At 41.0% G+C, this 47420-nt stretch carries 38 protein-coding genes; 31 read left to right on the top strand and 7 right to left on the bottom strand.

Annotated elements, in window-relative coordinates:
- The first annotated feature begins 1 nt into the window (after position 1).
- The 5 genes from ftsH to NCY30_RS08045 all read left to right on the top strand — a co-directional run bounded on the left by ftsH (position 2) and on the right by NCY30_RS08045 (position 6662).
- Positions 2 to 2017 (top strand): ATP-dependent zinc metalloprotease FtsH, encoded by a 2016-nt coding sequence (gene ftsH / locus NCY30_RS08065; RefSeq protein ID WP_006426242.1) that lies wholly within the window; start codon positions 2 to 4, stop codon positions 2015 to 2017.
- A 125-nt stretch (positions 2018 to 2142) separates the two neighbouring features.
- Positions 2143 to 2829, top strand: a complete 687-nt coding sequence (gene cobI, locus NCY30_RS08060; RefSeq protein WP_055194759.1) for a precorrin-2 C(20)-methyltransferase — start codon at positions 2143 to 2145, stop codon at positions 2827 to 2829.
- Between the two features lie 54 nt (positions 2830 to 2883).
- A complete protein-coding gene (gene uvrC / locus NCY30_RS08055) occupies positions 2884 to 4737 on the top strand; it encodes an excinuclease ABC subunit UvrC (protein WP_055194757.1) in 1854 nt (617 codons plus the stop codon).
- 51 nt (positions 4738 to 4788) lie between these two features.
- On the top strand, positions 4789 to 5718 hold the full coding sequence (gene hprK, locus NCY30_RS08050) for an HPr(Ser) kinase/phosphatase (protein WP_006426238.1): 930 nt from the start codon (positions 4789 to 4791) through the stop codon (positions 5716 to 5718).
- Positions 5719 to 5732: 14 nt separating this feature from the next.
- Positions 5733 to 6662: an ROK family glucokinase gene (locus tag NCY30_RS08045; RefSeq protein WP_006426237.1), complete on the top strand. Its 930-nt coding sequence runs from the start codon at positions 5733 to 5735 to the stop codon at positions 6660 to 6662.
- Between the two features lie 161 nt (positions 6663 to 6823).
- On the opposite strand, the gene NCY30_RS08040 is transcribed toward NCY30_RS08045, so the two are convergent.
- The gene (locus tag NCY30_RS08040; protein ID WP_055213696.1) at positions 6824 to 9514 is read right to left on the bottom strand and encodes a transglycosylase domain-containing protein; all 2691 of its coding nucleotides are present in this window, start codon (positions 9512 to 9514) and stop codon (positions 6824 to 6826) included.
- A gap of 152 nt (positions 9515 to 9666) precedes the next feature.
- Between NCY30_RS08040 and NCY30_RS08035 the strand changes: the two genes are divergently transcribed.
- Positions 9667 to 10332 (top strand): YigZ family protein, encoded by a 666-nt coding sequence (locus NCY30_RS08035; RefSeq protein WP_055194751.1) that lies wholly within the window; start codon positions 9667 to 9669, stop codon positions 10330 to 10332.
- Between the two features lie 111 nt (positions 10333 to 10443).
- Here the strand turns inward: NCY30_RS08035 and hpf are convergent, their stop codons facing one another.
- Positions 10444 to 10980 (bottom strand): ribosome hibernation-promoting factor, HPF/YfiA family, encoded by a 537-nt coding sequence (hpf, locus tag NCY30_RS08030; RefSeq protein WP_006426234.1) that lies wholly within the window; start codon positions 10978 to 10980, stop codon positions 10444 to 10446.
- 134 nt (positions 10981 to 11114) lie between these two features.
- Entirely contained in the window at positions 11115 to 11726 is a 612-nt protein-coding gene (locus tag NCY30_RS08025) for a hypothetical protein (protein WP_006426233.1), read from the bottom strand.
- A gap of 98 nt (positions 11727 to 11824) precedes the next feature.
- Here NCY30_RS08025 and NCY30_RS08020 point away from each other — a divergent pair, with 98 nt between their 5' ends.
- The gene (locus NCY30_RS08020; RefSeq protein ID WP_006426232.1) at positions 11825 to 11980 is read left to right on the top strand and encodes a hypothetical protein; all 156 of its coding nucleotides are present in this window, start codon (positions 11825 to 11827) and stop codon (positions 11978 to 11980) included.
- A 17-nt stretch (positions 11981 to 11997) separates the two neighbouring features.
- Here the strand turns inward: NCY30_RS08020 and typA are convergent, their stop codons facing one another.
- Entirely contained in the window at positions 11998 to 13821 is a 1824-nt protein-coding gene (gene typA, locus NCY30_RS08015) for a translational GTPase TypA (RefSeq protein ID WP_006426231.1), read from the bottom strand.
- Positions 13822 to 13978: 157 nt separating this feature from the next.
- Between typA and NCY30_RS08010 the strand changes: the two genes are divergently transcribed.
- From NCY30_RS08010 to NCY30_RS07965, 10 genes are all read left to right on the top strand, one after another.
- Positions 13979 to 14608, top strand: a complete 630-nt coding sequence (locus NCY30_RS08010) for a single-stranded DNA-binding protein (RefSeq protein ID WP_022415037.1) — start codon at positions 13979 to 13981, stop codon at positions 14606 to 14608.
- 94 nt (positions 14609 to 14702) lie between these two features.
- Positions 14703 to 15593, top strand: a complete 891-nt coding sequence (gene dapA / locus NCY30_RS08005) for a 4-hydroxy-tetrahydrodipicolinate synthase (protein WP_044919380.1) — start codon at positions 14703 to 14705, stop codon at positions 15591 to 15593.
- A 132-nt stretch (positions 15594 to 15725) separates the two neighbouring features.
- A complete protein-coding gene (dapB, locus tag NCY30_RS08000; RefSeq protein ID WP_055194749.1) occupies positions 15726 to 16484 on the top strand; it encodes a 4-hydroxy-tetrahydrodipicolinate reductase in 759 nt (252 codons plus the stop codon).
- Positions 16485 to 16528: 44 nt separating this feature from the next.
- The gene (locus NCY30_RS07995; protein ID WP_055194748.1) at positions 16529 to 18481 is read left to right on the top strand and encodes a fructose-bisphosphatase class III; all 1953 of its coding nucleotides are present in this window, start codon (positions 16529 to 16531) and stop codon (positions 18479 to 18481) included.
- 117 nt (positions 18482 to 18598) lie between these two features.
- Positions 18599 to 18943, top strand: a complete 345-nt coding sequence (locus NCY30_RS07990; RefSeq protein ID WP_055194746.1) for a hypothetical protein — start codon at positions 18599 to 18601, stop codon at positions 18941 to 18943.
- A 152-nt stretch (positions 18944 to 19095) separates the two neighbouring features.
- The gene (gene hisA / locus NCY30_RS07985; protein ID WP_055194744.1) at positions 19096 to 19863 is read left to right on the top strand and encodes a phosphoribosylformimino-5-aminoimidazole carboxamide ribotide isomerase; all 768 of its coding nucleotides are present in this window, start codon (positions 19096 to 19098) and stop codon (positions 19861 to 19863) included.
- Positions 19864 to 19995: 132 nt separating this feature from the next.
- On the top strand, positions 19996 to 22563 hold the full coding sequence (gene secA / locus NCY30_RS07980) for a preprotein translocase subunit SecA (RefSeq protein WP_173787787.1): 2568 nt from the start codon (positions 19996 to 19998) through the stop codon (positions 22561 to 22563).
- Between the two features lie 96 nt (positions 22564 to 22659).
- Positions 22660 to 23767 (top strand): peptide chain release factor 2 gene (prfB, locus tag NCY30_RS07975; RefSeq protein ID WP_130096660.1). Its coding sequence is split into 2 segments (ribosomal slippage): positions 22660 to 22734 and positions 22736 to 23767, totalling 1107 coding nucleotides; the frame shifts between segments, so codons are not numbered across the junction.
- 13 nt (positions 23768 to 23780) lie between these two features.
- Positions 23781 to 25004 (top strand): homoserine dehydrogenase, encoded by a 1224-nt coding sequence (locus NCY30_RS07970; RefSeq protein WP_022415773.1) that lies wholly within the window; start codon positions 23781 to 23783, stop codon positions 25002 to 25004.
- A 27-nt stretch (positions 25005 to 25031) separates the two neighbouring features.
- Positions 25032 to 26240: an aspartate kinase gene (locus NCY30_RS07965; protein WP_022415772.1), complete on the top strand. Its 1209-nt coding sequence runs from the start codon at positions 25032 to 25034 to the stop codon at positions 26238 to 26240.
- 23 nt (positions 26241 to 26263) lie between these two features.
- Here NCY30_RS07965 and NCY30_RS07960 read toward each other — a convergent pair whose 3' ends face one another.
- The gene (locus NCY30_RS07960) at positions 26264 to 26671 is read right to left on the bottom strand and encodes a helix-turn-helix domain-containing protein (RefSeq protein ID WP_006426218.1); all 408 of its coding nucleotides are present in this window, start codon (positions 26669 to 26671) and stop codon (positions 26264 to 26266) included.
- Positions 26672 to 26785: 114 nt separating this feature from the next.
- A complete protein-coding gene (locus NCY30_RS07955; protein WP_006426217.1) occupies positions 26786 to 27229 on the bottom strand; it encodes a CYTH domain-containing protein in 444 nt (147 codons plus the stop codon).
- A gap of 141 nt (positions 27230 to 27370) precedes the next feature.
- Between NCY30_RS07955 and NCY30_RS07950 the strand changes: the two genes are divergently transcribed.
- From NCY30_RS07950 to NCY30_RS07905, 11 genes are all read left to right on the top strand, one after another.
- Complete coding sequence (locus tag NCY30_RS07950; RefSeq protein ID WP_006426216.1) at positions 27371 to 27916, top strand: DJ-1 family glyoxalase III; 546 nt, start codon at positions 27371 to 27373, stop codon at positions 27914 to 27916.
- A 172-nt stretch (positions 27917 to 28088) separates the two neighbouring features.
- The gene (gene tig, locus NCY30_RS07945) at positions 28089 to 29375 is read left to right on the top strand and encodes a trigger factor (protein WP_006426215.1); all 1287 of its coding nucleotides are present in this window, start codon (positions 28089 to 28091) and stop codon (positions 29373 to 29375) included.
- Between the two features lie 41 nt (positions 29376 to 29416).
- Positions 29417 to 29998, top strand: a complete 582-nt coding sequence (clpP, locus tag NCY30_RS07940) for an ATP-dependent Clp endopeptidase proteolytic subunit ClpP (RefSeq protein ID WP_006426214.1) — start codon at positions 29417 to 29419, stop codon at positions 29996 to 29998.
- Between the two features lie 26 nt (positions 29999 to 30024).
- Positions 30025 to 31284: an ATP-dependent Clp protease ATP-binding subunit ClpX gene (gene clpX, locus NCY30_RS07935; RefSeq protein ID WP_006426213.1), complete on the top strand. Its 1260-nt coding sequence runs from the start codon at positions 30025 to 30027 to the stop codon at positions 31282 to 31284.
- Between the two features lie 93 nt (positions 31285 to 31377).
- On the top strand, positions 31378 to 33708 hold the full coding sequence (gene lon, locus NCY30_RS07930; RefSeq protein ID WP_250818615.1) for an endopeptidase La: 2331 nt from the start codon (positions 31378 to 31380) through the stop codon (positions 33706 to 33708).
- Between the two features lie 46 nt (positions 33709 to 33754).
- Positions 33755 to 34345, top strand: coding sequence for a ribosome biogenesis GTP-binding protein YihA/YsxC (yihA, locus tag NCY30_RS07925; RefSeq protein ID WP_022415768.1), 591 nt, complete (start codon positions 33755 to 33757; stop codon positions 34343 to 34345).
- Between the two features lie 596 nt (positions 34346 to 34941).
- Complete coding sequence (locus tag NCY30_RS07920) at positions 34942 to 35850, top strand: trans-4-hydroxy-L-proline dehydratase activase (protein WP_022415767.1); 909 nt, start codon at positions 34942 to 34944, stop codon at positions 35848 to 35850.
- Between the two features lie 4 nt (positions 35851 to 35854).
- Positions 35855 to 38233 carry a trans-4-hydroxy-L-proline dehydratase gene (hypD, locus tag NCY30_RS07915; protein WP_006426208.1) on the top strand — a complete coding sequence of 793 codons (2379 nt, stop codon included), beginning with the start codon at positions 35855 to 35857 and terminating at the stop codon, positions 38231 to 38233.
- 146 nt (positions 38234 to 38379) lie between these two features.
- Complete coding sequence (locus NCY30_RS07910) at positions 38380 to 39216, top strand: MBL fold metallo-hydrolase (protein ID WP_243121249.1); 837 nt, start codon at positions 38380 to 38382, stop codon at positions 39214 to 39216.
- A gap of 1 nt (position 39217) precedes the next feature.
- Positions 39218 to 39352: a hypothetical protein gene (locus NCY30_RS15080; RefSeq protein ID WP_284709560.1), complete on the top strand. Its 135-nt coding sequence runs from the start codon at positions 39218 to 39220 to the stop codon at positions 39350 to 39352.
- A gap of 212 nt (positions 39353 to 39564) precedes the next feature.
- Positions 39565 to 40461: a helix-turn-helix domain-containing protein gene (locus NCY30_RS07905; RefSeq protein WP_250818614.1), complete on the top strand. Its 897-nt coding sequence runs from the start codon at positions 39565 to 39567 to the stop codon at positions 40459 to 40461.
- A gap of 88 nt (positions 40462 to 40549) precedes the next feature.
- Here NCY30_RS07905 and NCY30_RS07900 read toward each other — a convergent pair whose 3' ends face one another.
- The gene (locus tag NCY30_RS07900) at positions 40550 to 41413 is read right to left on the bottom strand and encodes an AraC family transcriptional regulator (RefSeq protein ID WP_055181166.1); all 864 of its coding nucleotides are present in this window, start codon (positions 41411 to 41413) and stop codon (positions 40550 to 40552) included.
- Between the two features lie 199 nt (positions 41414 to 41612).
- On the opposite strand from NCY30_RS07900, the gene NCY30_RS07895 reads away from it, so the two are divergent.
- From NCY30_RS07895 to NCY30_RS07885, 3 genes are all read left to right on the top strand, one after another.
- Positions 41613 to 44651: a glycoside hydrolase family 2 TIM barrel-domain containing protein gene (locus tag NCY30_RS07895; protein ID WP_250818613.1), complete on the top strand. Its 3039-nt coding sequence runs from the start codon at positions 41613 to 41615 to the stop codon at positions 44649 to 44651.
- A gap of 167 nt (positions 44652 to 44818) precedes the next feature.
- On the top strand, positions 44819 to 46216 hold the full coding sequence (locus NCY30_RS07890) for an MFS transporter (protein WP_130096658.1): 1398 nt from the start codon (positions 44819 to 44821) through the stop codon (positions 46214 to 46216).
- Positions 46217 to 46567: 351 nt separating this feature from the next.
- A complete protein-coding gene (locus NCY30_RS07885) occupies positions 46568 to 47368 on the top strand; it encodes a helix-turn-helix transcriptional regulator (protein ID WP_130096657.1) in 801 nt (266 codons plus the stop codon).
- The last annotated feature ends 52 nt before the right edge of the window (positions 47369 to 47420 follow it).

Raw genomic sequence — 47420 nt, 5'->3', positions numbered from 1 at the left:
AATGGATAACCAGAATAATAAGAATAACAAGAATAATAAACAGGGTATATCGTTTATTTTACTGGTCACAGTTATTACATCGATCCTGGTGATCGCACTGTTCCAGTTTCAGGGAATGACCTCTGCAAAAGAGATTACCTATAATAAATTTCTGAAAATGGTAGATGACGGAGAGGTCAGAAAAGTACAGATCCAGAGTGACAAAATCATGATTGTTACAAAAAAGGACAAGGACAGCGGGGTTGCACAGGAATATTACACAGGAGTGGTGAATGACGATGACCTGACAAAGCGTCTGGAGAAGGCAGGCGTGGAGTTTAAGCAGGAGATTCCGGATACTACATCGGCAGTAGCGATGAACGTGATCTTAACATTCCTGCCAATTGCATTCTTTGTCGGAATGATCATCTGGATGACAAAGCGTATGTCAAAGGGCGGCGGCATGATGGGAATCGGTAAGAGCAATGCCAAGATGTATGTGGAAAAGCAGACCGGAGTTACATTTAAAGATGTAGCCGGACAGGATGAAGCGAAAGAATCTTTACAGGAAGTGGTAGATTTTCTCCATAATCCGGGAAAATATACGAGTGTCGGTGCAAAGCTTCCGAAGGGAGCACTGTTGGTCGGCCCTCCGGGAACAGGTAAGACGCTTTTGGCGAAAGCAGTAGCAGGAGAAGCAAAGGTGCCGTTCTTTTCATTGAGTGGTTCGGCATTTGTGGAAATGTATGTCGGTGTCGGAGCATCCAGAGTGCGTGATCTGTTCAAGCAGGCACAGCAGATGGCACCATGTATCATTTTCATCGACGAGATTGATGCGATCGGTAAAAGCCGAGACAATCAGATGGGTGGCAATGATGAGCGTGAGCAGACACTGAATCAGCTGCTTGCAGAGATGGATGGATTTGAAAGCAATAAAGGACTGGTACTTTTGGCTGCAACTAACAGACCGGAGATTTTGGATCCTGCATTATTAAGACCGGGACGTTTTGACAGACGTATCATTGTTGAAAAACCAGATCTGAAAGGACGTGTAGAAGTCCTGAAGGTTCATTCTAAAGATGTGAAGATGGATGAGACAGTCAATCTGGAGGAAATCGCACTTGCGACATCCGGAGCAGTAGGTTCTGATCTTGCAAATATGATCAATGAAGCGGCAATTAATGCTGTAAAGCATGGAAGAAATGCAGTATGTCAGTCTGATTTATTTGAAGCGGTAGAAGTGGTACTTGTAGGTAAGGAAAAGAAAGACCGTATCATGAGCCAGGAAGAACGAAGGATTGTTTCTTACCATGAAGTCGGACATGCACTTGTAAGTGCATTGCAGAAAGATGCGGAGCCGGTACAGAAGATTACAATCGTTCCACGTACAATGGGAGCACTTGGTTATGTAATGCAGACTCCGGAAGAAGAAAAATTCCTGAATACCAAAAAAGAACTTCAGGCAATGTTAGTCGGACTGCTTGCAGGACGTGCGGCAGAAGAAGTAGTGTTTGATACGGTTACAACAGGAGCCTCTAATGATATTGAGAAAGCAACAAGCGTAGCAAGAGCGATGATCACACAGTATGGTATGAGCGAGAAATTCGGATTGATCGGTCTGGAATCTATTCAGAACCGTTATCTGGACGGACGCCCGGTCAGCAACTGTGGACAGCAGACAGCATCAGAGATTGACGAAGAAGTTATGAAGATGTTGAAAGATGCTTACGAAGAGGCAAAACAGCTTCTGAGAAATCACAGACAGGCGCTGGATAAAATTGCTGCATTCCTGATTGAAAAAGAGACAATTACCGGAAAAGAATTTATGGAGATTTTCCATGAAGTAGAAGGAATTGATCCAGATGCACCGAAGAAGGAAGAAGCAAGAATCGGTATGAATCCGGTAGAGGGTGAAGGATTTGTGATGAAGCCGGCAGATGATATAGATGATGCGCATAACGCAGATGTACAGGAAAAATCAGAAAAGACAGAAGAAAAAACTGTCGGAACAGCAACTGAATCTGTTCATGAAGAATAGAATTCTATAAAAAAGAACAAAAGATATGAAGTATGGCAAGAGCCGGCTTCATATCTTTTTTCTTTTCAATTATATTTGTCTGGTATATAATAGGCAGGATAAGATTATTCTGGAGGAGATATAACATGAAAGGAAGATTGTTCGGAGTCGGAGTTGGTCCAGGTGATCCGGAACTTATGACGTATAAGGCTGTTCGTACGATAGAAAAATGTCCGGTAATAGCAGTGCCTGCGAAGGGCAGGGAACATGCGGTCAGTTACAGAATTGCGGCAGGAATGGTAGATAATATGGAAGAAAAAGAATATCTGGATCTGGATACGCCGATGACAAAGGACAGACAGATTCTGAATCAGAATTATGAGAAAGCTGCCAAAAGGATCATAGAGGAACTGGAAAAGGAAAAAGATGTAGCATATCTGACATTGGGAGATCCAACGATTTATTCGACTTATATGTATATTCAACGTATTATAAAGGAAAAAGGATATGAAACATCAATTATAAACGGGATTCCATCATTTTGCGCAGCTGCATCAAAACTGAATGAAAGTCTGGCAGACAGAGCAGATGAGCTTCATGTGATTCCATCCAGCTATGATATAAGGAACGCATTGAGATATCCGGGAACGAAGGTCCTGATGAAGTCTGCTTCCAGATTAGCGGAGGTAAGGGAAATCCTGGAAGAAAAAAATGTGGATGTAAAGATGATAGAAAATTGTGGGATGGCAGACGAACAGATATATGAACGGTTGGAAGATATACCAGAGCATGCCAGCTATTATTCGCTTCTGATTGTAAAAGAATCTGTGTAACATTCATAAGCAACGGGTAAGAAAATAGTAAAAGAAAATGTACAGGTGACATATATGGAAAATTTTAATATACAGGAAGAACTGAAGAAGCTGCCAGGAAAACCAGGTGTATATCTTATGCACGATGAAAAAGATGCGATCATTTATGTCGGAAAAGCAATCAGTCTTAAAAACCGTGTCCGACAGTATTTTCAGAGCAGCAGGAATAAGGGAGCCAAGATAGAACAGATGGTGACACATATTTCCAGGTTCGAATATATTGTGACGGATTCCGAGCTGGAAGCGCTTGTTCTGGAATGTAATCTGATTAAAGAACACAGACCAAAATACAATACGATGCTGATGGATGATAAAACGTATCCATTTATAAAAGTAACTGTAAATGAACCTTTCCCGCGTGTAATGATGGCAAGGCGGATGAAGAAAGATAAGGCAAAATATTTTGGTCCGTATACCAGTGCCGGTGCAGTAAAAGATACTATTGAACTGATACGAAAGCTTTATCATATTCGAAGCTGCAATCGTTCACTCCCAAAAGATATCGGAAAAGAACGTCCGTGTCTCAATTATCATATCCATCAGTGTTATGCGCCGTGTCAGGGCTACATTTCCAGAGAAGAGTACAGGAAATCTATTGATGAAGTAGTAAGATTCCTGAATGGAAATTATGATCCGATATTAAAAGAACTGGAAGAAAAGATGCTGGATGCATCCGAAAATCTGGAATTCGAGAAAGCAATAGAATACAGGGAACTTCTTGCAAGCGTTCAGAAGATCGCTCAGAAACAGAAGATTACAGATACAGCAGGGGACGACAGGGATATTATTGCAATGGCTTCGGAAGGTGAGGACGCGGTTGTACAAGTCTTCTTTATCCGGGGAGGAAGGTTGATCGGACGGGATCATTTTTATCTGAAGATTGCGGAAAATGATACAAAAAGCGAAATCCTGTCAAGCTTTATCAAGCAATTTTATGCAGGAACACCGTATATCCCGGCCGAGTTAATGTTGCCGGAAGAGATTGAAGACCAGGAGATTATAGAGGAGTGGCTGACGACCAGAAGGGAACATAAAGTACGGCTTCGTATACCGAAGAAAGGGACAAAAGAAAAGCTGGTAGAGCTGGCGCAGAAGAATGCACAGATGGTATTAAAGAATGACAAAGAACGTCTGAAGCGTGAAGAAGGAAGAACGATCGGAGCGGTGAAGGAACTGGAAAAAATACTGGGACTTACCGGAATTATACGTATGGAGGCTTATGATATCTCTAATACAAACGGATTTGATTCGGTTGGTTCTATGGTCGTTTATGAGCATGGAAAGCCAAAGCGTAATGATTATCGCAAATTTAAGATAAAAAGTGTACAGGGACCGGATGACTACGCAAGTATGAATGAGGTGTTGACCCGAAGATTCGAGCATGGATTAAGGGAACGACAGGATGAAAGTGAGACAGGCGGATTTCAGGCATTCCCGGATCTGATCATGATGGACGGAGGCCGGGGACAGGTGAATATTGCATTGGAGGTCCTGGAGAAGCTGAATCTGCACATTCCTGTGTGTGGAATGGTAAAAGACGATAATCACAGAACCAGAGGATTGTATTTCAATAATGTAGAATTACCGATTGACCGTAATTCGGAATGTTTTCGCCTGATCACCAGAATACAGGATGAGGCGCATCGGTTCGCAATCACATTCCACAGACAGTTAAGAAGTAAAGGACAGGTACATTCGATACTGGATGATATTCCGGGAGTGGGACCTGCAAGAAGAAAAGACCTGATGCGGAGCTTTGAAAATATTGAAGCAATCCGGAATGCAACAGTGGATGATCTGAAAGAGCTGCCGTCCATGAATGAAAAATCTGCGCAGGAAGTGTATAAATTTTTTCACCAGGATACTTAAGTATGGTATAATATGGCTATCAGATTTTTAATACGTGTGAGGTAAAAGAATATGGCGAATAAAGTAAAATTAAAAACACTCGTTGAAAAAATGAATCTCAAAAATCTTACACCGGATGTAGATCTTTCCGAAAAAGAAGTTGAGATACCAGACATTAACAGACCGGCTTTGCAGCTTACCGGATTCTTTGAACATTTTGATTCCGAACGTGTGCAGATCATAGGATATGTGGAGTACACATTCCTGGAGAAGATGACAGATGAAGTTAAGAAAAAAAAGATTTATGAAACACTGCTTTCTTACAAGATTCCATGTCTGATCTTCTGCAGAAACCTTCCGCCGGAGGCAATGCTTCTTGAAATGGCAGAAAAGGCTAATATTCCAGTGTTCCAGACAGAGAAGAAGACATCAGAATTTACAGCAGAGATTATCCGCTGGCTGAATGTAGAACTTGCGCCATGCATTTCTATCCATGGTGTGCTGGTTGATGTATATGGTGTCGGAGTACTGATCATGGGAGAAAGCGGAATCGGTAAAAGTGAGGCGGCTCTGGAGCTGATCAAACGTGGACACCGTCTTGTCAGTGATGATGTAGTTGAAATCCGCAGAGTCAGTGATGAGACACTTGTAGGAACGGCACCGGATATTACGAGACATTTTATCGAACTGCGAGGTATCGGTATCGTAGACGTCAAGGCTCTGTTTGGTGTATTAAGTGTCAGAGAGACACAGAATATTGATCTTGTTATCACTCTGGAAGAGTGGAATAAGAATAAAGAATACGACCGCCTCGGTCTCGAAGAAGAATATACAGAATTCCTTGGTAACAAAGTGGTTTGCCATCATCTGCCAATTCGTCCTGGACGTAATCTTGCAATCATTGTTGAGACGGCAGCAGTTAACCACAGACAGAAACAGATGGGATATAATGCAGCTCAGGAACTGTACAAACGTGTTCAGCAGAATTTAATAAAGAAATAGGAGAAATACAGAAAATGAAATATTGCTTTGGAGTAGATATCGGGGGAACAACTGTAAAATTAGGTTTGTTTACAACCGAAGGAGAGATTGTAGATAAATGGGAGATTAAGACACGCACAGAGAATCAGGGTGAAGCCGTTCTTCCGGATATTGCTGCTGCTTTGAATGAAAAGTTAGAGGAAAAGCAGATTCCGAAAGATGAAGTGGAAGGAATCGGAGTCGGAGTTCCTGCACCGGTAGATTCGGAAGGAGTTGTTCAGAATACAGCGAACCTTGGCTGGGGATATAAAGAAGTAAAAAGAGAGATGGAAGAACTTTCCGGTATGAAAGCAGAGATAGGGAATGATGCCAATGTAGCTGCACTTGGAGAGATGTGGCTGGGTGCAGGAAAGGGCCGCAAAAATATTATTATGGTCACACTTGGAACCGGAGTCGGCGGTGGAATTATTATTGATGGTAAACCATTGGTAGGAGCACATGGTGCAGGTGGTGAGATCGGACATCTTTGTGTGAATTATGAAGAGACAGATCACTGCGGCTGCGGCAACACAGGATGCCTGGAGCAGTATGCATCTGCAACAGGTATTACAAGACTTGCCAATATTCGTCTGGCTAAGGATGATAAAGCGTCTGTATTAAGAGGACAGGAAGTCAGCGCCAAGACCGTATTTGATGCTGTTAAGGCAGACGATGAAGTGGCAAAAGAGATTGCAGAGGAATTTGGAAAATATCTTGGACATGCGATGGCTAATCTTGCAGCTGTTGCAGATCCTTCAGCAATTGTAATTGGAGGAGGCGTTTCGAAAGCAGGAGAAGTACTTCTTCAGTATGTTGAAAAGAATTTTAAGGAAAAAGCATTCTTTGCGAACAAAGATACGGAATTTGTTCTTGCTACACTAGGAAATGATGCCGGTATCTGTGGAGCTGCGAAACTGATTCTTTAGAGCTTTTAGAGAGTTATACATCCTTTTGGATGTCAGGTATAATAAAAACTGCGGAAACATTTTGTTCCCGCAGTTTTTTATTGTCATGCATTTGGAAGGAGCTTCCAGTGGCAGGTCCTGTAGATACCTTTCTGTAGATATCATAGGCTTGTACAGTATGGTTACTGAGAAGTATCTCCGCCGGTAGAGCCACCTGTATTACCACCGGTAGAACCACCACCTGTATTACCACCGGTAGAACCACCACCTGTATTACCACCGGTAGAACCACCACCTGTATTACCACCGGTAGAACCACCACCTGTATTACCGCTGGTAGAGCCACCTGTATTACCGCCGGTAGAGCCACCTGTGTTACCGCCGGTAGAACCACCTGTGTTACCACCGGTATTATCACTGGTAGTGCCTGTATTATTGTTATAACTGTTTCCTGTATTGTTTGAATAAGAAGAAGCATCTTCAGTTGTATCATTGTCTTCTGTAGAAGACTTATACTTTCTTCCGGAAGAGTATCCGTGACCGGAACATGTTTCGGATGGAAGCGTGTCTTTGGCAAAATATTCTGTAATAGAAGGGCATCCGTTGGTTGCAAGCTTTCCGGTAATAGTACATATACTCTTTTTCTCAACAGAGGTCGGAACCTTAAAATCTTTACTTTCCAGATTCTCGTGAATACGACTCATAATACCTTTCCAGAGTCTGAAGCGGAAACTTGTGTCATAATCACATTCTTTATTGTCGTCATAACCGCCCCATACAGCACATGTATAATATGGTGTAAATCCACAGAACCATAAGTCTTTATTGGATGTTGTGGTACCTGTCTTTCCGGCTACCGGCATATTCGGAAGCTGGCATGCTGTACCTGTTCCGGAATTGACAACATCTTCCATTGCACTGGTAAGAAGATAAGCTGTGCTGTCTTTGATAACTGTATGAGATTCGCCTGTTCCGTCAAGAAGAACGTTGCCATCGTGGTCTACAACTTTACTATATAAAGTTGGTTTGTTATAGACGCCGCCGTTAGCGATAGAGGCATAAGCGGCACACATTTCATAGTTATAGACACCTTCTGTGATTCCACCAAGTGCGAGCGTCTGTGAAGTGCTGTCATCAAAGACCTTGCCGTTGATTGTTTTGTCTTTTACCAGAGTACTGATACCGAATTTTTCACAGTATTCATAGCCTAATTCCTGAGTGATTTCATCGCTTAACTTTACGGCAACTACGTTGATGGATTTTTTGATACCATTTCTGAGCGTTGTTGTACCGCCGTACTGTTTGTTGGCATTCCGCAAAACATTTCCATTCTTTAAGGTATATGGTTCATCATCAATTGTTGTTGCGAGTGTCTTATCACAGGAATCTAATGCCGGTGCATAAGCTGCAAGGATCTTAAAAGTAGAACCAGGCTGTCTCTTGGAACCCTGATAAGCTCTGTTCAGTCCAAGACTGGAAGCTTTTTCTCCACGGCCGCCGACCATTGCTTTGATCTGTCCAGTCTTCTGATCCATGATTGTGATAGAAGACTGTGGCTGAGGGGTAATGGTAATACGTTCATCATAGGTATCACCCTCCTGGGCAATCGTGGATTTCCATTCTGCCACCATTGCTTTTGCGGCATCTTCACTGGAGTAGAGAAGTCCCTGATCATTTCCGTAAGTTTTTTCTACATAATTTTTAATATTATTACTTCCATAGTTTTCAACCGATCCATCAGCACGGGTTACCGTCAGCGCATAATCAAGACCATACTCTTTCAGACCAGGATAGTTGGCATCATTATTAGCTTCTTCATCACAGATTTTCTGCATTTCCTGATTTTGTGTAGAGTAGATACTGAGACCGCCGCTGTAAACGGCATTGTAAGCCTGTGTATCAGTGTAGCCAAGCTGATCTTTCAGATCCTGGATTACCTGCTGTGCAAGTGCATCAACAAAGTAACTGTATGCATTATCAGCCTGGGAAGAAGCGCTGGTTGCCTGGATTCTTGCATAGACATCGTCGGACATCGCTTTATCATACTGCTTCTGGCTGATATAGCCTTGCTCCAGCATATTCTTTAATACTTTATTACGTCTGATCTTGTTATTCTCGGGACGTGTAACTGGATCATAATCTGTCGGATTCTGTGTGATTCCGGCAATTACCGCACATTCAGATAATGTCAGATCGGAAACATCTTTACCAAAATAACGTTGAGAAGCAGACTGTACACCCAGACAATTCTGTCCAAGGTTGATTGTGTTGAGATAACTTTCCATAATCTCATTTTTACTCATCTGCTTTTCAATCTGTACTGCAAGATACTGTTCCTGAATTTTACGTTGTAATTTATCATAGAAATTTTTCTCTTTTGTAAAGTTCGGGAATACATTGTTCTTGATCAGCTGCTGAGTCAGAGTACTGGCACCTTCAGAAAAACCGCCCCGGGCAATACCCACTACCGCAGCACGGGCAATACCCTGAAGATCTATACCGTTATGCTTATAAAAACGCTCATCCTCGATTGCAACAAAAGCATGTTGAAGATTTTTCGGTATCTCATCAATAGACTTGTATACTCGATTGGAACCAGAAGATACAAAACGTTCAATCTCAGTGCTTCCGTCATCAGCATAAACGAAAGTAGTAAATCCTTTCGGTTTAACGTCAGAAGTGGAAACATGCGGAGTGTCATCAATAATCTTTTTTATAAAAAGACCGCCGCCGGCCATTCCGACTACTGCAGCAAGTACGATACAGATCAGCAGTGCCTTGAACAAACGGACAACGATGCGTTTCCCCTGCATTGTAGATTTGGACGTTATTTTTTTCTGCCTTTTCGCAGCCTTTTTCTTTCCATAGTTCATGCGTTTAAGCCTCCTTTATACCAAGTTATTATAGCAAATGTACACTCTTTTATAAAGAAAAAAATGAAAACTTCATATTTGAGTAGGAAAATCTTAAGAAATTAGGTATTATATTATGTATAAAGTTGTAAATTATACGAAAGGATGACAATATGTTACCAGAATACAGAACTATTTATCGGGGTGGAGAAGATGAGATTATAGAAAAAAAGTCACGATTTATTGCGACTGTGGTACCGGTAAATACAGAGGAAGAAGCACTTGAATTTGTAGAGAAGACAAGAAAAAAATACTGGGATGCAAGACATAACTGTTTTGCATATATAATAGGGGAGAGAGGACAGCTTCAAAGATGCAGTGATGACGGCGAACCAAACGGTACAGCTGGCAAACCGATGCTAGATGTATTGCTTGGAAATGAACTGAGGAATGTGGCTGTTGTGGTGACCCGGTATTTCGGAGGAACCCTTCTTGGAACCGGTGGACTGGTCAGAGCATATTCGGGAGCCGTGAAAGCGGGACTTGATGCCTCGGTGATCATTACGAAAATTTTAGGAGTGAAACTTCATATAGAAACAGACTATACGACATTTGGAAAGATTCAGTATATTCTGGCGCAGAGAGAGCTGAAGATATTAGATACTGTCTATACGGATAAAGTAGAACTGGAAGTACTGATTCCAAAAACGGATGTGGATCAGGTTATGCATGCAATTACTGAGGGGACAAATGCGCAGGCAGAGATGACAGCAGGTGAAGAATGTTATTATGCAGAGATTGATGGGGTGCCGACAATTCTGGAAGAAAATATAATATAAAAATAATATAAAAAAGCCGTACACGATATCTCATGAAAGGAGCTGTTCTTTAGGAGATATTGTGTACGGCTTTTGTTATTGCCATATTTTTATAAGATTATGAGTTGCGATTTAAGAAAATTCAGGCTCGATCAAACCAAATGTTCCGTTTTTACGTCTGTATACTACATTCACTTCGTCTGATTCTGCATTACAGAAAACATAGAAATCATGTCCGAGAAGTTCCATCTGAACACACGCATCTTCCGGATACATAGGTTTAAATCCGAATTTTTTGGTACGTACGATTTTAATCTCGCCGTCATCTTCAATATTATCTTCGGCGTCAAAGAATTCCTGTTTGAAGTTACCGCCTTCCTGTTCACGTGCTACCAGTTTATTTTTGTATTTACGAAGTTGACGTTCGATGACTTCTTCTACAAGATCAATCGATACATACATATCAGAACTTTCCTGTTCGGAACGAACCAGACCACCCTTTACAGGAATAGTTACTTCAATTTTCTGATGTCCTTTCTGTACACTTAAGGTTACGTGAATCTCTGTATTCGGAGTAAAGTACCTTCCTAACTTTCCTAACTTGCTTTCTACGGCCTCTCTTAAGCCTGGTGTTACATCGATGTTCTTTCCAATAATAATAAATTTCATGATGCCCAACTCCTTTGCGACATAATTTCAAATAATTGCACGTTATACAATCATCAAATAAATGAATTATAATCTGACAATTGCTACTCGAACCGGCAATCTATCTGATATGTGTAGTATAACATGTTTGGCCGCTAATGTATAGCACGAATTACCTGAATTCTTGAAATTTTTCCATCATGAAGTTTGGCAACCCGCAGACCGCAATCGTGGAAGTAATAACATGCACCAACACGGGGCGTGATATTCTGTTCTTCGAGATGCCGCAGCAGTACATTGGAAAGGGTATCATCTGCTTCATGCGGAATGTTCACGCTGAGAATCTTGTTGACAACTTTAGCCTTGGTTGAAGCACGGAATACCGTTTCGTCTGCTATGTCGAATTCGGAGAATAAGAATTTTCTGGTTGCAAATAAGACTGCGATGGAACAGACGCCGATCAGACTGCTGTAGATGGAAGTGTGGTCCATAATGATGTGTCTTGCAATCGCAAAAAGCAGAACCTCAAATACGGTACTCGGAGAGTGCGAATACATCATACGGATCAATTCGACACCGATGATCAGATTAAAACAAACCTCGAGAAGATCATCGTAATTCGGATAGGTGTTCAGATTCGGAATATACTGAAGTGAACATACCATACGAAGGCAAAGCAGTATGATACCGATCGCAAGCATAAATGCAATCACATATTCCAGAATTGCGGCCACCTGTTTGAGAAGGTGAGAAATCAGTTCTTTCATTCGTGGATTCCTTTCTTTTATATAGATTTTCGCTGTAATTCCAGTATAAGTGAAAAAAAGATATTTGCCAATATCCCAAAGAAAGATATCATATCAAAATGAAGAACAATGGAGAAGGAAAATTTTTAGTAATGTGTGCTGCAGATGAGAACAAAAAAGCGGCAGAAAATAAAATATATAAATTGTCAGGTTTTCGTGAACAAAAACTGTTTTATATATTTTATTTTCTGCCGCTTTCGTGCGGTCAGTTATAACCGTAAATGTTTATTCATTAGCGATTTACACGTTTTCTCATCTTAGGATCCAGAATCTTCTTACGAATACGGAGTGATTCCGGAGTAACCTCCAGAAGTTCATCTGTATCGATGAAGTCGATTGCCTGCTCCAGACTGAGGACTGTCGGAGGTGTCAGACGAAGTGCATCATCTGCGCTGGAAGAACGAGTATTGGTAAGATGCTTGGTCTTACATACATTTACTTCGATATCATCTGTTTTTGCATTTTCACCGATGACCATACCGGAATAAACTTTTTCACCGGCACCGATGAAGAGTGTTCCACGCTCCTGAGCACTGTACAGACCATAAGTTACAGACTCACCGGTCTCGTATGCAATCAGAGATCCCTGTTTACGATACTGGATATCTCCCTTATATGGAGCGTATCCGTCGAATGCAGTGTTCATGATACCATTTCCCTTTGTGTCTGTCAGGAAATCACCACGGTAACCGATCAGACCACGGGATGGGATACGGAACTCAAGACGTGTATATCCACCATTGGCAGCACCCATTGTCTGTAATTCACCTTTTCTCTGGCTCAGTTTATCAATAACGACACCAGTGTATTCATCAGGTACATCAATGTAAGCAATCTCCATTGGCTCAAGAAGTTTACCATTCTCGTCTTTGTGATACAGAACCTCAGCTTTGCTGACTGCGAATTCATATCCTTCACGTCTCATATTCTCGATTAGAACGGAAAGGTGAAGTTCACCACGTCCGGATACTTTGAATGCGTCCATGTTTTCGGTATCTTCAACACGAAGGCTGACATCTGTGTTCAGTTCGCGCATCAGACGATCACGTAAGTGACGGGAAGTTACATATTTTCCTTCCTGTCCGGCAAATGGACTGTCATTTACAACGAAATCCATAGAGATTGTTGGTTCAGAAATCTTCTGGAACGGAATTGGTGTCGGATTTTCAGGTGAGCAGAGTGTATCACCGATGGAAATGTCAGAGATACCTGAAATTGCCACGATTGCACCGATAGATGCTTCTTTTACTTCTACTTTCTGCAGACCGTCAAATTCATATAATTTACTGATCTTAACTTTCTTCTGTTTGTCAGGATCATGATGGTTGACAACAACCATGTCCTGGTTAACTGCGATTGTACCGTTATCTACTTTACCAACACCGATACGTCCAACGTATTCATTATAGTCGATCGTACTGATCAGAACCTGAGTCGGAGCTTCCGGATCTCCTTCTGGTGCAGGAATATAATCCAGAATGGTCTCAAACAGAGGCTTCATGTCTTTCATTTCATCCGAAATCTCAAGTGCAGCCACACCATTCTTAGCGGATGCGTATACGAATGGGCAGTCTAACTGTTCGTCAGAAGCACCAAGGTCGATGAGAAGTTCGAGAACTTCATCGATCACTTCTTCGGCTCTTGCTTCCGGACGGTCGATCTTGTTGATACATACGATGACTGGAAGCTTTAATTCCATAGCTTTGCGGAGTACGAATTTGGTCTGCGGCATAGCTCCCTCGAACGCATCAACGACGAGGATAACACCGTTAACCATCTTAAGGACACGTTCTACTTCTCCACCGAAGTCAGCATGTCCCGGAGTATCTATAATATTGATCTTTACACCGTTGTAGGTGACGGCAGTATTCTTGGAGAGGATTGTGATTCCACGTTCTCTTTCGATATCGTTAGAGTCCATGACACGTTCTGCTACTTCCTGATTCTCACGGAATACACCGCTTTGCTTTAATAATTCATCTACTAATGTTGTCTTACCATGGTCAACATGGGCGATAATCGCGATATTACGTACATCTTCACGTTTTGTCTTCATTACGAATCTTCCTTTTCTCTACCTATTATTATCTGCAACCACATTAGTTTATCACATTTTTTAAAATTTACAAGTATTTAGTTCTAAAATACTGATTTGATTCATAGACTTTGTAATGACTCAAAATACGATTCAGAGGAAGGGAGATTACAAAATTATGTCAGATAAGATGATTGAGAACAACCAGGTAACCGTTATGGGAGAAATCGTGACACCATTTTCATTCAGCCATGAAGTATTTGGAGAAGGCTTCTATATGGTAGAGGTGGATGTGAAGCGGCTCAGCAATTCCAAAGACAGGATCCCACTCATGATCTCGGAGCGTCTGATTGATGTTACGAAAGATTACACGGGAGAATTCATTATGGTAAACGGACAGTTCAGGTCCTACAACAGGCATGAAGAAATGAAAAACCGTCTGATTTTATCCGTATTTGTCAGGGAAATTACATTTGTGGAAGAAGAACTTGACGGTGCAAAGACGAATCAGATTTTTCTGGATGGTTATATCTGCAAACAGCCTGTTTACCGTAAGACACCGCTTGGCAGAGAGATTGCAGATCTATTGCTGGCAGTGAACCGGCCATATGGAAAGTCTGATTACATTCCATGTATCTGCTGGGGAAGGAATGCCAGATTTGCCTCTGCTTTTGAGGTTGGAGAACATGTGCAGGTAATGGGAAGAATTCAGAGCCGTGAATATATGAAAAAAATTACAGAAACGGAATCGCAGAAAAGGGTTGCATATGAAGTGTCGGTCAGTAAACTGGAATGTATGGATGAATAAGGGATGGTAAAAGTTTAGATAAGGGTTCGGATTGACATCATATTTAATTGATGATAGAATTTCATTAGATTATATGAAAGTCAGGAGGATCACTATGGCTATTTTTACAGGAGCCGGCGTGGCAATTGTCACACCATTTAATGAAGATGGAAGTATTAATTATGATAGACTTGATGAATTGATTGAGTTTCATTGTGAGCATAAAACAGACAGCATTGTAATCTGCGGTACAACAGGAGAATCTGCTACCATGACAGAAGAAGAGCATATGCAGTGTGTAAAATTCACAATTGACCGTGTTAACAAGAGAGTTCCGGTTATTGCAGGAACAGGTTCTAATTGTACACGTACTGCTATCGATATGTCGAAGGAAGCTTCAGAATATGGGGCAGATGGTTTACTTTTGGTTACACCTTATTATAATAAAGCAACTCAGAATGGACTGATCGGACATTTCAGTGCAGTGGCAAAAGAAGTAACAGCGCCAATCATTATGTATAGTGTTGCAAGCAGAACGGGATGCAATATCGAACCTGCAACAGCAGCAAAACTGGTGAAAGAAGTAGATAATATCGTTGGTATAAAGGAAGCATCAGGAAATATTTCGCAGGTTGCAAAGATCATGAACCTGACAGACGGTAACATTGATGTATATTCAGGAAATGACGACCAGATCGTGCCGGTATTATCTCTCGGTGGAAAAGGTGTGATCTCAGTACTGTCAAACGTTGCTCCGGATGAAGCACATGATATCTGTGAGAAGTATTTTAACGGAGATGTGAAGGGAAGTGCAGCACTTCAGCTGAAAGCACTGCCGCTGATCGAGCAGTTATTCTGCGAAGTAAACCCGATTCCGGTTAAGAAAGCAATGCAGCTGATGGGAGTTGACTGCGGACCACTTCGTATGCCGCTTACAGAGATATCCCCTGAACATGAGAAGAACCTTGCACAGGCAATGAAAGATTTCGGTATTCAGTTAGCATAATAAGAAAAAGAGAAGGATATCATACATCGCCATGCGTTTGTAAGAAACTGCCAACGGCAGGCTTTCACAGATGCATTACATATATGATATCCTTTGTTTTTATAACAAAGTATACAAAAGGAGGATAAGAATATGGTAAAAGCAATCATGCATGGCTGTAATGGACACATGGGTCGTGTCATTACAGATATAATCAAGAACACAGAAGGGATCGAACTGGTAGCCGGAGTTGATAAATATACCAAAGTACCAAATGACTATCCGGTATTTGAAAGCATCGATGCATGTGACGTGGAGGCCGATGTGATCATTGATTTTTCAAATGCGGCAGCAGCAGATGAACTGCTTGACTATTGTGTTGAAAAACAGGTGCCGGTCGTACTTTGTACTACGGGACTTTCCGAAGAACAGCTGGAAAAGGTAGAAGAATCAGCAAAGAAAGTAGCAGTATTAAAATCTGCCAATATGTCACTTGGCATCAATCTGCTTATGAAGATCCTTAAGGATGCGACAAAAGTACTTTCTCCGGCAGGATATGATATTGAGCTGGTAGAGAAGCATCATAACCAGAAACTGGATGCGCCGAGTGGTACTGCACTTGCTCTGGCAGATTCAATTAATGAAGCGGCGGATAATCAGTATCATTATGTATATGACAGAAGTCAGGTGCGTCAGAAACGTGATCAGAAAGAGATTGGCATTTCGGCAGTACGTGGTGGAACAATCGTAGGAGACCACGAAGTGATCTTTGCAGGTCAGGATGAAGTGATTGAATTCAAACATACAGCATATTCTAAGGCCGTATTTGGAAAAGGCGCCGTAGAAGCAGCAAAATTCCTGGCTTGGAAACCGGCCGGCAGATATGATATGTCTGACGTGATCCAATTATAAATCGTTATGAACAGCAGAATATACAGGAAGACCGGGAGGTAATTATGAGACAATTAGAGGAACGTTATCTGGAAAGACTTTCTCAACTATATCCGACCATCGCCAAAGCTTCCACAGAAATCATTAATTTACAGGCGATACTGAATCTGCCAAAGGGCACAGAGCATTTTCTGACAGACATTCATGGGGAATATGAGGCATTTGCGCATGTTCTGAAGAATGGCTCTGGTTCAGTGCGCCGTAAAATTGATGATGTATTCGGGAATACTATGAGTAGCAGGGATAAACAGACCCTTGCTACTCTTATTTATTATCCGAAAGAGAAGATGGACCGGATTAAGAAAACGGAGAAGAATATGGAGGACTGGTATAAGATTACGTTGTACCGCTTGATTGAGGTGTGTAAAAGAACAGCAAGTAAATATACCAGATCTAAAGTAAGAAAAGCACTTCCTCCGGATTTTGCTTATGTGATCGAGGAACTGATCACAGAGAAAAATGATATGACGGATAAAGAATCGTATTATAATGCAATTGTCAGTACGATTATAAGAATTGGACGGGCAGAGAAATTCATTATAGCTATGAGTGAACTGATTCAACGTCTGACGGTTGATCATCTGCATATTGTCGGAGACATCTATGACAGAGGTCCTGGACCACATATTATTATGGATGAGCTTATGGCGTACCATTCGGTTGATATTCAATGGGGAAATCATGATGTTTTGTGGATGGGAGCTGCAGCAGGGCAGAGAGGCTGCATTGCCAATGTGATCCGTATCTGTGCAAGATATGGCAACCTGGATATCCTGGAAGAAGGATATGGGATTAACCTGCTTCCGCTGGCTACATTTGCCATGAATACATATAAAGATGATCCGTGTGAGTGCTTTAAATTAAAAGGCAATCCGGATTACAATGCAACGGAAATGTTGATGGATGTAAAGATGCATAAAGCAATTTCTGTGATCCAGTTCAAAGTTGAGAGCCAGATTATAAAAAAGAATCCGGGATTTAAGCTGGAAAAGCGCAATTTACTGCATCATATTAATTATGAAAAAGGAACGATAGAGTTAGAAGGAAAAGAATATAAATTGCTGGATAAAAATTTTCCGACGATCGATCCGAAAAAACCATATGCGCTGACGAAAGAAGAAGAGGATATTATGGAACGTCTGGAACGGGCGTTTGAAAACTGCGAAAAATTACAGCGTCATATGCATTTCCTTTTAAACAAAGGTGGATTATATAAAGTATATAACGGCAATCTTCTTTATCATGGCTGCGTACCGTTAAAAGAGGACGGTAATTTGAAAAGTGTAAGGATCTTTGGCCGGGCGTATAAGGGCAAAGGGCTTTATGAAGTACTTGAAAGTTACGTGAGAAAAGGATTCTATGCTATGGATCCTAAAGAAAAAGAACGTGGAAAAGATATCATGTGGTATATCTGGCTGAGTGAAAATTCTCCGTTGTTTGGAAAGGATAAGATGGCGACATTTGAACGCTATTTCCTGGCGGAGAAGGAAACTCATAAAGAGAAGAAAAATCCATACTACCTTTTACTGGAAGATGAAAAAGTAGTGGAAAAAATATTGAAAGAATTCGGACTTGAGAACGAAGATGCGCATATAATCAACGGTCATGTGCCGGTAAAGTGTAAAGATGGAGAAAATCCGGTGAAATGCGGTGGAAAAGTTCTGGTTATAGATGGCGGATTTTCGAAAGCTTATCAGAAAGAGACCGGAATCGCAGGTTATACACTGATCTATAATTCCTATGGATTGATTCTGGCGGCGCATAAGCCATTTGAGTCTACAGAAGCAGCGATCGAAAAGGAAAGTGATATTCATTCGGACAGCACGGTGGTAAAGAGAACGCTGGAACGGAAGAAAGTAGAAGATACAGATGTCGGAAAAGAGTTAAAAGAACAGATTTCGGATCTGGAAGTACTTCTGGCTGCATACAGAAGTGGTGTGATTGCTGAAAGAATGTAAAAATATACCAGCATTCTGATAAAGAAAAATTCGTATATATTTCTGGAAAATGCAGATATTACTGGTAACAAGTAATACTTGATCATAGATGAAGATATACGAAGGGAGATTATGAGAATGAAACAATGGAAGAAATTCATGCTGGTATTCATGTGCACGGGGATCATGATGGGGCTTACCGCCTGTGGAAATAATACAGATGATAATGCGGCGAATGATAACTCGGCGACAGAAGGTACAACCGGAACAGATGATACAGTAAAGGATGATGTGACAGACCGGAATAATGAAAATGATGGAGTTATGGATGAAATCGGAGATGATGTACAGGATGGAGTAGATGATATCGAAGATGATATCGATCCGAATGACAGAAAAAATGAGACGGACCAGAATAATGACGGAACAACAGACCAGAACCGGGATAACACTAATAAAAACGATACGAAAAACGCAAAATAATAGATAGTATATAAGGATGTGGGGAAATGATAAGTAAAATCTCTGCATCCTTATTTTGTACAGTATATCTGTACTGGACGCTGATACTTTAGTGTGGTAAAATGTTTTGAAAAAAGAATATAATCAAGAATATGATAAGGAGAAAAGCATTTATGAAATTCAGACCATGCATCGACATACATAATGGAAAAGTGAAGCAGATTGTAGGGGGCAGCCTTCTTGATCAGGGAGATCAGGCGGTAGAAAACTTTGCGGCAGATCAGGAAGCAGATTATTTTGCAAATTTGTATAAAAAGGACGGCCTAAAGGGAGGACATGTAATTCTGTTGAATCCTTCAACTTCTGAATATTATCCGGAGACAAAGAAGCAGGCTTTGAAAGCACTGCAGACATATCAGGATGGATTGCAGATTGGAGGAGGAATTACGGCAGAAAATGCAGAGGAATATATGAAGGCCGGTGCAAGCCATGTAATTGTAACATCGTATGTATTTAAGAATGGAGAAATCTACTGGGATAATCTGCAAAATCTGTGTGATGCCGTCGGGAAAGAACATGTGGTTCTGGACTTAAGCTGCAGAAAAAAAGATGAAAAATATTATATTGTGACTGACCGGTGGCAGACATTTACGAATGTGGAGCTGAATACAGATATTTTGGGAAAACTGTCAGGATATTGTGACGAATTTCTGGTGCATGGTGTGGACGTTGAGGGAAAGGCGTCCGGAATTGAAGAAGAGCTGATAAAGATTCTGGAACAAGCCGAAATACCGGTGACATATGCCGGCGGGATTGGAAGTCTTGATGATCTGGAACGTATTCGGGAAATTGGTAATGGAAAGATTGATTTTACAATCGGAAGTGCGTTGGATCTTTTTGGCGGACAGATTCCGTATGATGTTATAAAAAATTATCGTTAGAGAAAAGGGAAAGCTTCGTAAACAAAGTGTTAACACTTTATAAATCGGTTGAATTGAAATATAGATAGTGATAAAATGGGGAATAGAGTGGTCGTTTTGCGTCCATAATCAGGAATAAGGAGCACATAGCGAATGAATATTATACAGAAAATATTTGGAACTCACAGCCAGAATGAGTTGAAGAGAGTTTATCCGATTGCAGATGCAGTTATGGCACTGGATGAAGACATGCAGAAACTTTCGGATGAGGAATTAAAAGCAAAGACAAAAGAATTTAAAGAACGTCTGGAAAATGGCGAGACATTAGATGATATTCTCCCAGAGGCATATGCGGTAGTAAGAGAAGCAGCAAGCCGTGTACTTGGAATGAAGCACTACCGTGTACAGATCGTCGGTGGTATTATCCTGCATCAGGGACGTATCGCAGAGATGAGGACTGGTGAAGGTAAAACTTTAGTGGCAACACTTCCTTCGTACCTGAATGCGTTGGAGGGAAAAGGTGTACATGTTGTAACCGTCAATGATTATCTGGCCAAACGTGATGCGGAATGGATGGGACAGGTACATGAGTTCCTGGGCCTGACTGTTGGTGTGGTACTGAACAGCATGGATAATGATGAGAGACGTGCCGCATATGAGTGTGATATCACATACGTGACAAATAATGAACTTGGATTCGATTATCTGAGAGATAATATGGTGATCTATAAAGAACAGCTGGTTCAGAGGGGACTGAATTATGCTCTGATCGATGAGGTCGATTCAGTATTGATCGATGAGGCGAGAACTCCTCTTATCATTTCCGGACAGAGTGAGAAATCTACGAAACTTTATGAAGCATGCGATATACTTGCACGTCAGTTAGAGCGTGGTGAGGCAAGCGGCGAGTTTACCAAGATGAATGCCATCATGGGTGAAGATATTGAAGAGACGGGAGACTTTATTGTTAACGAGAAAGAGAAGAATATCAACCTTACCGAAGATGGTGTGAAGAAGGTAGAGAAGTTCTTCCATATTGAAAACCTTGCGGATTCTGAGAACCTGGAGATTCAGCACAATATTATCCTTGCTCTTCGAGCACATAATCTGATGTTCCGCGACAAAGATTATGTGGTAAAAGATGACGAGGTACTGATCGTAGATGAATTTACCGGACGTATTATGCCGGGACGTCGTTATTCAGACGGACTGCATCAGGCAATTGAGGCAAAAGAACACGTAAAGGTTAAGAGAGAAAGCAAGACTCTGGCGACTATCACATTCCAGAACCTGTTCAATAAATATGCGAAGAAGTCTGGTATGACAGGTACAGCCCTGACAGAAGAAAAAGAGTTCCGCGAGATTTACGGAATGGACGTTATCGAGATTCCGACAAATCTACCTGTTCAGCGTAAGGATCTTGAAGATGCGGTATATAAGACACAGAAAGAGAAGTTCAGAGCTGTATGTGATGCGATCGAAGAAGCACATGCAAAACATCAGCCAGTACTGGTCGGTACGATCACAATCGATAATTCCGAACTGTTAAGCGGTATGTTAAAACGCCGTGGTATCAAGCACAATGTATTGAATGCGAAGTTCCATGAACTCGAGGCTGAAATTGTTGCACAGGCAGGTGTTCATGATGCGGTAACGATCGCAACGAATATGGCAGGTCGTGGTACAGATATCAAACTGGACGATGAGGCAAGGGCAGCGGGTGGTCTTAAGATTATCGGAACCGAGCGTCATGAATCCAGACGTATCGACAATCAGCTGCGTGGACGTTCCGGACGTCAGGGAGATCCGGGAGAATCCAGATTCTATATTTCCCTGGAAGATGATCTGATGAGATTGTTCGGATCAGAGAGACTGATGAATGTCTTTAATGCACTTGGTGTGGAAGACGGCGAACAGATCGAGCATAAGATGCTTTCCAGTGCGATTGAAAAAGCACAGGAGAAGATAGAAAGCAACAACTTTGGAATTCGTAAAAACCTGCTGGAATATGACCAGGTAATGAACGAACAGAGAGAAATTATTTATGAAGAAAGACGTCATGTACTGGACGGAGACAACATGCGTGATTCTATCTTCCATATGATGAATGATTATATAGAGAATGTTGTAGACATGGTGGTCAGCCCGGATCAGGATTACGATGAGTGGAATCTGACAGAACTGAACCTGACGATCCGCAATACGATCCCGATGGAAATGATTACAGAAGAAGAGGTCAAGGATATCAGTCAGAAAGAGCTGAAACATATGCTGAAAGAGCGCGCAGCCAAGGTTTACGAGGCAAAGGAATCAGAGTTCCCGGAACCGGAGCATATGCGTGAGATCGAGCGAGTAGTTCTTCTGAAAGTAATCGATGCAAAATGGATGGATCATATTGATGATATGGACCAGTTACGTCAGGGAATCGGTCTTCAGGCTTATGGACAGAGAGATCCAAAGGTTGAGTATAAGATGATCGGTTACGAGATGTTTGATGAGATGACAAGAAGTATCGAAGAAGATACAGTCCGTACGATCCTGCACGTTAAGCTGGAGCAGAAAGTAGAAAGAGAGCAGGTTGCCAAAGTAACCGGAACCAATAAGGATGATACGGGAGTGCGTGAGCCTAAGAAACGTGCAGAAAAGAAAGTATATCCGAACGATCCATGCCCGTGCGGAAGTGGAAAGAAATACAAACAGTGCTGCGGACGTAAGAACTAGATTTATTGAAATATAAGATATGAGAAGACGGCAGCCGGGGAAAGAACGGCTGCCGGATAATTGAGCATATAATTTCAAACAGAAAGAGGTGGGAATATGGTTGAATTAGATCAGTTCAAAACAATAATGAACGCTTATGAAGAACCTCTTGCCGAAATGAGGGATTCACTTTGACGTTGCAGGAAAAGAGCGGAGAATCGAAGAACTGGAACGCAAGATAGAGGAACCTGGGTTCTGGGATAATCCGGAAGAATCACAGGAACTGATGAAAGAGCTTAAGAATTTAAAAGAACTTGTAGAGACGATCCACGGTCTCTATACTTCTTATGAAGATATCAATCTCCTGATCGAGATGGGATATGAAGACGAAGATCCTGCAATGGTAAAAGAACTGGAGGAAGAAATTCATACATTTGAAAAGGTGTTTGAAAAGCTGAAGATCCAGACGTTACTGTCGGGAGAATATGATGCATGCAATGCAATCATGACCATTCATGCAGGAGCGGGAGGAACGGAATCCTGTGACTGGGCAGGCATGTTATACCGTATGTACTGCCGTTGGGCAGAGAGAAAAGGATTCTCGCTTCAGGTGCTGGATTTCCTGGATGGCGATATCGCAGGGATTAAGGCAGTTACTTTTGAGGTAAAAGGTGAGAATGCTTATGGATATCTGAAATCGGAAAAAGGAGTGCACAGGCTGGTACGTATTTCACCGTTTAATTCTGCCGGTAAACGACAGACATCTTTTGCATCCTGTGATGTGCTCCCTGATCTGGAAGATGATATTGATATTGAAATTGATGAAGATGATCTGAAAATCGATACTTACCGTGCCAGCGGTGCGGGAGGTCAGCATGTTAATAAGACATCTTCGGCGATCCGAATTACACATCTGCCAACCGGAATCGTGGTGCAGTGCCAGAATGAAAGATCACAGCATCATAATAAAGAAAAGGCAATGCAGATGTTAAAGGCAAAACTGCAGCTTATGAAAGAGCAGGAACAGGCAGAAAAAGTATCGGATATCAGAGGTGAAGTAAAAGATATCGGATTTGGTAATCAGATCAGATCTTATGTTATGCAACCATATACACTGGTGAAAGATCACAGAACGAATGAAGAAAACAGCAATGTAAATGCCGTGATGGACGGGGATATTGATTCATTTATCAATGCATATCTGAAAAAAATCGCAAACGGCTAAAAGGAGGGAATATATGATCAATATAGCAGTAATGGGCTACGGAACAGTAGGTTCCGGAGTGGTGGAAGTGATTAATACCAACGGAGCGCGCATCAATCAGCGAATCGGTGATGAGCTGAACATTAAATATGTACTGGATATGAAGGATTTCCCGGGGGATCCGGTGCAGGAGAAGATCGTACATGATTTTGAGACGATTGTTTCGGATGAAGATGTACAGATTGTCGTAGAAGTAATGGGAGGAATCGAGCCGGCCTATACGTTTGTAAAACGCTGCCTTCAGGCTGGAAAAAGCGTGGCAACATCGAATAAAGCACTGGTTGCAAAGCATGGGGCTGAGCTTCTTTCTATAGCAGCGGAACATGATATTAATTTCTTGTTTGAAGCAAGTGTCGGAGGTGGTATTCCAATTATCCGTCCGCTTAATTCTTCACTGACTGCAGATGAGATTGAAGAGATCACAGGTATTCTGAACGGAACTACCAATTATATGCTTTCCAAGATGTTTTATGAAGGTGCGGACTATGACACTGTATTAAAAGAGGCACAGGCGAACGGATATGCAGAGAGAAATCCGGAAGCAGATGTGGAAGGATATGATGCATGCAGAAAGATTGCAATCCTTTCTTCTCTGATCTCAGGACAGCAGGTTGATTTTGAAGATATTTACTGTGAAGGAATCACGAAGATTACCGTTGAAGATATGAAGTATGCAAAAGCAATGGGAACAACGATCAAGCTGCTGGCATCCAGCAGACGTTATGCGGGTAACAGATTGCATGCAATCGTGGCACCATGTATGTTATATCCGGAACATCCGCTTTATAATGTTAATGATGTGTTCAATGCTATTTTCGTTCATGGAAATGTATTAGGGGATGCGATGTTCTATGGAAGCGGAGCCGGAAAACTTCCAACTGCGAGTGCTGTAGTTGCGGATGTTGTAGATGAGGCAAAGCATCTGAACCGTAATATCATGACGATGTGGAAAGAAGAAAAGCTTCAACTGGAAGACAAGGCGGATTCCAAGAGAAGATTCTTTGTACGGATAAAAGGCAAGGAAGAGGAGCTGGTTCCGCAGCTGAAGGAATCATACGGAGAGATTGAAGTGGTAAAAGTACCGGAACTGGAAGGAGAATTTGGATTTGTAACTCCTGTTATGATGGAGGGAGATTATGAGACCAGATCAAAACTTTACAAAGAGCAGATCGTACATATGATCCGTATTCAGGATTAATCAGATTGGTCTGTCACAGGAGGAAACATGTTAATAGTAAAAAAGTTTGGCGGAAGTTCAGTCGCCAATAAAGAAAGAATATTCAATGTGGCAAAACGCTGTATTGAGGACTACAGAGCCGGACATGACGTAGTTGTTGTCCTTTCGGCAATGGGAGATACGACAGATGATCTGATCGCACTGGCGAATACGATCAATCCGAATGCTAAAAAAAGAGAGCTGGATATGCTGCTTACGACAGGTGAACAGGTATCAGTGTCTCTCATGGCTATGGCAATGCAGGCACTGGATGTGCCGGCAGTATCTTTGAATGCTTTTCAGGTTATGATGCATTCCACATCCCGTTATGGAAATGCCAGATTTAAAAGAGTAGACACAGAGCGTATCATGCATGAACTGGATTCGAGAAAGATCGTTATTGTAACAGGTTTTCAGGGTGTTAACAAATATGATGATATTACGACACTCGGACGAGGCGGTTCTGATACAACAGCTGTTGCGCTGGCAGCTGTGTTACATGCCGATAAATGTGAAATCTATACAGACGTAGACGGTGTGTTTACAGCAGATCCAAGAGTAGTAAAAACTGCAAAGAAACTGGATGCCGTTACATACGATGAGATGCTTGAGCTTGCGAGTCTTGGGGCAAAAGTTCTTCACAACCGTTCTGTGGAAATGGCGAAAAAATATAATGTGGAATTAGTGGTACGGTCAAGTTTGAACCGTTCAGAAGGCACCGTAGTCAAGGAGGGGGCAAATATGGAAAAATTACTGGTCACAGGTGTGGCTGCAGATAAGGATACTGTCAGAATATCTGTCATTGGATTAGAGGACAAACCAGGAACAGCATTTGCTGTATTCAATACACTGGCTGCTAATAATATTAATGTAGATATTATCCTGCAGTCTGTCGGAAGAGAAGGAACAAAGGACATTTCCTTTACCGTTGCATCGGATGATCTTGAACATGCAATTGAAGTGCTGAATGCAAATAAAGAAAGACTTACAATTCAGGATATTACCTGGAACGAAAAAGTTGCAAAACTTTCAATCGTAGGTGCGGGAATGATGAGCAATCCAGGAGTAGCTGCAAAAATGTTTGAATCATTATATAATTCCAGAGTGAATATTAATATGATTTCAACATCTGAAATCCGTATTACAGTACTGGTTCCGGAAGAAGATATTGAAAAAGCAATGAATGCGGTTCATGATGGATTTGGATTGGGAGCATAAGCATAAAGATATTATAAGTTGGATTATTTATCAGAATTAAGAAAGCCGGTAACAATTTTACGCTGTTCATCAGAGGAAGAACGGAATGCAAGAATAAGGTTCAGTTCTTCTTCTGTGAGATAGATATAGTTACCGGTATTTTTTTCGATACCCTGCATATATGGAGTTTTTGACTCCATCATAACAGAAGAAGGGTCGGAGTCAGCAGTGAAACCTTCGGCTTTGAGATCGTGGAGAATCAGCTGGTCAAGCGTTACGTGAAAATAAGCAGCAAAAGAAGCCAGAACATCAAGATCGGGTGTACGCGTACTTTTTTCATAATTACTGCAGGCCTGACGGGTGATATTGAATAAATTGGCAATATCATCCTGCTTCAGATTATATAATGTTCTGAGATAAAGCAGATTTTTGGCCAGTTGAATGTTTGCCATTTTATACCTCCATAAGTTACATGTTCCTGTTAGTATAACAATCTGACCATTAAATGAATATGATATGCAACGAGACGTGACAAAAACAAGAAAAGCAACAAAACGTTGCTTTTCTTAAAGAGTGCTTAGATAGCTGTTGTGATATTTCCCTGAAAAAGTTACATCTTCACCAAACCAGTCCGGAGGTGAAAAAGAATTGGCAGCATCTTCGGAATCAAACTCGACCTCTACAAGCATGAGGGGAGCAAGATCGCCTTCAAAGATATCCAGTTCTGCAGTAAGCGCTGAAGAAAGTGGAATCATATAACGCTTTTTCTTTATAAGGCGGCCGTCAATTTTGGTAAGAAGATGTTCATAAGATTTGTCGTCCAGAGGGAGATTATATTCCTGGCGGCTCATGAGACCGGCTGATTTGTAAGTGAGTTCATAACGATCGTTATCACGTCGAATCCGTACTACGGGGCTGGTATTGAGATAGCCTTGCTCCAGAATACGGCAGGGATAGGATTCCAGCGGACCGGGAAGATGTAAGACAAGATATTTTCGTTCGATTTCCATATTATATAGCTCCTTTCATTCATGGTGAAATTATGATACAACAGTTTACAGAAAAAGTAAACGGTGATAAACTTTTATAATAATTGATGTCACTGGAAAGTAAAGCGGGACATCGGATTAAGAGATGAGGAGGAAGAAAGCATGAAAAAAGTATGTGTGTTGTTAGCAGACGGATTTGAAGAAATTGAAGGATTGACAGTCGTTGATCTGTTAAGAAGAGCAAAAATATATGTAGACACTGTTTCGATTATGGATGATTATATCGTGCATGGTGCGCATGGAATCAATGTACAGACAGAAGATCTGTTTGATGAGGTTGATTTTGAAGAATTTGACATGGTTGTATTACCTGGAGGTATGCCGGGAACATTAAATTTAAAAGAACATGACGGTGTCAGATATGTAGTGAAACAATATGCAAAAGAAGGCAGATTCGTGGGTGCGATCTGTGCGGCACCGACGATTTTAAAAAGTCTTGGCCTGCTGGAAGGAAGAAGGGCAACCTGTTATCCGGGTGTAGAAGATGAGATGGAGAATGTCATTCTGACAGAGACGGCTGTTGTAGTAGATGATAATATCATTACCAGTCAGGGCGTCGGCACAGCGATTGATTTTGCACTGAAACTGATCGAGGTTCTGGATGGTGAAGAAAAAGCAAAGGAAATCGCAGAATCAATCGTGTTTTAATCAAATTTAATAAATATTGATGAAAAAAAGCGGAAAAATACCGGATTTAAGCAAAAACGGGGGCTAGATATTTACCAGAGTTTGTGTTATACTTCTGTGGTGAATGTATTGTAGTACACCCGCTTTTTTTCCGCTACCCATGAGGCGGGTTAGAAACAGGAGGAAATGATAAATGAGTTTACAGGTAGAAAAATTAGAAAACAACATGGCGAAACTTACTATCGAAGTTCCGGCCAATGATTTAGAAAAAGCGCTTCAGAGTGCATATATGAAGCAGAAGAACAAAATCGCTATGCCGGGATTCCGTAAAGGAAAAGTTCCGCGTCAGATGATCGAGAAGATGTACGGACCAGAAATCTTCTATGATGATGCAGCAAATGCGCTGATTCCTAAGGCATACTCAGAAGCATATGATGAGTGTGATCTTGAAATCGTATCAAGACCAGAGATCAACATCGTTCAGATTGAAAAAGGAAAATCATTCATCTTTACAGCAGATGTAGCAACAAAGCCGGAAGTAAAACTCGGTGAATATAAAGGACTGGAAGTAGATAAAGTATCTACACGCGTAACACAGAAAGAAGTAGACGCTAAGATCCAGGAAGAAGCAGAAAAGAATGCCAGAGAAGTTGTAGTTACAGACCGTCCGGTAGCAGATGGTGATGAAGTGATTCTTGACTTTGAAGGATTCGTTGACGGTGAAGCATTCGAAGGTGGAAAGGGTGAAAACTATCCACTGACAATCGGTTCAGGATCATTCATCCCTGGATTCGAAGAACAGTTAGTTGGTGCTGAAGCTGAGAAAGAAGTAGAAGTAAAAGTTACTTTCCCAGAAGATTACCATGCAGAAGAATTAAAAGGAAAAGAAGCTGTATTCAAATGCACAGTTCATGAGATCAAGGCAAAAGAACTTCCTGAGATCGACGATGAATTTGCAGCAGAAGTTTCAGAATTTGACACATTAGAAGAATACAAAGCTGATGTAAAGGCTAAAATTAAAGAACAGAAAGCAGCAGACGGAAAGAGAAATCAGGAAGATCAGGCTGTTGAGCAGGCTGTTAAGAATGCAGAATACGAGATTCCACAGCCAATGATCGATACACAGACAACTCAGATGGTTGAAGATTTCGCACAGAGAATCCAGTCTCAGGGAATCACTCTTGAACAGTACTTCCAGTTTACAGGTCTGACAGCAGAGAAGATGATGGAAGACATGAAACCACAGGCAATCAAGAGAATCGAAACCCGTCTGGTACTTGAAGCTATCGCAAAAGCAGAGAACATCGAGATTACAGATGAAAAAGTTGATGAAGAACTGGCTAAGATGGCAGAGTCTTACAACATGGAAGTTGAAAAACTGAAAGAGTTCATGGGTGAGAACGAGAAGAAACAGATGAAGGAAGATCTGGCAGTTCAGGAAGCTGTTACATTCCTTGTTGAGAATGCAGTAGAAAAATAAGAACGTCAGATAACAACATAGTATAGTCAGGAGGCATATACATGAGTTTAGTACCTTATGTCATTGAACAGACAAGCCGTGGAGAACGTTCTTACGACATCTATTCAAGATTATTGAAAGACAGAATTATATTTCTGGGTGAAGAAGTAACAGATGTATCCGCAAGTGTGATCGTTGCACAGCTTCTGTTTCTGGAAGCAGAAGATCCGGAGAAGGATATCCATTTGTATATTAACAGCCCGGGAGGCTCTGTAACAGCCGGAATGGCAATTTATGATACCATGCAGTATATTAAATGCGATATTGAGACAATCTGTATCGGTATGGCTGCAAGTATGGGCTCATTCCTTCTTACAGGTGGAACAAAAGGCAAAAGACTTGCGCTTCCAAACTCTGAGATCATGATCCATCAGCCACTTGGTGGAGCTCAGGGACAGGCAACAGAGATTCAGATCGCAGCAGATCATATCTTAAAAACCCGTCAGAAACTGAATCAGATTCTGGCAGAAAATACAGGACAGCCGTTAGAGGTGATCAATGCAGATACTGAAAGAGATAATTTCATGACTGCGGAAGAAGCCAAAGCATATGGTCTGATTGACGAAGTCATTAAAAGCCGCTAAGGACGTCCTCAGACGAGGTGAAGAGTATGGTAGGAAAGAACGATGATCAGGTAAGATGCTCGTTCTGTAATAAGACGCAGAATCAGGTAAGAAAGCTGATTGCAGGCCCTAATGGGGCATATATCTGTGATGAGTGTGTAGATGTCTGCGCAGAGATTATAGAAGAAGAATTTGAATACGAGAACGGAAGAGAATGGAATCCGTTCTCGGATATCAATCTTTTAAAACCGGAAGAGATTAAAGCATTCCTGGATGAATATGTTATTGGTCAGGATGAAGCTAAGAAAGTGTTATCCGTAGCCGTTTATAATCATTATAAACGTGTGATGTCAGGAAAAGAACTGGGAGTGGAACTCGGAAAGAGTAATATTCTTATGCTTGGTCCGACAGGCTGCGGAAAAACTCTTTTAGCGCAGACACTGGCAAAGATTCTGGGAGTACCATTTGCAATTGCCGATGCGACAGCGCTTACAGAAGCAGGATATGTCGGAGAGGATGTAGAGAATATTCTTTTAAAGATTATTCAGGCTGCAGATGGGGATATCGAACGTGCCGAGTACGGAATCATTTACATTGATGAAATTGATAAGATTACAAGAAAATCAGAGAATCCGTCGATCACCAGAGATGTATCCGGTGAGGGTGTGCAGCAGGCACTTCTTAAGATCATAGAAGGAACCGTTGCGAACGTACCTCCGCAGGGAGGAAGAAAGCATCCACATCAGGAGATGATCCAGATCGATACTACGAATATTTTATTTATTTGTGGTGGAGCCTTTGAAGGAATTGAGAAGATTGTTGAAAAACGTATTGATCAGAAATCAATTGGATTTAATGCAGAGATTGCGGAGAAACATGAAGACGATGTAGACAGACTGCTTCAGCAGATATTGCCACAGGATCTTGTGAAATTCGGTCTGATTCCGGAATTGGTGGGCCGTGTGCCGGTTACAGTAGCATTAGAGATGCTGGACAAAGATGCATTGGTAAAGATTCTTACAGAACCGAAGAATGCATTGACAAAACAGTACCAGAAGATGCTTGAACTGGACGGTGTTAAGCTTACATTTGATAAAAAAGCACTGGAAACAATCGCTGAGACTTCCCTGAAGAGAAAGACAGGAGCCAGAGGTTTGAGAGCGATTATGGAAAATATCATGATGGATATCATGTATAAGGCACCATCGGATGAGACATTGAAGACATGCCGCATCACAGAGGATGTTGTAAAAGGAACGGGAGAACCTGTATGTGAACATGCAGAACCTGATTCAGAAAGTGCATAATAAATGAAAAAGAAAGACGGCGGGTGCGAAGAAATATTGTACCCGCTGATTTTGTACCAAAATAATCCAACCGATGAACAGGAGTGTGAATATATGACAGGAGAAACCTATAGTCTGCCTATGGTTGCCTTAAGAGGGCTCACCATACTGCCAGAAGAGGTCAGACATTTTGATGTAAGCAGGGAAAAATCACTGCTGGCAATCGAAGAGGCAGTAAAAAACGGACAGAAATTATTCGTCAGCGCTCAGAAAGATCTGGAAACAGAGGAGCCGGGCGCAGAAGATGTATATCTGGTTGGCTGTGTGGTAACCATAAGACAGGTGGTAAAATTACCGAAGAAAATGAGTCGTGTACTTGTATCCGGAGAAGCAAGAGCAAGTCTTGTAAGACTGGACAGTGAGACACCATATCTTCAGGCAACGATAGTAGAACTGCCGGATGATGAAGATGTATCCGAAGAACAGACAGCGGAAAATCCAATGAATTTCGAGGCAATGATCCGGGGATTACAGGATGTATTTAAAGAATACTTGTTGAAGAATCCAAAACTTTCAAAAGAGCTGGGAATGCAGGTAGAGGCAATCCGGGATCTGAAACATCTCGTAGATGTAATTGCGGCAAATATGCCATTTGCATTCGAAGACGCACAGGAATTACTGGAAGAGACGAATCTTATGAGACGATATGAGCTGCTCGTATATAAGATTGTAAATGAGATTCAGGCCCAGAAGGTAAAAGAAGAGATCCAGAGCAAAGTAAAAGAACGCGTGGATAAGAATCAGAGAGAATATATTTTAAGAGAAGAACTGAAAGTGATTCGTGAAGAACTAGGTGATGACAATACGATGTCAGATGCCGATGAGTTCCAGCAGGCAGTGGATGCACTGAAGGCTTCGAAGGAAGTAAAAGAAAAGCTGAATAAAGAGATCAAGCGTTTCCGTAATTCGATGAATTCTCCGGCAGAAGTAGGAGTAATCCGTACTTATATCGAAACGATGCTGGAGATGCCTTGGGATAAGACATGTAAAGAACACAAAGACATTGCATTTGCAAGACAGGTGTTGGATGAGGACCATTATGGTCTGGAAAAAGTAAAAGAGCGTGTACTGGAATATCTTGCAGTGCGTGCGCTTACGAAAAAAGGAGAAGCACCGATCATTTGTCTGGTGGGTCCTCCGGGAACCGGAAAGACATCCATTGCGAAATCTCTTTCCAGAGCTCTGAAGAAGCCATATGTCAGAATCTCACTGGGCGGTGTCCGTGATGAAGCAGAAATCCGCGGTCACAGAAAGACCTATGTAGGTGCAATGCCGGGAAGAATTGCAAATGGAATAAAGCAGGCAGGAGTTAAGAACCCGCTGATGCTGCTAGATGAGATCGATAAGGTCAGCAATGATTATAAGGGAGATACATTCTCTGCACTTCTGGAAGTACTGGATGGAGAGCAGAATAATAAGTTCGTAGACCATTATCTGGAAGTACCGATTGATCTGTCAGAGGTGTTATTTATCACAACGGCAAACAGTCTGCAGACAATACCAAGACCGCTTCTGGACCGTATGGAAGTGATTGAGGTAACCAGTTATACAGAAAATGAAAAGCTTCACATCGCACAGGAACATCTGATTCCGAAGCAGATCGAAAAGCATGGCCTGAAAGCAGATCAGGTAACGATTAGTAAGAATGCAATCTGGAAGATGGCACGAAATTATACGAAAGAAGCCGGTGTCCGTCAGTTAGAGCGGAAGATCGGAGACATCTGCCGTAAAGTAGCGATGGAAATTCTGGAGAAAAAGAAGACATCGATACATGTGACAGAACGAAATCTGGAACATTATCTTGGAAAAGAACTGTATAGCTACCAGATGGCAAATGAAGAAGACGAGGTTGGCATCGTGCGTGGACTTGCATGGACCAGCGTTGGAGGCGATACCCTTCAGATTGAAGTGAATGTGATGCCGGGAGAGGGAGAGATCCTTCTGACAGGCCAGCTTGGTGATGTCATGAAAGAATCCGCAAGAACAGGAATCAGTTACATCCGTTCGGTAAGCAAGGAACATGATATTGCAGATGACTTCTTCAAGAAACACGATATACATATCCATATTCCGGAAGGAGCGGTTCCGAAAGACGGACCGTCTGCCGGCATTACGATGGCGACTGCAATCATGTCGGCAGTAACAGGAAGAAAAGTACGTGCAGATCTTGCCATGACAGGAGAGATCACACTGCGCGGTCGAGTACTTCCGATTGGTGGTTTAAAGGAAAAACTTCTGGCTGCCAAGAATGCGGGAATGAAGACCGTACTTGTCCCGGCGAAAAATGAAAGAGATGTAGAAGAAATTTCTACAGAGATCACAAAGGGACTGGAGATAAAATTTGTAACACACATGGATGAGGTGCTCAAAGAGGCACTCGTATAGTCAGATCTTCTGACACAGGTCAGGAGATGAATCAAAGGAGAAATATATGATAATCAGAAATATTAACCTGGAAACCGTATGTGGAATCACCAGCAAGCTTCCGGAGAATACACTCCCGGAGATCGCATTTGCAGGGAAATCCAACGTAGGAAAGTCATCCCTGATCAATGCACTTATGAACCGTAAATCTTACGCGAGAATATCCGCAACACCGGGAAAGACACAGACGATCAACTTCTATAATATCAATGAAGAATTATATCTGGTAGACCTCCCGGGATACGGATATGCGAAGGTATCCGAACAGGAGAAAATCAAATGGGGACAGCTGATCGAACGTTATCTGCATGGCTCAAAACAGCTGAAAGTTGTCTTCCTTCTGATCGACATCCGTCACAAACCATCCGGTAATGACAAGATGATGTATGAGTGGATCGTGTCACAGGGCTTCAATCCGGTGATCATCGCAACAAAACTTGACAAGATCAAACGCAGCCAGAAAGACAAACAGATCAAGATCGTAAAAGAAGGTTTGGGAGTGTTGCCTGGAACCGTTGTGATTCCATTTTCATCCGTGACGAAACAAGGACGGGATGAGATATGGGAGCTGGTGGAGAGTCAGTTCCTTAACGTTTAATGCATAAAGCGGCGGATACCCGGCCGGAATAAAAATACAAGGTACATTCCTGTGCTGTCTCCGCCATGGGGAAATTCTAAAGCAAAAAAATTGACCTAAAAACGAGCTCACAAAAAATCCAAACTCGACATACGTCTCAGACAGTGGATTTTTTGTGAGCAAACGGTCAATTTTTTTACTTAAGAATTACCAACCATGGCTCCGAATGCACAGGAATGTACCTTGTATTTTTATTCCTACGTTTTTGCATGCAGTAATGATTAAATAACGGAACAGTATACTTCGGATTCATGGTGTCGGTGATCGCAATGCTCGGAATCTATCTTGCAAGAATGCGACGAGGATCAATCAGAAGATGCTGAAGCGGATCGTTGCAGTTGCATCAATTGCGATTGCCTGTGTAAAATTGTTCCTGTAGAAGAAAAAATATATTGCCATACATAGAATAAAAATGTTGAAATATCACAATAGAGTTTGTCAAAGTCTTGACAAACTCTATTTCTTTTGTTATGATTAGACTATAGTACGAACGCTGGTCTAAATATAGCAAAAACAAATGAAAAACAGCAAGTTCGATGAGAAGAAAGGAGAATATCATGGATCTTATAACAAATATCCAGAAGTATTCTATTCATGATGGTGACGGAATCCGTACTACCGTATTTTTTAAAGGATGTCCATTGAAGTGTGTATGGTGTCATAATCCTGAGACACAGCGCTTTGAACAGGAGATTCAATACGACAGAGAGAAATGTACCGGATGTGGTGCATGTGCGCAAGTCTGTCCGAACCATGCGATTACTATGGAGGAAGGCAGACCAAAGCTTGACAAGAAGTTATGTACACTCTGTGGAAAGTGTGAGAATTTCTGTACACAGGGAATCCGTGAGATCGTAGGACAGAAATATCCGGTGAAGGCACTGGTAAAAGAACTAATGAAGGATCTGATGTTCTATGAGCAGTCCGGCGGGGGCGTTACACTTTCAGGCGGTGAAGTGATGGCAATGTCAACCGATTATATACTTGAAATCGCAAAAGCCTTGAAGAAAGAAGAAGTATCGCTTACAATTGATACATGCGGATATGTTCCGTATGAGAAATTTGAAGCAATTCTTCCATATGTTAATACATTCTTATATGATGTAAAGGTCATGGATCCGGAATTGCATAAGCAATACATTGGAGTAGACAACAAATTAATCTTAGATAATCTTGTAAAGCTTTCTGACGCAGGGGCAAGGATCTATATCCGTATCCCTACCGTTAAGGAAGTAAATGGAAACGAAGAGAATATGAATGAAACAATCCGTTTCCTGAAAGAACATGATATCCACCCGGCACAGGTGAATTTACTGCCGTATCACAATACAGGAAGCAGTAAATATCCAAAGCTGGATATGGAATATAAAGGTAACGACTTGAGTGCACCGACAAAAGAAGAAATGGAAGGGTTTGTAAAACTTTTCCAGGATGCAGGCTTTTCAAACACAAAGATAGGAGGTTAAAACAATGGCAGCAAAAAGAGGCATGAACGAAAGAATCCAGAAGTTAAGAGAGCTGAGTGTTACCACACCGGTACATATCGATCTGGAAAGAGCAAAAATCGAGACAGAATTTTACAAAGAAAATGACGGAAAGTATTCTATCCCGGTTATGAGATCTATGGTGTTAAAAGAGTATTTCTCTAAAAAGACACTGTATCTGGGAGAGGGAGAACTGATCGTAGGAGAGAAAGGAAAAGATCCACAGGCATCACCTACATTCCCGGAACTGTGCTGTCACAGCGTAGAAGATATGACAGTCATGAGCGAACGTGATCTGGTATCTTTCCATACAACAGAAGAAGACAGAAAACTCCAGGCAGAAGAGATCATCCCATTCTGGAAGGGACGAAGCATGAGAGAGAAACTTCTCGCAGCAATGACTCCGGAGTGGAACGACTGTTATTCAGCAGGTATGTTCACAGAGTTCATGGAGCAGAGAGGACCGGGACATACATGTGGTGGTGAACAGGTATTCACAACAGGATACATGGATTATAAAGAAAAGATCAAAAAATCCATGGATGCTCTTGATTTCATGAATGATCCTGAAGCATATGACAAGATGGAAGAATTAAAAGCCATGGATATTTCCTGTGATGCAGTGATCATCCTTGGTGAGAGATATCACAAATTAGCACTGGAGATGGCTGAAAAAGAAGCTGATCCGGTACGTAAAGAGGAATTAAAACAGATTGCGGCTAACCTGGAAGTTGTTCCTGCACATGCACCACAGACATACTGGCAGGCAATCCAGTTATACTGGTTCACACATCTGGCAGTTACAACAGAGCTGAACCCATGGGATGCATTCAGTCCGGGACGTCTTGATCAGCATCTGATCAAATACTATGAAGCAGATACAGAAGCAGGAATTCTGGATGATGACAAAGCAAAAGAACTCTTAGAGTGCTTATGGGTAAAATTCTACAACCAGCCGGCACCTGTTAAAGTAGGTATCACATTAAAAGAAAGTGCTACATATGTAGACTTTGCAAATATCAATACAGGTGGAGTTACACCGGATGGTAAAGACGGCGTTAACGCAGTCAGCTATCTGATCCTTGACTGTATGGATGATATGAAACTGGTACAGCCAAACTCTAACGTAACCATCAGCAAGAAGACTCCTGCACGTTTCTTAAAGAGAGCATGTGAGATCTCAAGAAAAGGATGGGGACAGCCGGCATTCTATAATACAGAAGCACAGACCATGGAGCTTGTTAATGCAGGTAAATCTCTGGAAGATGCACGTCGCGGCGGATCTTCAGGATGTGTTGAGACAGGAGCATGGGGAAGTGAGGCTTATATCCTGACAGGATACCTGAACATTCCTAAGGTATTCCAGCTGACACTTTATAATGGATTTGATAAAGAATCTGGCAAACAGCTTGGCCTTAAGACTGGTGAAGCAAAAGACTTCAAGTCATATGACGAATTATGGGATGCATTCCAGAAACAGTTAAAATATATCATCGATATCAAGATTCGTGGAAACAACGTGATCGAGAAACTGTATGCTGAGAATATGCCGGCACCTTGTCTGTCAGTTGTTACAAATGACTGTATCAGCAATGCAAAAGATTACAATGCAGGTGGAGCAAGATACAACACCAACTATATCCAGGGTGTAGGTATCGGAACTGTTACAGACTGTATCACAGCTGTAAAATATAACGTATTTGACAAGAAGAATTTCACAATGGAAGAACTGCTTGAAGCAATGGATCACAATTTTGAAGGTTATGATGCAATCTTCCGTATGGTGCATGATAAGACTCCAAAATATGGTAATGACGATGACTATGCAGATTCTATCATGCAGGATGTATTCAACCTGTATCATGATCTGATCACAGGACGTCCGACTATGAGAGGCGGAAAGTACGGAGTAGATATGCTTCCTACAACATGCCACGTATACTTTGGAGAAGTAATCGGAGCAACTGCTAACGGAAGAAAGGCTAACATCCCTGTATCAGAAGGTATCTCACCGGAGAAATCAGCCGATGTAAACGGACCTACAGCAGTTATCAAATCTTGCGCTAAGATGGATCATCTTGCAACAGCAGGAACACTTCTGAACCAGAAGTTCACACCTGATGTAGTAGCAGGAGAAAAGGGACTGGAGAATATGGCGAGTCTGATCCGCAGCTACTTTGCAATGGATGGACATCATGTACAGTTCAACGTTATCGACAGACAGACACTGATCGAAGCACAGAAACATCCGGATGATTACAGAGATCTGATCGTACGTGTTGCAGGATACAGTGACTTCTTCCGTAACTTAAGCAAACCGTTACAGGATGAGATCATCAACCGTACAGAACAGTCATTCGAATAAGATTAACAAAAGTAAAAATATGATTTTTGGGAGCCCGCGTTTTGCGGGCTCTTTTTTGGATATGTTCAGAAGTGAAAAATGTGTTATCATAGGGATAAAGGATATAGAATCGAGAAGAACATATGGAAGAATGGAGGATGATAAAGATGAAAATAACAGTATTAGTAGAAAACAGCACCAGCTGCCGGCTTTATGGAGAACACGGCCTGTCAGTGTATATCGAATATGATGGAAAGAAGTATCTTCTGGATACCGGAGCCAGTACGTTATTTGCGAAGAATGCAAAAGAACTGGGGATTAGTCTGGCAGACATAGATACCGCATTCTTATCACACGCCCACTACGATCACAGTGGAGGATTTGAAGCATTTTTCAAAGAAAATGATAAGGCGGAAGTTTATATGCAGGACACTTCTGCGGAAAATTGTTATTTCCGTACAGAAACCGGTGATAAATATATAGGGATACCGGTGCAGCTTCTGGAGGCGTATAAAGAACGATTCCATACATTACATACAGTATGTGAAGTGGAAAAAGGAGTCTGGGCTGTGCCGCATTCGACAGAAAATCTGGATGGAATGGGCCGCAGAGCACATATGTACCGCAAAGTGGGCGATGAATTCATTGCAGATGATTTCGCACATGAGCAGAGTATCGTATTTGAGACAGAAAAGGGACTTGTGATATTTAACAGCTGCTCTCATGGCGGTATTGCCAATATTGTAAGAGAAGTGCAGAACGCATTTGCAGGAAAGAAAATATATGCCGTCATAGGAGGATTCCATATGATGAAGCTTTCTGGACTGGATACCCTTGGGATTCCTGTGGATGAAGTAGTAAAAGTAGCAAGAGAACTGAAAGAACTGGGCGTAAAAAAGGTTTATACCGGACATTGTACCGGAATGATCGCATTTGGAATTATGAAAAGAGAACTTGGGAATATGGTACATGCCCTGAATACGGGATGCAGGATAGAGATTTAGTATGAATTGGAAAGCAGTTGTAGGTGTAAGTATGCTGTGCATTACTATGATGACCGGGTGTGAAGAGAAGAAAACACATAGTTCAAGAAGTAACGAGACAGTAAAAGAGAAGGTAGAAGTTTCAAAAAAAGGATAAGGAAAAGGAAGAAACGCTAACAGAACAAGGTACGCCAGAAGATAGTTCTGAGGAAGATACAGAGGAGCAGAAGTATAAGCTTCAGAAGATAGACATATCTGCAAAAGAACAGAGAAGAATAGAAAACAGGCTTAAAAATCATATTCTACCTTCGAGGGGTATGTTTTTTCTCTAAAAAAGAGTATGATCAATATAAAAAAGGAGGTAGATGGATGGATCTTATCAAAATTGGAAAATACATTGCAGGTAAGCGAAAGTCATTGGGGATGACACAAAAGCAACTGGCAGAAAAAATAGGTATGAGTGATAAGTCTGTTTCTAAATGGGAGAGAGGAATCTGTTTGCCGGATGTATCAGTATACTTAGAATTATGCGAAATATTAGGTATTAGTCTTAATGAGTTTTTTGCTGGTGAAGATATTGAGATAGATAATATTGAAAAAAAATCAGAAGATACATTGATACAGATAACAAAGGACAGTGGCCGCAAACAACGATACTTAAAGAGAATCATTATAGTGCTTCTTATTGTAGTGGGAATATCTATGGTTACTTTTGGATCCATCGTATGTAATAAATTGCGACAACCACAAAACTATATTGAAGCAGTAGACTCAGATAGTATAGAAATGAAAACTGCTGAATTGTTATCAGGAATTGATGGAACAATGATGTTTCGATACAATTCAAGGGATACATTTAAAACGTTATCTATTTACTTGTCAGAATATCAGCTTGGACAACGAGTTTCACATAAAAAAGTTTTGGAACTTTCCTATGAAGATGTGAAATCTTCCACAAATGGATTGATTGTCATTACACCGGATTTTGATAATTTTACTGCAAAGCTCATCGCAGCAGATAAATATTCAAAATATATGACAGAAATACCAATTTTGGAGGGAGTTAAAAACAGGGAATATTATGGAAGATCAGCAACGACTATTGAAAACAAATGCAAGATAGAGTATGGAACAGAGCAAGGATTAGCAGCACTGATTTATGGAGAAAAAGGGTTAAGCTCGTTGCCAATACAGGATATTGCAGGGGAGCATATAGATACAGATAATGAGTACATGTATTACTATTCGGTTGAATTTATAAAATAGCACTAATAAAAAGAAGAGGATGTCACGTAATCTGCTTTGATTCGTTGGCATCCTTTTTTGACATTTAGTTTTTATGACATTATAGATTTCATAACCTATTTCTTATTTTTCGGTATTCTCTTGGCGAATATCCTTTCAGCTTGTGAAAAAGCCGGCTGAAATAAAGCTGGTTATCATATCCGACAATCTTAGAAATCTCATTGATGGAATAAGTTGTTGTTTCAAGTAACATCTGAGCATTGTTGATGCGGATTCCCACAATGAATTGCATTGGTGTAGAACCGGTATATTTTTTGAAATTTCGGATAAACCAGCTGACACTCATGCCTCGTGAGGCAGCATAATCATCAATATTGATATTTTGATTGTAGTTTTCACTGAAAAAGGTAACAGCATTATCCATCTCATGATCAAGGTATTCATTTTTTAATATGTGCTCTCTTGTCAGTTCCCGGTGGAAACTGATCAGAAGATGACGTAGCAAAAGGACAAGCATTTCCTCATAATTGTCTTGACAGCGTTGGAGCTCGATAATGATACGTTTGAAAATTTGTTCATATTCATTAGATGTACCCACTTGAAAGACACGTTCTTTATCCGGAAACCCATATTGACGTAAGATATTTTTCACATTGCTTCCTGTGAAGTGAATCCAGTATACTTCTGTCTTATCTTCTCCGTAATATTCATATTTTTGGAGTTCTTTCGGTCTGTACAGTACAATGTTGCCGGCTGGAACAATCGTTTCATTATTTACATTATCAAAATGAAAATGCCCACAACCAGCAGTGATATATATAATCTGATAATCCAGACGACCCCTTGGACGGTAGGTCGGAAGTTTGGGATGTCTGGAAAGACGGTAAGTACCACAGCTACCTACAATCAGCGGACGATTTTTGTCTTTGAAATCCATATGTGAGTGGTTCAAATAACCGGTGTTCAAATACATAGGACAGCACCTCTTTTCGTACTTTTTATCATTGTATCATTTAGTGCATATTTTGTCTAATCCAATTCATAGACATATTTTGCGAATTAAGATAAGCTATATATAGCATAACTAAGGAACGTAAACAAAAAGTAAAGTATAAGGTTTGCTTTAGGAAAACAAAGAACAAAAAAGTATATATATTGGAGGAGAGCTATTTATGATCGTACCACGTTATTATGAAAATCTAAGCGTACTGCACGAAAACACAATGCCAGCCAGAGCCTATTATATTCCGGCATCCAGAAGAATGGGTAACTTGGTGGAACACAGAGAAGAGTCAGATCGTATGCAGTTATTGAATGGAACTTGGAAATTTCAGTATTTTAACAGCATCTATGACATTCAGGATTCTTTCTTTGAGAAGAATTATGATACAGAAAATTTTGATGAGATTCAGGTTCCAAGTGTATGGCAGATGGCTGGATATGATACACACCAGTATACAAACATCCGGTATCCATTTCCGTTTGATCCACCATATGTGCCACAGGACATTCCGTGTGGAGCCTATGTACATACTTTTGAGTACAGTAGAGATGAGAAAGCACCAAAATCTTTTTTGAACTTTGAAGGAGTAGACAGTTGCTTTTACGTATGGATCAATGGCTCTTACATAGGATACAGCCAGGTTTCGCATATGACCAGTGAGTTTGATGTTACCGATGTACTTCAGGATGGAACGAATACGGTGGCAGTGTTGGTAATGAAGTGGTGTGATGGTTCCTATTTGGAAGATCAGGACAAATTCCGTATGAGTGGTATTTTCCGGGATGTGTACATTTTGAAACGCCCAAAACAGGCAATCAGTGATTATCATATTAAAACAAGAATTGAGGATATGCTTGCGAAAGTAGAAATTGAAATGAAATTCTACTCTCCGTTAAATGTAAAAATTTCGATTGAAGATAGAAACGGAGCAGTTGTAGCACTAGGAAGTATTGCTGAAGAAGGAACAGCTGTATTAGAAATCGCAAGTCCGGAACTTTGGAATACAGAAAATCCATATCTATATAAACTGATTTTTGAAACAGAGAATGAAGTAATTGTAGATCACATTGCATTAAGAAAGATAGAGATTAAAGACCAGGTTATTTATTTAAATGGAAAGAAGATTAAATTCCGTGGTGTCAATCGACATGATTCTGATCCGGTTACTGGATTTACAATCAATTCGGAACAGATTACAACCGATCTTACGTTAATGAAACAGCATAATTTTAATGCGATCCGTTCCAGCCACTATCCGAACGCACCATTTTTCTATGAAATGTGTGACAAGTATGGATTCATGGTAATAGATGAAGCAGATATTGAAGCTCATGGTCCATTTATGATCTACAGAAAAGAAGACACTGATTACAATCGGTTCAAACGATGGAATGAGAAGATTGCAGATGATCCGGTATGGGAAGAGGCAATCGTTGATCGCGTAAAACTCATGGTGGAACGTGACAAAAACCGTTTCTGTATTGTTATGTGGTCAATGGGAAATGAGAGTGCTTATGGCTGCAACTTTGAAAAAGCACTGGAATGGACAAAGAATTTTGATCCAGACCGTATCACACAATATGAGAGTGCAAGATACCGTAATTATGATGAAACATATGATTACAGCAATCTGGATGTGTACAGCCGGATGTACCCGGCGCTTTCCGAAATTCAGGAATATCTGGATAAAGATGGAAGCAAACCCTTCCTTTTGGTAGAGTACTGTCACAGCATGGGAAACGGACCTGGAGATTTTGAAGATTACTTCCAGATGATTCAGGATAATGATAAAATGTGCGGCGGCTTTGTCTGGGAATGGTGTGACCATGCGATTGCTCATGGAACTGCTGAGAATGGAAAGACTATATATGCTTATGGGGGCGACCATGGCGAAGAAATTCATGATGGCAACTTCTGTATGGATGGATTAGTATATCCGGACAGAACGGTACATACAGGACTTTTGGAATACAAGAATGTTTATCGCCCGGCAAGAGTTATTTCCTATGACAAAGAAAGCGGAGAACTGGTGCTTCATAACTACATGGATTTTGATAATCTGAAAGATTATGTGAAAATCAGCTATGAATTGACACAGGATGGACTTTTGATTGGGAAAGGAAAACTTGCTGAAGTATCTGTGGTACCACATAGTGAAGGAAAAACAAACCTGCAGGTCAACGTTCCAGAAAATGGAAAATGTTATTTAAAACTCACTTACCACCTGAAAAAAGAAATGCCTCTGCTGGAAGAGGATTATATCCTTGGATTTGATGAGATCGAAGTAAGCCAGAAGGATGCCAAATGCCAGTTAGTAGAAAAATGGGTTGAAAAAACAGTGACGGATTCTGAATTACAGGTGAGTGAAGATGATACCCAGATTCATATCAAAGGCCGTGAATTCGCATATACAATCGACCGACGGACTGCACTTTTTACAGAGATGAAATTTGCAGGTCGGGAATATCTGAACCACCCGATGGAATTAAATATCTGGAGGGCACCAACAGATAATGATATGTACATCAAGTCTGAATGGAAGAAAGCCCATTATGATAAAGCTTATACAAGAGCTTACACGACAGAGGTCGTGCAGGGAAAGCATGGTGTGAAAATTACAAGCCATGCATCCGTTGTGGCAGAGACAGTACAGAAGATTCTTGATGTGACGATCACATGGAAAATAGAAGCTGCTGGAAAGATTGATGCAGATATTGCAGTAACAAAAGATGATGAATTTCCGGACCTGCCAAGATTTGGTGTGAGGATGTTCCTGGATAAAAAACTTTCAGCTGCACGATACTTTGGAATGGGACCACAGGAAAGCTATTGTGACAAACGTCAGGCTGCGAGCCACGGTTTGTACCGGGCAGATGTAGGGGATTTACATGAGGACTATATCCGTCCACAGGAAAATGGAAGCCATTATGATTGTGAATATGTAGAGCTTAACAACAGCCGATATGGAATTGTGGCATCCGCAGAAAAGGCATTTTCATTCAATGCTTCTTATTATACACAGGAAGAACTTGAGAAGAAAACGCATAATTATGAATTAATAGAATCAGATAGTGTAGTATTTTGTGTTGACTATGCACTAAATGGCATTGGTTCTAACAGTTGTGGTCCAGTTGTATTGGAGCAGTACCGATTTGATGATGTATTATTCCGGTTTCGGTTTACACTGATACCGTATGTAAAGGGATAACAAGGTTTCATGTAACCCGTAAACAAGGAAAGAGAGTCTGATTGTAATGTAAAGTCCGGATATACAGAGCAATCAGACAAAATCAGAGAAAAAAACAGAATTAGATATCATACGGTTAGCCATATTGAGATTCTAAGTGCGATGAAGATGAGGAGCAAAGAAATTCGATGGAAGAAAAAAAGTATTTGAAATGGTATAACAAAATTGGATACGGATCAGGTGATATTGCAGGTAATGTAGTCTATGCGTTCCTGACATCTTTTATAATGGTCTATCTGACGGACTCGGTAGGACTTGCTGCAGGTGTCGTGGGTACCCTGATTGCCGTATCAAAACTATTTGATGGTTTTACGGATATATTTTTTGGATCAATGATTGACAAAACACACAGTAAAATGGGAAAAGCGAAACCCTGGATGCTATATGGATATATTGGTTGTGCCATTACGCTGGTCAGCTGTTTTGCAGTACCAGTCAGCTTGGGAACAACGGCTAAATATGCATGGTTCTTTATCTCTTACACACTGTTAAATGGTGTGTTTTATACAGCAAACAATATTGCTTATTCAGCACTTACGTCACTGATTACAAAGAACAGCAAAGAGCGTGTGCAGATGGGATCTTACCGTTTTATTTTTGCGTTTTCAACAAGTCTTCTGATTCAGGCAATTACAGTTGGATTTGTAGATAAATGTGGTGGAGATGCTGCAGCATGGAGAACGGTTGCTATTATCTATGCAATCATTGGTCTTGTCGTAAATACGATTTCAGCACTTTCTGTTAAGGAACTTCCTGAGGAAGAACTTAACGAAGGAGAAGTAAAGGCTGATAATGAAAAGTACGGAATGGTACAGGCATTCAAGCTTCTTGTTAAAAACAAATATTACATGATGATTTGTGGAACATATATTTTACAGCAGTTATATGGTGCCATGATTGGAGCTGGCATTTATTACATGACATGGGTACTGAAAAATAAGAATTTGTTTGGACAATTTGCATGGGCAGTAAATATTCCACTGATCATTGCCCTGATTTTCACACCGACATTAGTTGGTAAGTGGAAAGGTATGTATAAACTGAACTTAAGAGGTTATGTCTTAGCAGTCATCGGTAGAGCACTTGTTGTTGTTGCAGGGTATATGGGCAGTGTTCCGCTGATGATGGCATTTACAGCTCTTGCAGCCTTAGGTCAGGGACCATGGCAGGGAGATATGAATGCAGTTATCGCATCCTGCTCTGAGTACACTTATCTTACACAGGGAAAGAGAATTGACGGAACGATGTACTCTTGTACTTCTCTTGGCGTAAAAATCGGTGGAGGTATTGGAACCGCTGTTGTTGGATGGCTGCTTGAGTTCAGTGGATATATCGGAACAAATGCAACTCAGCCGCAGTCTGCACTTGATATGATGCAGTTTATGTATCTTTGGCTTCCGTTAATCTTTGATGTATTGATTATGTTTGTACTTTCAAGAATGAATGTAGAAGATGCAAATAAAAAACTGAAAGCAGAAAAAGGAATTGCTGCAGATGAAGTAACAGATGCATCAGACATAAATTAGAATTGACAGGAGAAAGCGTTGTCTGGTCATTGCTCGATGAGACAGTGCTTTTTTCTATATATAAAGTGATTGAACTGTATTTTGAAAATAAAAAAGGACCACTTCATTTTTGTGAAATGGCCTTAAGAAAATATTCAGTTTTCACAAAATAGTCCTTTTAGTATTTATACATGGTAAGGATGCTCAAAATATTCAGTGTAGAATACTAAAAGGTCATTCAGATATTTTTTTAGGTTGCTCATTTGCAATTCCTCCTTTCCTTATTTACAAGTTGATTATAAGATAGGTGTAAAAGGATTGCTTGCCAAATCGAAAGAAGATATAGACAAATGTTGCAAAGGGGAGTATTTCATGCAGTTAAAATATGTTGACACAAAAGAGGAGATCATAGCAATAAATAGGAAGTCAAAACATATTGAACCACATCTTCATAATGCACTGGAGATCGTTTGTGTAACAAGTGGAGCATTAGAACTTGGTGTCGGACAGGAACTATACCATATGGAAAAAGGAGATATAGGCTTTGTATTTCCAGATGTTATTCATCACTATCAGGTACTGACACCTGGTGTAAATAAAGCGACTTATCTGATTGCATCGCCATTTACGATAGCCAAATTTGCAGATATCATGCAATCCATGGCTCCTGAATACCCAATCATCAAAGCGGAAAAGGTTGAACCGGAGGTATATAGGGTTATAAATGCAATTTTAGAGACAGAACAGTCGGATATTACTGTTGCACAGGCATATCTTCAAATTGTGTTGGCACGCTGCATAGGAAAATTAAATTTGGTAGAAAAGAGTAATGTGGGGAGCAACGATCTTATTTACCAGACAGTTTCCTATATATCAGCAAATTTTAAGAAGAAATTTTCGCTGGAAGAGATGGCAAAAGATCTGGGGGTGAGCAAATATGTTTTATCCAGACTCTTTTCCAAAACATTCCATAGAAACTTTAATCAATATCTTAACGATGCAAGGCTGAACTATGCATGCCATCGTTTGGAAAATACGAGTGATTCTATTACAAATATTTGTCTGGATAGTGGATTTGAAAGTCAGAGAACATTTAACCGAGTATTTAAAGAAAGATATAAAATATCACCGAGTGATTATCGGAGTATTTGTGTGAAAGAGATGTTGTCATAAAAGGTTCTGTTGATAGAAATATTTACTTTGATTTCACAGTACTATGTATTTG

This window comes from Dorea sp. MB18-49 (assembly GCF_023669465.1).
Lineage (GTDB): Bacteria > Bacillota > Clostridia > Lachnospirales > Lachnospiraceae > Dorea_A > Dorea_A longicatena.
The sequence above is the reverse complement of the archived record's forward strand: the minus strand, read 5'-3'. Positions and strand labels throughout refer to the sequence as shown.

Coding starts and splice junctions, on each gene's coding strand:
- dapB (WP_055194749.1), top strand. CDS start 15,726: ATGGTAAAAGCAATCATGCATGGCTGTAATGGACACATGGGTCGTGTC.
- NCY30_RS07995 (WP_055194748.1), top strand. CDS start 16,529: ATGAGACAATTAGAGGAACGTTATCTGGAAAGACTTTCTCAACTATAT.
- tig (WP_006426215.1), top strand. CDS start 28,089: ATGAGTTTACAGGTAGAAAAATTAGAAAACAACATGGCGAAACTTACT.
- uvrC (WP_055194757.1), top strand. CDS start 2,884: ATGGAAAATTTTAATATACAGGAAGAACTGAAGAAGCTGCCAGGAAAA.
- NCY30_RS07900 (WP_055181166.1), bottom strand. CDS start 41,413: ATGTATTTGAACACCGGTTATTTGAACCACTCACATATGGATTTCAAA.
- ftsH (WP_006426242.1), top strand. CDS start 2: ATGGATAACCAGAATAATAAGAATAACAAGAATAATAAACAGGGTATA.
- NCY30_RS07955 (WP_006426217.1), bottom strand. CDS start 27,229: ATGGAAATCGAACGAAAATATCTTGTCTTACATCTTCCCGGTCCGCTG.
- NCY30_RS08010 (WP_022415037.1), top strand. CDS start 13,979: ATGTCAGATAAGATGATTGAGAACAACCAGGTAACCGTTATGGGAGAA.
- NCY30_RS07970 (WP_022415773.1), top strand. CDS start 23,781: ATGATCAATATAGCAGTAATGGGCTACGGAACAGTAGGTTCCGGAGTG.
- NCY30_RS08045 (WP_006426237.1), top strand. CDS start 5,733: ATGAAATATTGCTTTGGAGTAGATATCGGGGGAACAACTGTAAAATTA.
- NCY30_RS07895 (WP_250818613.1), top strand. CDS start 41,613: ATGATCGTACCACGTTATTATGAAAATCTAAGCGTACTGCACGAAAAC.
- clpP (WP_006426214.1), top strand. CDS start 29,417: ATGAGTTTAGTACCTTATGTCATTGAACAGACAAGCCGTGGAGAACGT.
- NCY30_RS08025 (WP_006426233.1), bottom strand. CDS start 11,726: ATGAAAGAACTGATTTCTCACCTTCTCAAACAGGTGGCCGCAATTCTG.
- NCY30_RS07990 (WP_055194746.1), top strand. CDS start 18,599: ATGAAACAATGGAAGAAATTCATGCTGGTATTCATGTGCACGGGGATC.
- hprK (WP_006426238.1), top strand. CDS start 4,789: ATGGCGAATAAAGTAAAATTAAAAACACTCGTTGAAAAAATGAATCTC.
- NCY30_RS08020 (WP_006426232.1), top strand. CDS start 11,825: ATGAAGAACAATGGAGAAGGAAAATTTTTAGTAATGTGTGCTGCAGAT.
- NCY30_RS07885 (WP_130096657.1), top strand. CDS start 46,568: ATGCAGTTAAAATATGTTGACACAAAAGAGGAGATCATAGCAATAAAT.
- secA (WP_173787787.1), top strand. CDS start 19,996: ATGAATATTATACAGAAAATATTTGGAACTCACAGCCAGAATGAGTTG.
- NCY30_RS07905 (WP_250818614.1), top strand. CDS start 39,565: ATGGATCTTATCAAAATTGGAAAATACATTGCAGGTAAGCGAAAGTCA.
- NCY30_RS15080 (WP_284709560.1), top strand. CDS start 39,218: ATGAATTGGAAAGCAGTTGTAGGTGTAAGTATGCTGTGCATTACTATG.
- typA (WP_006426231.1), bottom strand. CDS start 13,821: ATGAAGACAAAACGTGAAGATGTACGTAATATCGCGATTATCGCCCAT.
- NCY30_RS07950 (WP_006426216.1), top strand. CDS start 27,371: ATGAAAAAAGTATGTGTGTTGTTAGCAGACGGATTTGAAGAAATTGAA.
- NCY30_RS07965 (WP_022415772.1), top strand. CDS start 25,032: ATGTTAATAGTAAAAAAGTTTGGCGGAAGTTCAGTCGCCAATAAAGAA.
- hisA (WP_055194744.1), top strand. CDS start 19,096: ATGAAATTCAGACCATGCATCGACATACATAATGGAAAAGTGAAGCAG.
- NCY30_RS07920 (WP_022415767.1), top strand. CDS start 34,942: ATGGATCTTATAACAAATATCCAGAAGTATTCTATTCATGATGGTGAC.
- NCY30_RS07910 (WP_243121249.1), top strand. CDS start 38,380: ATGAAAATAACAGTATTAGTAGAAAACAGCACCAGCTGCCGGCTTTAT.
- cobI (WP_055194759.1), top strand. CDS start 2,143: ATGAAAGGAAGATTGTTCGGAGTCGGAGTTGGTCCAGGTGATCCGGAA.
- NCY30_RS07890 (WP_130096658.1), top strand. CDS start 44,819: ATGGAAGAAAAAAAGTATTTGAAATGGTATAACAAAATTGGATACGGA.
- NCY30_RS08035 (WP_055194751.1), top strand. CDS start 9,667: ATGTTACCAGAATACAGAACTATTTATCGGGGTGGAGAAGATGAGATT.
- NCY30_RS07960 (WP_006426218.1), bottom strand. CDS start 26,671: ATGGCAAACATTCAACTGGCCAAAAATCTGCTTTATCTCAGAACATTA.
- dapA (WP_044919380.1), top strand. CDS start 14,703: ATGGCTATTTTTACAGGAGCCGGCGTGGCAATTGTCACACCATTTAAT.
- clpX (WP_006426213.1), top strand. CDS start 30,025: ATGGTAGGAAAGAACGATGATCAGGTAAGATGCTCGTTCTGTAATAAG.
- hypD (WP_006426208.1), top strand. CDS start 35,855: ATGGCAGCAAAAAGAGGCATGAACGAAAGAATCCAGAAGTTAAGAGAG.
- yihA (WP_022415768.1), top strand. CDS start 33,755: ATGATAATCAGAAATATTAACCTGGAAACCGTATGTGGAATCACCAGC.
- hpf (WP_006426234.1), bottom strand. CDS start 10,980: ATGAAATTTATTATTATTGGAAAGAACATCGATGTAACACCAGGCTTA.
- lon (WP_250818615.1), top strand. CDS start 31,378: ATGACAGGAGAAACCTATAGTCTGCCTATGGTTGCCTTAAGAGGGCTC.
- NCY30_RS08040 (WP_055213696.1), bottom strand. CDS start 9,514: ATGAACTATGGAAAGAAAAAGGCTGCGAAAAGGCAGAAAAAAATAACG.